The 54,559-nt window shown below is 67.3% G+C and carries 56 protein-coding genes (2 of these 56 only partly in view); 21 read left to right on the top strand and 35 right to left on the bottom strand.

The window, feature by feature from the left end; all coding sequences use genetic code 11:
* Together QZM35_RS24780 and QZM35_RS24775 are read left to right on the top strand one after the other, a co-directional pair.
* A protein-coding gene (locus QZM35_RS24780; protein ID WP_089428905.1) for a YhfC family intramembrane metalloprotease crosses the window boundary here: on the top strand, nt 1-56 show its 3' end. It extends 730 nt beyond the left edge of the window; the window shows 56 of its 786 coding nt (coding positions 731-786); its start codon lies off the left edge, out of view; the stop codon is at nt 54-56.
* Nucleotides 57-165: 109 nt separating this feature from the next.
* On the top strand, nt 166-744 hold the full coding sequence (locus tag QZM35_RS24775; RefSeq protein WP_089428906.1) for a hypothetical protein: 579 nt from the start codon (nt 166-168) through the stop codon (nt 742-744).
* A gap of 76 nt (nt 745-820) precedes the next feature.
* Here the strand turns inward: QZM35_RS24775 and QZM35_RS24770 are convergent, their stop codons facing one another.
* The gene (locus tag QZM35_RS24770) at nt 821-1,405 is read right to left on the bottom strand and encodes a TetR/AcrR family transcriptional regulator (protein ID WP_174974046.1); all 585 of its coding nucleotides are present in this window, start codon (nt 1,403-1,405) and stop codon (nt 821-823) included.
* A 342-nt stretch (nt 1,406-1,747) separates the two neighbouring features.
* Between QZM35_RS24770 and QZM35_RS24765 the strand changes: the two genes are divergently transcribed.
* On the top strand, nt 1,748-2,452 hold the full coding sequence (locus QZM35_RS24765; RefSeq protein ID WP_089428908.1) for an SDR family oxidoreductase: 705 nt from the start codon (nt 1,748-1,750) through the stop codon (nt 2,450-2,452).
* 63 nt (nt 2,453-2,515) lie between these two features.
* Here QZM35_RS24765 and fabV read toward each other — a convergent pair whose 3' ends face one another.
* Nucleotides 2,516-3,718: an enoyl-ACP reductase FabV gene (gene fabV / locus QZM35_RS24760; protein WP_301776996.1), complete on the bottom strand. Its 1,203-nt coding sequence runs from the start codon at nt 3,716-3,718 to the stop codon at nt 2,516-2,518.
* Nucleotides 3,719-3,882: 164 nt separating this feature from the next.
* Between fabV and QZM35_RS24755 the strand changes: the two genes are divergently transcribed.
* The 5 genes from QZM35_RS24755 (at nt 3,883) to QZM35_RS24735 (ending at nt 8,747) form a co-directional block, all read left to right on the top strand.
* A complete protein-coding gene (locus QZM35_RS24755) occupies nt 3,883-4,416 on the top strand; it encodes a GbsR/MarR family transcriptional regulator (protein ID WP_006480371.1) in 534 nt (177 codons plus the stop codon).
* 88 nt (nt 4,417-4,504) lie between these two features.
* Nucleotides 4,505-5,812 carry an SDR family oxidoreductase gene (locus tag QZM35_RS24750; RefSeq protein ID WP_301776995.1) on the top strand — a complete coding sequence of 436 codons (1,308 nt, stop codon included), beginning with the start codon at nt 4,505-4,507 and terminating at the stop codon, nt 5,810-5,812.
* Nucleotides 5,809-6,279 (top strand): DUF2269 domain-containing protein, encoded by a 471-nt coding sequence (locus tag QZM35_RS24745; RefSeq protein ID WP_301776994.1) that lies wholly within the window; start codon nt 5,809-5,811, stop codon nt 6,277-6,279. The genes QZM35_RS24750 and QZM35_RS24745 overlap by 4 nt, the downstream gene beginning before the upstream one ends.
* A gap of 99 nt (nt 6,280-6,378) precedes the next feature.
* Nucleotides 6,379-7,251, top strand: coding sequence for a thiol-disulfide oxidoreductase DCC family protein (locus QZM35_RS24740; RefSeq protein ID WP_301776993.1), 873 nt, complete (start codon nt 6,379-6,381; stop codon nt 7,249-7,251).
* Nucleotides 7,248-8,747, top strand: a complete 1,500-nt coding sequence (locus QZM35_RS24735; RefSeq protein WP_301776992.1) for a TIGR01777 family oxidoreductase — start codon at nt 7,248-7,250, stop codon at nt 8,745-8,747. Before QZM35_RS24740 ends, QZM35_RS24735 begins: the two co-directional genes overlap by 4 nt.
* 59 nt (nt 8,748-8,806) lie before the next feature.
* Here the strand turns inward: QZM35_RS24735 and QZM35_RS24730 are convergent, their stop codons facing one another.
* A complete protein-coding gene (locus QZM35_RS24730; RefSeq protein ID WP_089428913.1) occupies nt 8,807-9,940 on the bottom strand; it encodes an RNA-guided endonuclease TnpB family protein in 1,134 nt (377 codons plus the stop codon).
* 214 nt (nt 9,941-10,154) lie between these two features.
* On the opposite strand from QZM35_RS24730, the gene QZM35_RS24725 reads away from it, so the two are divergent.
* A complete protein-coding gene (locus QZM35_RS24725; protein WP_089428914.1) occupies nt 10,155-10,778 on the top strand; it encodes a glutathione S-transferase family protein in 624 nt (207 codons plus the stop codon).
* Nucleotides 10,779-10,867: 89 nt separating this feature from the next.
* Here the strand turns inward: QZM35_RS24725 and QZM35_RS24720 are convergent, their stop codons facing one another.
* Both QZM35_RS24720 and QZM35_RS24715 read right to left on the bottom strand, forming a co-directional pair.
* A complete protein-coding gene (locus QZM35_RS24720; RefSeq protein ID WP_301776991.1) occupies nt 10,868-12,268 on the bottom strand; it encodes a serine hydrolase in 1,401 nt (466 codons plus the stop codon).
* Nucleotides 12,269-12,460: 192 nt separating this feature from the next.
* The gene (locus QZM35_RS24715) at nt 12,461-13,636 is read right to left on the bottom strand and encodes a hypothetical protein (RefSeq protein WP_174974058.1); all 1,176 of its coding nucleotides are present in this window, start codon (nt 13,634-13,636) and stop codon (nt 12,461-12,463) included.
* Nucleotides 13,637-13,931: 295 nt separating this feature from the next.
* On the opposite strand from QZM35_RS24715, the gene QZM35_RS24710 reads away from it, so the two are divergent.
* The 6 genes from QZM35_RS24710 to QZM35_RS24685 all read left to right on the top strand — a co-directional run bounded on the left by QZM35_RS24710 (nt 13,932) and on the right by QZM35_RS24685 (nt 18,127).
* Complete coding sequence (locus QZM35_RS24710; protein ID WP_043181059.1) at nt 13,932-14,351, top strand: HIT family protein; 420 nt, start codon at nt 13,932-13,934, stop codon at nt 14,349-14,351.
* 256 nt (nt 14,352-14,607) lie between these two features.
* Nucleotides 14,608-14,772, top strand: a complete 165-nt coding sequence (locus QZM35_RS24705; RefSeq protein ID WP_011353821.1) for a hypothetical protein — start codon at nt 14,608-14,610, stop codon at nt 14,770-14,772.
* Between the two features lie 162 nt (nt 14,773-14,934).
* On the top strand, nt 14,935-15,594 hold the full coding sequence (locus tag QZM35_RS24700) for an isoprenylcysteine carboxylmethyltransferase family protein (protein WP_089428916.1): 660 nt from the start codon (nt 14,935-14,937) through the stop codon (nt 15,592-15,594).
* A 378-nt stretch (nt 15,595-15,972) separates the two neighbouring features.
* Nucleotides 15,973-16,419: a hypothetical protein gene (locus QZM35_RS24695; RefSeq protein WP_043181055.1), complete on the top strand. Its 447-nt coding sequence runs from the start codon at nt 15,973-15,975 to the stop codon at nt 16,417-16,419.
* Nucleotides 16,373-16,642, top strand: coding sequence for a hypothetical protein (locus tag QZM35_RS24690; protein WP_143329908.1), 270 nt, complete (start codon nt 16,373-16,375; stop codon nt 16,640-16,642). Before QZM35_RS24695 ends, QZM35_RS24690 begins: the two co-directional genes overlap by 47 nt.
* A 648-nt stretch (nt 16,643-17,290) precedes the next feature.
* A complete protein-coding gene (locus QZM35_RS24685; protein ID WP_089428917.1) occupies nt 17,291-18,127 on the top strand; it encodes a bifunctional allantoicase/(S)-ureidoglycine aminohydrolase in 837 nt (278 codons plus the stop codon).
* Between the two features lie 204 nt (nt 18,128-18,331).
* Here QZM35_RS24685 and QZM35_RS24680 read toward each other — a convergent pair whose 3' ends face one another.
* Together QZM35_RS24680 and QZM35_RS24675 are read right to left on the bottom strand one after the other, a co-directional pair.
* A complete protein-coding gene (locus tag QZM35_RS24680) occupies nt 18,332-19,399 on the bottom strand; it encodes a zinc ribbon domain-containing protein (protein ID WP_179255130.1) in 1,068 nt (355 codons plus the stop codon).
* A gap of 158 nt (nt 19,400-19,557) precedes the next feature.
* Nucleotides 19,558-20,352 carry an aminoglycoside phosphotransferase family protein gene (locus tag QZM35_RS24675; RefSeq protein WP_089433428.1) on the bottom strand — a complete coding sequence of 265 codons (795 nt, stop codon included), beginning with the start codon at nt 20,350-20,352 and terminating at the stop codon, nt 19,558-19,560.
* A 237-nt stretch (nt 20,353-20,589) separates the two neighbouring features.
* Here QZM35_RS24675 and QZM35_RS24670 point away from each other — a divergent pair, with 237 nt between their 5' ends.
* Both QZM35_RS24670 and QZM35_RS24665 read left to right on the top strand, forming a co-directional pair.
* Nucleotides 20,590-22,713: a penicillin-binding protein 1A gene (locus QZM35_RS24670; protein ID WP_301776990.1), complete on the top strand. Its 2,124-nt coding sequence runs from the start codon at nt 20,590-20,592 to the stop codon at nt 22,711-22,713.
* Between the two features lie 8 nt (nt 22,714-22,721).
* Nucleotides 22,722-23,333 (top strand): trimeric intracellular cation channel family protein, encoded by a 612-nt coding sequence (locus QZM35_RS24665; protein ID WP_301776989.1) that lies wholly within the window; start codon nt 22,722-22,724, stop codon nt 23,331-23,333.
* 85 nt (nt 23,334-23,418) lie between these two features.
* On the opposite strand, the gene QZM35_RS24660 is transcribed toward QZM35_RS24665, so the two are convergent.
* The 10 genes from QZM35_RS24660 to QZM35_RS24615 all read right to left on the bottom strand — a co-directional run bounded on the left by QZM35_RS24660 (nt 23,419) and on the right by QZM35_RS24615 (nt 33,003).
* Nucleotides 23,419-23,805 carry a VOC family protein gene (locus QZM35_RS24660; RefSeq protein ID WP_301776988.1) on the bottom strand — a complete coding sequence of 129 codons (387 nt, stop codon included), beginning with the start codon at nt 23,803-23,805 and terminating at the stop codon, nt 23,419-23,421.
* 119 nt (nt 23,806-23,924) lie between these two features.
* Nucleotides 23,925-24,746 carry a heme ABC transporter ATP-binding protein gene (locus tag QZM35_RS24655; protein ID WP_301776987.1) on the bottom strand — a complete coding sequence of 274 codons (822 nt, stop codon included), beginning with the start codon at nt 24,744-24,746 and terminating at the stop codon, nt 23,925-23,927.
* Between the two features lie 19 nt (nt 24,747-24,765).
* The gene (locus tag QZM35_RS24650; RefSeq protein ID WP_089428924.1) at nt 24,766-25,854 is read right to left on the bottom strand and encodes an iron ABC transporter permease; all 1,089 of its coding nucleotides are present in this window, start codon (nt 25,852-25,854) and stop codon (nt 24,766-24,768) included.
* Between the two features lie 15 nt (nt 25,855-25,869).
* Entirely contained in the window at nt 25,870-26,787 is a 918-nt protein-coding gene (locus QZM35_RS24645) for a hemin ABC transporter substrate-binding protein (RefSeq protein ID WP_301776986.1), read from the bottom strand.
* Complete coding sequence (locus QZM35_RS24640; protein WP_301776985.1) at nt 26,784-27,875, bottom strand: hemin-degrading factor; 1,092 nt, start codon at nt 27,873-27,875, stop codon at nt 26,784-26,786. The genes QZM35_RS24645 and QZM35_RS24640 overlap by 4 nt, the downstream gene beginning before the upstream one ends.
* A 49-nt stretch (nt 27,876-27,924) precedes the next feature.
* Complete coding sequence (locus QZM35_RS24635; protein ID WP_301776984.1) at nt 27,925-30,192, bottom strand: TonB-dependent hemoglobin/transferrin/lactoferrin family receptor; 2,268 nt, start codon at nt 30,190-30,192, stop codon at nt 27,925-27,927.
* A 245-nt stretch (nt 30,193-30,437) separates the two neighbouring features.
* Nucleotides 30,438-30,665, bottom strand: coding sequence for a hypothetical protein (locus QZM35_RS24630; RefSeq protein ID WP_089429221.1), 228 nt, complete (start codon nt 30,663-30,665; stop codon nt 30,438-30,440).
* A 200-nt stretch (nt 30,666-30,865) separates the two neighbouring features.
* Nucleotides 30,866-31,249 carry a DUF6232 family protein gene (locus QZM35_RS24625; protein WP_089428928.1) on the bottom strand — a complete coding sequence of 128 codons (384 nt, stop codon included), beginning with the start codon at nt 31,247-31,249 and terminating at the stop codon, nt 30,866-30,868.
* A 124-nt stretch (nt 31,250-31,373) separates the two neighbouring features.
* Nucleotides 31,374-31,634 (bottom strand): DUF2866 domain-containing protein, encoded by a 261-nt coding sequence (locus QZM35_RS24620; protein WP_011353838.1) that lies wholly within the window; start codon nt 31,632-31,634, stop codon nt 31,374-31,376.
* A 211-nt stretch (nt 31,635-31,845) separates the two neighbouring features.
* Nucleotides 31,846-33,003: a porin gene (locus QZM35_RS24615; protein ID WP_089428929.1), complete on the bottom strand. Its 1,158-nt coding sequence runs from the start codon at nt 33,001-33,003 to the stop codon at nt 31,846-31,848.
* Nucleotides 33,004-33,310: 307 nt separating this feature from the next.
* On the opposite strand from QZM35_RS24615, the gene QZM35_RS24610 reads away from it, so the two are divergent.
* Nucleotides 33,311-34,117, top strand: coding sequence for a MetQ/NlpA family ABC transporter substrate-binding protein (locus tag QZM35_RS24610; protein WP_089428930.1), 807 nt, complete (start codon nt 33,311-33,313; stop codon nt 34,115-34,117).
* Nucleotides 34,118-34,249: 132 nt separating this feature from the next.
* Here QZM35_RS24610 and QZM35_RS24605 read toward each other — a convergent pair whose 3' ends face one another.
* The 6 genes from QZM35_RS24605 to QZM35_RS24580 form a co-directional block, all read right to left on the bottom strand.
* Nucleotides 34,250-35,365 (bottom strand): succinylglutamate desuccinylase/aspartoacylase family protein, encoded by a 1,116-nt coding sequence (locus QZM35_RS24605; RefSeq protein WP_069252629.1) that lies wholly within the window; start codon nt 35,363-35,365, stop codon nt 34,250-34,252.
* 225 nt (nt 35,366-35,590) lie between these two features.
* On the bottom strand, nt 35,591-36,373 hold the full coding sequence (locus QZM35_RS24600; RefSeq protein WP_089428931.1) for an ABC transporter substrate-binding protein: 783 nt from the start codon (nt 36,371-36,373) through the stop codon (nt 35,591-35,593).
* A gap of 226 nt (nt 36,374-36,599) precedes the next feature.
* On the bottom strand, nt 36,600-37,520 hold the full coding sequence (locus tag QZM35_RS24595) for a LysR family transcriptional regulator (protein ID WP_175238759.1): 921 nt from the start codon (nt 37,518-37,520) through the stop codon (nt 36,600-36,602).
* A 204-nt stretch (nt 37,521-37,724) separates the two neighbouring features.
* Nucleotides 37,725-38,318: a hypothetical protein gene (locus QZM35_RS24590; protein WP_301776983.1), complete on the bottom strand. Its 594-nt coding sequence runs from the start codon at nt 38,316-38,318 to the stop codon at nt 37,725-37,727.
* A 190-nt stretch (nt 38,319-38,508) separates the two neighbouring features.
* A complete protein-coding gene (locus tag QZM35_RS24585) occupies nt 38,509-39,897 on the bottom strand; it encodes an NCS2 family permease (protein ID WP_301776982.1) in 1,389 nt (462 codons plus the stop codon).
* Nucleotides 39,898-40,426: 529 nt separating this feature from the next.
* The gene (locus tag QZM35_RS24580) at nt 40,427-41,104 is read right to left on the bottom strand and encodes a TetR family transcriptional regulator (protein ID WP_089428934.1); all 678 of its coding nucleotides are present in this window, start codon (nt 41,102-41,104) and stop codon (nt 40,427-40,429) included.
* A 48-nt stretch (nt 41,105-41,152) separates the two neighbouring features.
* Between QZM35_RS24580 and QZM35_RS24575 the strand changes: the two genes are divergently transcribed.
* Entirely contained in the window at nt 41,153-41,818 is a 666-nt protein-coding gene (locus QZM35_RS24575) for an O-methyltransferase (RefSeq protein ID WP_089428935.1), read from the top strand.
* A gap of 124 nt (nt 41,819-41,942) precedes the next feature.
* Here QZM35_RS24575 and QZM35_RS24570 read toward each other — a convergent pair whose 3' ends face one another.
* The 7 genes from QZM35_RS24570 to QZM35_RS24540 form a co-directional block, all read right to left on the bottom strand.
* Nucleotides 41,943-42,479 carry a DUF3455 domain-containing protein gene (locus QZM35_RS24570; RefSeq protein WP_089428936.1) on the bottom strand — a complete coding sequence of 179 codons (537 nt, stop codon included), beginning with the start codon at nt 42,477-42,479 and terminating at the stop codon, nt 41,943-41,945.
* Between the two features lie 177 nt (nt 42,480-42,656).
* The gene (locus QZM35_RS24565) at nt 42,657-43,661 is read right to left on the bottom strand and encodes an aldo/keto reductase (protein ID WP_301776981.1); all 1,005 of its coding nucleotides are present in this window, start codon (nt 43,659-43,661) and stop codon (nt 42,657-42,659) included.
* 22 nt (nt 43,662-43,683) lie between these two features.
* Nucleotides 43,684-44,799 (bottom strand): alkene reductase, encoded by a 1,116-nt coding sequence (locus QZM35_RS24560; RefSeq protein WP_089433414.1) that lies wholly within the window; start codon nt 44,797-44,799, stop codon nt 43,684-43,686.
* A 71-nt stretch (nt 44,800-44,870) separates the two neighbouring features.
* Complete coding sequence (gene dkgB / locus QZM35_RS24555) at nt 44,871-45,677, bottom strand: 2,5-didehydrogluconate reductase DkgB (protein WP_089428939.1); 807 nt, start codon at nt 45,675-45,677, stop codon at nt 44,871-44,873.
* A 133-nt stretch (nt 45,678-45,810) separates the two neighbouring features.
* The gene (locus QZM35_RS24550; protein WP_174974088.1) at nt 45,811-46,770 is read right to left on the bottom strand and encodes an LLM class oxidoreductase; all 960 of its coding nucleotides are present in this window, start codon (nt 46,768-46,770) and stop codon (nt 45,811-45,813) included.
* A 13-nt stretch (nt 46,771-46,783) separates the two neighbouring features.
* Nucleotides 46,784-47,107, bottom strand: coding sequence for an adenylate cyclase (locus QZM35_RS24545; protein WP_089428941.1), 324 nt, complete (start codon nt 47,105-47,107; stop codon nt 46,784-46,786).
* 29 nt (nt 47,108-47,136) lie between these two features.
* Complete coding sequence (locus QZM35_RS24540; RefSeq protein WP_039349950.1) at nt 47,137-48,339, bottom strand: MFS transporter; 1,203 nt, start codon at nt 48,337-48,339, stop codon at nt 47,137-47,139.
* Between the two features lie 111 nt (nt 48,340-48,450).
* On the opposite strand from QZM35_RS24540, the gene QZM35_RS24535 reads away from it, so the two are divergent.
* Entirely contained in the window at nt 48,451-49,392 is a 942-nt protein-coding gene (locus QZM35_RS24535; protein WP_089428942.1) for a LysR family transcriptional regulator, read from the top strand.
* 89 nt (nt 49,393-49,481) lie between these two features.
* On the opposite strand, the gene zwf is transcribed toward QZM35_RS24535, so the two are convergent.
* Both zwf and QZM35_RS24525 read right to left on the bottom strand, forming a co-directional pair.
* On the bottom strand, nt 49,482-50,957 hold the full coding sequence (gene zwf, locus QZM35_RS24530) for a glucose-6-phosphate dehydrogenase (protein ID WP_089428943.1): 1,476 nt from the start codon (nt 50,955-50,957) through the stop codon (nt 49,482-49,484).
* A 282-nt stretch (nt 50,958-51,239) separates the two neighbouring features.
* Nucleotides 51,240-51,860 (bottom strand): FMN-dependent NADH-azoreductase, encoded by a 621-nt coding sequence (locus tag QZM35_RS24525; RefSeq protein WP_089428944.1) that lies wholly within the window; start codon nt 51,858-51,860, stop codon nt 51,240-51,242.
* Between the two features lie 111 nt (nt 51,861-51,971).
* Here QZM35_RS24525 and QZM35_RS24520 point away from each other — a divergent pair, with 111 nt between their 5' ends.
* Nucleotides 51,972-52,406 carry a helix-turn-helix domain-containing protein gene (locus QZM35_RS24520; protein WP_301777065.1) on the top strand — a complete coding sequence of 145 codons (435 nt, stop codon included), beginning with the start codon at nt 51,972-51,974 and terminating at the stop codon, nt 52,404-52,406.
* A 45-nt stretch (nt 52,407-52,451) separates the two neighbouring features.
* Here QZM35_RS24520 and QZM35_RS24515 read toward each other — a convergent pair whose 3' ends face one another.
* The 3 genes from QZM35_RS24515 to QZM35_RS24505 form a co-directional block, all read right to left on the bottom strand.
* Nucleotides 52,452-53,030 carry a peroxidase-related enzyme gene (locus QZM35_RS24515; protein WP_089433411.1) on the bottom strand — a complete coding sequence of 193 codons (579 nt, stop codon included), beginning with the start codon at nt 53,028-53,030 and terminating at the stop codon, nt 52,452-52,454.
* A gap of 85 nt (nt 53,031-53,115) precedes the next feature.
* Nucleotides 53,116-54,099, bottom strand: coding sequence for an MDR family oxidoreductase (locus tag QZM35_RS24510; protein ID WP_301776980.1), 984 nt, complete (start codon nt 54,097-54,099; stop codon nt 53,116-53,118).
* Between the two features lie 45 nt (nt 54,100-54,144).
* On the bottom strand, nt 54,145-54,559 hold the 3' portion of the coding sequence (locus QZM35_RS24505) for a TetR/AcrR family transcriptional regulator (RefSeq protein ID WP_301776979.1). The gene runs 224 nt beyond the window's last position; 415 of the gene's 639 nt are visible here — the last part of the coding sequence; its start codon lies off the right edge, out of view; its stop codon occupies nt 54,145-54,147.

The raw sequence follows: 54,559 nt of genomic DNA, 5'->3' as shown, positions 1-54,559 counted from the left end.
GCTGGAGCCGCCGGATGCCGGGTGCCGGCGAGGCCAGCACGGAGCCTGTTGCCTGATTGGCAACGCGCCGTCGCGGAATCAAGCCGGGCCGCGGACATCGCCGGTCCGATATATTCACGCAGGAAGACTTCAGCAGAACGAGAACGCCCCGGAACCACCGCCCCGATGAAACGCTCCCATGTCGCTTTTGCCCTCACGGGCCTGCTCGTCGCGCTGCCGATTGCCGCGTATGCGCTCGTCAAGCCGTTGCGCGTCGTCGCGCCCGCGCTGGTCCCCGGTGTGTCGTGCCCGAGCGCCGATATCTGCACGGACGATGCCGCGAAGCTCGGCGACGCGCGGCAGCTCTATCGCGACGGCTATGCGCGCGCGGCGGCGGCCGTCGGTGCATTCCAGGCGGCGCCGCGCGTCGTGTTCTGCTCGACGCGGGCGTGCGCCGATGCGTTCGGCTTGGGCCAACGCGCGGCGCTGACGCTCGGGAATTTCGGCGTGGTGATCGCACCGCGCGGCTGGCAGACCTACTTTCTCGCGCACGAGCTGATCCATCACCGGCAGGCCGAAGTGCTCGGCAACCTGGCCGTCGCGACCCGGCCGCGCTGGCTGATCGAAGGGATGGCGTATTCGCTCAGCGACGATCCGCGCCACCCGCTGGCGGAGCCGTTCGAAGCGTGGCGCACGCATTTTGCCGCCTGGAATGCGGCGCGCGGTGCGCAGCCGCTGTGGGATGCCGCCCGGGCGGTCGAATAGCGCGGCGAGACGTTGAATCATCACCGCGCACGCCGACACGCCGCACCGGCCGACGCACCACGACGTTTTGGCGCGGCTACACCCGCGCGCCCGGATCGTCGCGCCCGGCGGTGAGCGTTTCCCGCGCGGCGGCGAGGATCTCGTCGGCCAGCGCCGGATCGGTGCCGGCGATCGCGCGCGACAGCACGAGCGCGCCGACCATCTGGCTGAAGACCGCGACCGCATCGCGACGTGTCTGCGCGGGCGTCGCGCCTTCCGTGGCCACCATCCGTTCCAGCCGATCGAGGTACGTGGCGAGGCCGTGCGCGTAGCACGCGCGCGCCGCGTCGGTCAGCCGCGGCGCATCGCCGGCGAAACCGGACAGCGGGCATCCGGCCTCGACGTTGTCGCGATGCGCGGCCGACAGATACAACGCCACCTGCGCGTCGAGACTGCCGGCGTTCGGCGAATCCGCCCGGTCCTGCATCGCCTTTTCCATCACCTCGGCAACCAGCGCGTCCTTCGACTTGAAGTGGTTGTAGAAGCCGCCCTGCGTGAAGCCGGCTTCCTTCATCAGCTCCGTGAGCCCGACCGCGTCGACGCCGCGCGCGCGGAACAGCCGCTCGGCGGCCGCGACGATCGCGCTCCGGTTCTCGGCAGCCTGCTGTCTTGACACGCCCATAGATCCCTCCCTGATTTTGTCGATCGCGTCGATTGGAAAACACAATGGCGATCACCATTGACATGCCCGAAGGGCGAGAACACAATGCATCGCAAAGACGATGGTGATCGACATTGACATCGAGTGTAGCCGACTTGGCGGCGGGCGCAAAGCCGCGACCGGAACACCGGATGGCAAGCGGTCGGGGTCTTGGGCGCCGCCGGGTCACGGGCAGCGGGCGGCTCGCCGTCTGCCGGCGGCGGCGCCACGATTCGGCAAGCAAAGGGCAGGCTGGTTTTCCACCGGATCTCACGCGCGCGGCGAGCCGGCGCGCATGCGATTCATCATGCGAAAGGAACGAACATGAAGATCGAAGGTGCAGTGGTGTTCATCACGGGCGCAAACCGCGGGCTCGGGCTCGAGTTTGCGAAGCAGGCGCTCGCGAGAGGGGCGCGCAAGGTCTATGCGGCGGCGCGCGATCCGGCCACCGTGACGCTGCCGGGCGTCGTGCCGGTGAAGCTCGACGTGACCGATCCGGCGGCCGTCGCCGCGGCGGCCGATGCCGCACGCGACGTCACGCTGCTGATCAACAACGCGGGCATCGCGCGGCTCGGCAGCCTGACCGACGATGGCGCGCCCGACGCGTTGCGCGATCACTTCGAAACCAACGTGTTCGGGATGCTGGCGATGTCGCGCGCGTTCGCGGGCAGCCTCGCCGGGAATGGCGGCGGCGCGATCCTGAACATCCTGTCGGTCGCGAGCTGGGTGAACCGGCCGATCCTGGCGGGCTACGGCGTGTCGAAATCGGCTGCGTGGGCGCTGACCAACGGGCTGCGCCATTCGCTGCGCGAGCAGCACACGCAGGTCGTCGGGCTGCATGCCGGTTTCATCGATACCGACCTGACGGCCGGCCTCGACGTGCCGAAGGCCACGCCGGCCGACGTCGTGCGCCAGGCGTACGAAGCGATCGAAGCGGGAGAGGAGGAAGTGTCGACCGACGAGTTCACGCGGCAGGTGAAGGCCACGCTGTCGTCGGGCGTTTATCTGGAAGAACCGGCGCCGCGTTGAAGCCGCCGGTATCCCGAGCCCGCCGCCCCTGCTGCGCGTGCAGCGGGGCGGCGGGCCGTAACGTCAGGCGGTGGTGTCGATGATGCCCGGGATCTTCACGTCCGGGTTCACGTCCGCGTCGTAGTCGACGCCGGCGATCTCGAAGCCGAACAGCCGCAGGAACTCGGTCTTGTAGCCGGTGAAGTCGGTCAGCTCGTACAGGTTCTCGTTCGTCACGTGGTTCCACTGCGCGACGACCTTCGCCTGCACCTGCGGATCGAGCTCCTTGTAGTCCGCGCGCAGGCGGCCTTCTTCGTCGACGTGCGGGGTCGTGCCGTACAGGCTGTCCTTGAACAGGCCGTACACCTGCTCGATGCAGCCTTCGTGCGTGCCGGCTTCCTTCATCGTCTTGAACAGCAGCGACAGGTACAGCGGCATCATCGGGATCGCCGAGCTGGCCTGCGTGACGACCGCCTTCAGCACCGACACGCGCGCGTCGCCGCCGTGCGCGGCGAGCTTGTCGCGGATCGACAGCACTTTCTTGTCGAGATCCTTCTTCGCTTCGCCGATCGAGCCGTTCCAGTAGATGTCGTGCGTGATCTGCTCGCCGAGATACGTGAACGCGGTGGTCTTCGCGCCGTCGGCCAGCACGCCGGCTTCATCGAGCGCGTCGATCCACATCTGCCAGTCCTCGCCGCCCATCACGGCGACGGTGCCGTCGATCTCTTCCTGCGTCGCCGGTTCCAGCGTGACGTCGCGGATCACTTCCTTGTCGGTGTCGAGGCCGCGGAACGTGACCGTCTTGCCGATCGGCTTGAGCGTCGAGCTGATGGTTTCGCCCGTCTTCGGATGCGTGCGGCGCGGTGCCGCGAGGCTGTAGACGACGAGATCGACCTTGCCGAGATCCTGCTTGATGGTGTCGATCGTGACCTGCTTGACCTTGTCGGAGAATGCGTCGCCGTTGATGCTGCGCGCATAGCGCCCCTTTTCGGCGGCGAATTTCTCGAACGCGGCGGTGTTGTACCAGCCGGCCGTGCCCGGCTTCGTCTCGCTGCCGGCACGCTCGAAGAACACGCCGAGCGTGTCCGCGTCGGCGCCGAAGGCGGCCGAGATCCGGGCGGCGAGGCCGTAGCCGGTCGACGCGCCGATCACGAGCACCTTTTTCGGGCCGTTGGCGATCGGGCCGTGCGAAGTCACGTAGTCGATCTGTTCCTTGACGTTGGCTTCGCAGCCGACCGGATGAGTCGTCACGCAGATGAAGCCACGCACGCGCGGTTTGATGATCATGGAAACCTCTACTCTAGTCAGAAAGGCTGGGACGGCCTGAATTCGGAAAATCCCGCGCATTGTAAAGGAAGCGGCCGATCGCGGGCGGGCGCCGCCGGAACCGGTCGGATCGCTCAGTTATTTCTCTCTTGACAGAAATAACTGAAATGCCTAAATTTCACGTCATGGAACTCACACCGATTGCCGAACGATTCATTCTCCACTGGGGCGAAATGGGCTCGCGGTGGGGCGTCAACCGCACCGTCTCGCAGATCCACGCGCTGCTCTATCTGGCCGGCCGGCCGGTCGCGGCCGACGAGATCGCCGAGACGCTCAATGTGGCGCGCTCCAACGTCAGCACGAGCCTGAAGGAGCTTCAGGCGTGGCGGCTGGCGAAGGTCGTGCACGTGCTGGGCGACCGCCGTGACCACTTCGAGACGTCGACCGACATCTGGGAGCTGTTCAAGCTGATCGTCGAAGGGCGGCGGCAGCGCGAGATCGAGCCGACGCTGACGGTGCTGCGCGATTGCCTGACGAATCCCGAGATCGCGAACGAGAGCCGTGAGACCGAGCAGCGCATCCGCGACACGCTGCAGTTCGTCGAGACGCTCACGACCTGGTCGGACGAGATGCTGCGGCTCAAGCCCGATACGCTGATGAAGGCGCTCGGCATCGGCGCGAAGATCAGCCAGACGGTCAGGCGCAAGCCGTCGAAGTAGGCAGGACACGCAGTGCGGGCAGCCAGCCCGCTTTTTTTGGGATCGTTATTTCTGTCTGTACAGAAATAACTGTAAATAGAGGATGAAAATGGACACCGTCTTGCCGTCGACCCGCCCGCCCGGCCGCACCGCGGCGCGCAGCATGACCGTTCTCGTGTGCGGGGCGAACGGCTTCATCGGGCGGGCACTGTGCGCGCAGCTCGAAGCCGGCGGCCATCGTGTGCTGCGCGGCGTGCGTCAGGCGGCCGGCCCGTCCGACGTCGCGATCGACTTCGCGAAGGACGTCGACCCGGACGCGTGGCTCGCGCGGCTGGAAGGCGTCGACGTGGTGATCAATGCGGTCGGCATCCTTGCCGATCAGCGCGGCGCGACGCTCGACGCCGTGCATCGCGCCGCGCCGTGCGCGCTCTTCACCGCGTGCTGCCGCGCAGGCGTGCGGCGCGTGATCCAGATCTCGGCGCTCGGCGTCGAGCGTGGCGATACGCGCTACTTCGCCAGCAAGGCCGCGGCCGACCGCTTCCTGCAGACGCTGCCGATCGACTTCCGGATCGTGCGTCCCGCGCTCGTCTACGGCACGGACGGCGCGTCGGCGCGGTTTTTCCGGATGCTCGCGAGCCTGCCGGTGCAGGTCCTGCCGGCGGGCGGCCGTCAGCGGCTGCGCCCCGTGCACGTCGACGATCTCGCCGAAGTCGTCGCGCGATGCGTCGATGCGCCGGCGGCCGGCCGCCCGGTGATCGACGTCGTCGGCACCGACGAAGTCGAATACCGCGAGATGCTGGCCCGCTACCGCGCGGCGCTGGGGTTTCCGCCGGCCGCTCGCATCGGATTGCCGGGCCCGCTGGCCGGTGTGGCGGCCGTGCTGCTCGGCACGCTGCCGGGCGCGATCTTCACGCGCGATACGTGGACGATGCTGCGTGGCGGGAATACCGGCGATCCGGCCGCCGCCACGGCGATGCTCGGCCGGCCGCCGCGCGGGATCGACGGCTTCATCGGCGCGGAAGCCGCCGCGCTGCGTCGCGATGCGCTCGCGATGTGGCGTCGCCTGCTGTTGCGCGGCGCGCTGGCGATCGTGTGGATCTGGACGGCCATCGCCAGCGCGTTCATCCATCCGCTGCACGCGAGCCTCGCGCTGCTTGCACCCGCGCACCTGACGGAGTTGCCCGCGCTGATCGCGCTCTACGCGGCCAGCGCGCTGGACTTCGCGTTCGGCGTCGCAACCGTCGTCGCGCCGTCGCGCCGCCTGTGGGTCGCGCAAGCCGCGCTGATCGTCGCGTATTCGGCGGTCATCGCGGCCACGATGCCGGGCCTGCTCGCCGAACCGTTCGGCCCCGTGCTCAAGAACGTGCCGATTCTCGCCATCCTGTTGATCCTTTTTTCAGAAGAAGAACAAGCATGAATACCTATCTCGTCATCAAGGCGCTTCACATCCTGTCTTCGGTGCTGATGGTCGGCACCGGGTTCGGCACCGCGTTCTACCTGTTCTTCGCGAACCGCACGCGCTCGGTGCCCGCGATCGCGGCCGTGTCGCGGCTCGTGGTGCGCGCGGACTGGTGGTTCACGACGCCCGCCGTGATCTTCCAGCCGGCATCGGGGCTGTGGCTCGCGCACACGGCCGGCTGGCCGTGGGATACGCCGTGGCTCATGGCGTCGATCGTGCTGTATGCAATTGCCGGTGCGTGCTGGCTGCCGGTCGTGTGGCTGCAGGTCGAACTGGCCGCGATGGCGAAGCTCGCTCATGCGAACGGCGATGCCGCGCTGCCGGAGCGGTACTGGCTTTACGCGAAGCGCTGGGAACTGCTCGGCTATCCGGCGTTCTTCGCGATGCTGACCGTCTACTTCCTGATGGTGCTCAAGCCGATGTAAGTGCGTTGCCGCCGCTGCGCAGAAGCGGCGTTGTGGCACAGCGGAGAGCCGTCGATCGATTCATGAAGCTGCGAAGGGTAATAAGAAGGAATGCGAATCATGGAATCAAGTGAACTGGTGCTGTACTTCGACGGACGATGTCCGTTGTGCGTGGCGGAGATCAAGCGTCTCAGGGCTCGCGACGCGCGACACCGGCTGGCCTTCGTCGATATCGCCGCGCCGGGTTTCGATCCCGTGCCGCTGGGCGTCGACCTGCCGGCGCTGAATCGCGAGCTGCACGCGCGCCTGCCCGACGGACGCATGCTGACCGGCGTGGACAGCATCCTGGCCGCCCAGGCGCTGACCGGGCGTCGCCGGCTCGTCCGGCTGCTTCGTGTGCCGGTCGTGCGCGGTGCGCTGGCGCCGCTGTATCGCCGCTTCGCGCGCAACCGGCATGCGGTATCACGCTGGCTCGGCTATCGCACCGAAGCGCGTTGCGATGGGGCGGCGTGCCGTGGCGGTAGCGAACGTGCCGCTGAACACCCGACGGATCGTCCGGCGCGAGACAACGTTCGCCGCATCGTCGTGACCTGGATGTATGGCGCCGCGATCGCACATCTGCTCGTCGGCATTGCCGTTCCCTGGGTTGCAAGCGCGCCGTGGCTCGATGCGTATCACCGCGTCATCGAGCTGCATTTCTGGGCGGAAGCGGCACCCGACGCGGCGCGTGCGCAGCAGATCTGGTGGATGTCGCTGATGGGCGCGACGGTGCAATGCGCGTCGGTCTGGATGCTGGCGCTCGTGCATCTCGGCAACAGGTTGCAGAAACGGGAAGTGTGGGGATGGCTGCTGGCCGGCCTGCTGATCTGGGCGCCGCAGGACATGCTGTTTTCATTGCAGGCCCAGGTATCGGGCCACGTGGCGATCGACGCGGCGGCACTCGTCGCGATGGTGCCGCCGCTTGTCTGGCTTTGGAGGAGGGACGCGGTATGAACACCTTGCCTGCTTACGACTGGGCGCTCAACCTGCTGATCGTGCAGGGTGCGATGGGCGCATTCGATACGCTTTATCACCACGAACTCACGCAGGATCTGCCGCACAGCCCGCGCGCGCGGCTCGAGCTGGGAATTCATGCGGTGCGTTCCGTGCTTTACGGCCTCGTGTTCGCATCGATCGCGAACGTCGCCTTTCACGGCGCGTGGGTCGCGGCCCTCGCGGCGGTGGTCGTCGTCGAGATAGTGCTGACGCTGTGGGATTTCGTCGTCGAGGACCAGAGCCGCAAGCTGCCGGCGACCGAGCGCGTGCTGCACACGCTGCTGGCCGTCAACGGCGGCGCGCTGTTCGGAATGATCGCGATGCAGCTGGCCACGTGGGCGCACGAGCCGACCGCGCTGCAGGCGCTCGATCTCGGCTGGCGCGGCTGGGTGCTGAGCCTCTTTGCCGTCGGTGTGACGATTTCGGGAATCCGCGACGGAATCGCGGCCTGCCGGATCGCGCGACGCGAGCCGGTCGTCAATCCGTTCGCGGGGCAGCCGCCGGGAAACGTGCTCGTCACTGGCGGCACCGGCTTCATCGGCGAAACCCTCGTGAACCATCTGCTCGATGCAGGGCATGCGGTCACGTTGCTGGCGCGCGATCCGCTGCGCGCGGCCTACCAGTTTCACGGCCGCGTGCGCAGCGTCACGTCCGTCGAGCAGCTGCAGCCGCACGAGCGTTTCGACACGGTCATCAATCTCGCGGGGGCGCCGGTGCTCGGTGCACGCTGGAGCAAGCGCCGGCAGGCGGTGCTGCTGGCCAGCCGCGTCGGCGTGACGGAATCGCTGATGCGCTGGGTCGAGACCGCCGAGGTCAAGCCGCGCATGTGGATCCAGGCATCGGCGATCGGTTACTACGGCGTGCGCGCTGCCGACGAGCGGCTCGACGAAGGCAGCAGCGCCGGCAGCGGCTTCATGTCGGAGCTGTGCCGGCAATGGGAGCAGTCTGCACGACAGCTCGAGCGTCATGGCGTTCGTTCGGTGGTGCTGCGGCTGGGCGTCGTGTTCGGCCCGGGCGGCGCGCTGCGCCCGATGCTGTTGCCGCACTACTTCGGGATGGGCGGGCGCTTCGGCGACGGCGCGCAGGTGATGAGCTGGATCCACCGGGACGACGTGCTGCGGATCATCGCGCGTGCGATGGCGAACCCGGGCATGCACGGCGTCTACAACGCGGTCGCGCCTGCGCCGCTGACCCAGCGCGAGTTCGTGCAGGTCGTGTCGAAGGTGCTGCAGTGCCCGGCCTGGCTGCACGTGCCGGCCGCGCCGCTGCGTATCGCGATGGGCGAGATGGCCGAGCTGCTGCTGGACGGCCAGCGCGTGATGCCGGCGCGGCTGCATCAGGACGGATTCATGTTCCGCTTCCCGACGGCCGAGCACGCGCTGCGCGACCTGACGAATCGTCCGCACGCGGATTTTCCGCGTACGGCCTGTCGTTTGCCCCGCGGTCGCGTTTGACTGCTCTCCTCCCTGAGAGAAGGATATTCCCACTTCATTGAATGCAACCCGACATCGCCTCAAAGAGACATGGGACTTACGCTTTCTCCATGGGCTGACACCGCCAGTCCGGCGGCCAAAACGTTACGCGCTGCATTGACGTCGCGGTCGTGGGGCGCCCCGCATTCTGGACAAACCCACGCCCGCATTTTCAACGGCAGCTTGGCTACGATATGCCCGCAGCCGGAGCATCGCTTGCTGGACGGATGCCACCGATCGATGCCGATCAGTATGCGGCCGTGCCATTTGGCTTTGTACGTCAGTTGCCGCACGAATTCCGACCAGCCTGCATCGCTGATCGATTTTGCGAGTCTTCGATTCTTCAGCATGTGGCTGACGGAAAGGCTTTCGATGGCGATCACTTGGTTTTCGTTGATGAGCCGGGTCGAAAGCTTGTGCAGGAAATCCCTGCGGCGGTCCGCTATTCGAGCATGCATGCGAGCGACTTTGAGCCTGGCCTTCCTGCGATTGGCGGAACCTATTTGTTTCTTCGCCAACCGCCGTTGCAACTTGGCGAGCTTTGCTTCGGTCTTGCGAAACTCGTTCGGTGCAGCGATCTTCTCGCCCGTCGAAAGAACGACAAAATCTGTCAACCCTAAGTCGATTCCGACCTTGTTTTTCGATTCCGATTTTGCGGAAACCACGTCGTCGCAAAGCATTGAAACGTGGTATCGGCCCACAGCGTCCTTCGACACTGTGACGGTCGTCACTGTCGTGCCTTTGGGAATCGTACGCGACCAGCGGATCGCGAGCGGCGTGTCCATCTTCGCCAGCTTCAGCGAAGTGCCGTCCCACCTGAAGGCGCTTGCCGTGTACGTGGCCGACTGCGTACCGTCCTTGCGTCGGAAGTTAGGATACTTCGCCCGCTTGGCGAAAAAGTTCGCGAATGCTGTCTGCAAATGGCGCAGCGCCTGCTGAAGCGGGACCGAACTTACTTCGTTCAGCCACGAATGCTCAGGGGTTTTCTTCAGCGCGGTGAGCGCGGCGGAAGTCTCGTGATACCCGACACGCACCTGATGCTGTTGCCATGCATCGGTGCGCATTTTCAGCATGTGGTTATACATAAAGCGCGCGCACCCAAATGTCCGGGCAAGAATCGCTTTTTGCTCGAGTGTCGGGTAGAACCGGAATCGGTAGGCACGCTTGATGTCCATGCCTTGAACATGTCATAGGTTTGCGTTTGCCTCAAGCGTTGGGAGAAGCGGCAGTTCCGCCGCGCTCCTTTCATCCCCGCACCGCACCCCGAAGGAAGTCCCCTTGGGGAAAGGACGAGGGTTCTCGGAGCAAACCTGATAAATTCGGCGTGTACGCGTTCGGGAACTGTCGTGCGTCCCGGGCGCCCCGCATCCGACCTCACAAGGAGACTGCATGCTGCACATCCTCGGCAAGATCCCGTCCATCAACGTTCGCAAGGTGCTGTGGCTGTGCACCGAGCTGAACCTGCCGTTCGAACAGGAAGACTGGGGCGCGGGCTTCCGCACGACCCACGATCCGGCCTATCTCGCGCTGAATCCGAACGGTCTCGTGCCCGTCATCAAGGACGACGATTTCGTGCTCTGGGAATCGAACACGATCATCCGCTACCTCGCGAACCGCTACGGCGGCGACGCGCTGTATCCGGCCGAGCCGCAGGCGCGCGCGCGGGTCGATCAATGGATCGACTGGCAGGGCGCGGACCTGAACCGCTCGTGGGTCGGCGCGTTCCTCGGCCTCGTGCGCAAATCGCCCGATCACCAGGACCCGGCCGGCATCGCGCAGTCGATCGCGGGCTGGACGAAGCACATGCAGGTGCTGAACGCGCAGCTCGAAGCGACCGGTGCGTACGTGGCCGGCAACGGCTTCACGCTCGCGGACATTCCGATCGGCCTGTCGGTGAACCGCTGGTTCGGCACGCCATTCGAGCATCCGGATTTCCCGGCGGTGTCGCGCTATATCGAACGTCTCGCGACGCGCGAAGGCTTCCAGAAATACGCGGGCAGCGCGAACCCGTGATGCGTCGCGGGTAGTGTGCGAGGCGGCGCCGTGGCAAGCGCCATCGCGTTTGCGTCACGACCGATATGCACGGGCCCTCGGGCCCGTTGTCACGCGCCGGGCACCGGCACCGCGTCGAGCACGCGCGCGAGAAACGCCTCGTGATTCCACGCGGATTCCGGCCGCGACAGCCCGAGCCGCACGACCACCAGCTGCCGGCTCGGCACCACGCTCACGAACTGGCCTTCATGGCCGACCGCATGAAACGCGTCGGCCGGCATCGCGACCGCATGCGGATCGCGATCGTTGAACGGCTCCGGCACCTTGACCCACAGCTGCGCGCCATACTCCTGTCGCGCCGACTGCGGCGTCGTGCGCGTCAGGTAGCGCACCCAGCCGTCCGGCAGCAGCCGCTGCCCGTCCCACACGCCATCCTGCAGCAGCAGTTGCCCAAAGCGCGCCCAGTCGCGTGCGCTCGCATACATGTACGACGGGCTGACGAGCGTGCCGGACGCATCGGGTTCGAACACCGCGCTGCGCATCCCGAGCGGCGCGAACAGCGCGCGGTGCGGTAACGCGAGGTAGTCGGCGTTGCTGCCGCCCAGTGCCTCGCGCATCACGCGCGCGAGGATCGCGCTCGTGCCGCTCGAGTAGGACCACTGCGCGCCGGGTGTCGCGGCGAGCGGCTTCGCCGACGCGAACCGCGCGGTATCGGGTTGCGCGTACAGCATCAATGCGACGTCGGACAGCGGGTCGTCGTAGTCCTCGTTGAATTGCAGGCCGCTCGTCATCCGCAGCAACTCGTCGAGCGTGATGGCCGCGCGCGGATCGCCGCCGCCGCGCCATTCGGGCAGCAGCGCCGACGCATCGGGCGACAGCTTGTGCTGCGCGACGAGCGTGCCGACCAGTGCGGCCGTGACGGTCTTCGTCATCGACCAGCCGGGCAGCGGCGTGTCGGCGGTGAAGCCGGGCGCATAGCGTTCGGCGATCACGTGGCCGCGCCACATCACGACGACCGCGCGCGTGCGCCGCGGCCGCGCCGGATCGGGCTCGTCGAACGCGCGGTCGAGCGCGGCCTGCAGCTTCTGCGCGTCGATGCCGGCCGGCAGCGTGGCCGGGGTCGGCTGTGTGGACGGCGGATCGGGGAGAGGCGGCAGCGCGGCCGGCAACGCACCGGGCGACGGCCCGAGCGCGAGCGTGCAGCCGAGCCCGGGCCGGAAGTCGGCTTCGCGTTCGGCGAAGCCGGCGAAGGTCGCCGTCGCGCGATGATGGTCGGGGTCGATCGACGGGTGTACCAGTTTCAGCAGCGGATGCACACCGGCCATGATGTCGACGTCGATCACGGACGCGGCCGGGCGGCCCGACACGTACACGCCGGAACACAGCGCCTTCGCCGCATAGCCGGTCGCGATCGGCGCGAGCCGGGACAACATATGGCCCGTGTAGCCGACCGCGGCGACGACGGCGAGCGCGACGCCGCGCAGGATCAGCTTCTTGAAGGGGATCGTCATGCGCGAGCGTCCTCGATTGTCGGCAGGCGGAACCTGAACCGGCAGTGTCGCAGGTTCGGGCCGGCGGTGGCAATCGCGGGTGGGTGCGACGCCGGGCGGCACTGACAGCGCGCAAGGTGCCCGGCGTGTGTGACGCGCATGTGTCGATCGTCTGGGGCGAACGGGCCGCATGCGGCCCGTCCAGGCGGCGCGTTACTGCGCGTTGTTGTTGTCGGAGCGCAGGGTCCAGACCGTCGCGGTATTCGTGTTGTCGTCGACGGCTGCGAATTCCAGCTGGCCTTTGCTGCCGTGCCCGAACGCGAGGCCGAACGCGGCTCCCGGCACGGTGTCGATCTGCATTTGCGCGATGAAGCGACCGTCCACCGTGAATTCGACGATCTCGCTCGGCTGCTGCGGGTCGGCGTTGACCGCGTCGCCGTTCGCGGTCACGAGATGGCCGTTCGGTGCGAGCGCCAGCGCAAGCGGGCCGTGCAGGTGTGCCGCGTCGAAGTAGATCATCCGTCCGACGCCGCCGTTGCGATTCGTCGACGCCGCGTTCTGGATCGCGAACACGGCGTTGTCGCCGGTGGAGGCGACATACAGCACGTCGCTGTTCGGGTCGTAAGCGAGGCCGGTCGGGCCGACGACGAGTGCACTGGGATCGGTTCGATTCACGTAGCCCGACGCGATGACACGCGAGCCCGGCAGCATCGTGGCGCCGTTGTCGCCGATCGCGAGTTCGATGCGGGAGACCGTCCCGTTCAGCACGTTCGACACGAATGCGGTCACGCGCTGGCCGCGATCGATCACGGTCATGTCCCACGGCCCGTCGAGCAGCGCCGCGCTGCTGAGTTGCGTGACGAGATTGCCTTGCGGACCGATGACGAGCAGCGACCCCGGCGGCACGACGGTCTTGCCGTCCGGTGCCGGGACGTTGCCGACCAGCACGAAGCCGCTGCGCAGCACCGCGAGCGCGGTCGTCAGGCCGAGATTGCTGCCCTGGAAGAAGGCCGCCGGCGTCTTGCCGGGCGACAGCTTCACGATCGTCGTGCCGGTGCCTTGCGTGTTCGACGCCGCGTTGAAGTTGGACACGACGACGTCGCCGGGTTTCAGCGTGCTCCAGCTCGGCACGCCGCGCGGCACGAACGCGATGCCGTACGGATTGACATCGCCGTTGGCGGGCACGGTCGACGCGGTAAACGATGGAATCGGCAAGATGATGTCGCTGCCGCCGGCCCATGCGAACGCCGACGACAACGCGACCAGCCCGGCGCCGCATGCCGCGCGGCATAGCGAATGCGCAAGCGTGCGCCGGACGCGCGCGACGACCGGCGGATCAACCGCAAGGACGGGCGTGGCCGGGGAACGACAGGAGGGGAGAGGGTCCATGGCATGACTCCGGTTGATGATCGCGAGCAGTCATCCCGGCTGCCGGCCTGCGCAGCCGACGGGTGTCCGGCGCGGGTTCGCGATCGTGCTGTTGCCGCGTGAACCCACGCTCGAAATAAACGGATGGCGACGGCCGGATATTCCATTCCGTTACCGATGTTGCAGGCGAGCCGGCGGCCATTGTTCGCCGCAAGGGCGATGCGGCCCGACAAGTTGAAATCCGACCCGCCGTCGGCCGATAATCGTCCGGCATCGCTTTCCCCCTCTCCCAGTCCAACCGTAATCGGAAAACGCCATGTCCTACGACAACAACAACCCGTTCGCCAAGATCCTGCGCGGCGAACTGCCGTGCGTGAAAGTCGCGGAAGACGACGCGACCCTCGCGATCATGGATCTGATGCCGCAGGCCGACGGCCACGTGCTCGTGATCCCGAAGGAGCCGGCCGCGCAGATCTTCGAGTTGTCCGGCGATGCAGCCGCGGCCGGCATCCGCATGACGCAGCGCGTCGCGGCGGCGGTGCGCGCGGCGCTCGAGCCGGACGGCGTGTTCATCGGCCAGTTCAACGGCGCGGCCGCCGGCCAGACGGTGCCGCATGTGCACTTCCACGTGATTCCGCGCTGGGAAGGCGCCGAGCTGCGAATGCATGCGCGCGAGATCGCCGACGCGGCGACGCTCGAAGCGCTCGCCCAGCGCATTCGCGCGCGTTTCGTGTAACGCGTCGATTGCATTCGGCGACGGCACGGCATGGCGTACCGGCCCGCCGCCGTGCCAACGCCTGTTTCAGCGGTCATGCGAGGTAACACGTGTAACCGCCGACGAAACTCGTCTCGGCCCACCCGGCGCTAGACTCCGCGCATTGCTTCACCGAGCGACAGGAAGGGCGGATCGCCTCTTCGTGCCGGCCGGCCGCCTTTCATGGCGACAAGGCTTTCGCGAGGTGCCATTCGTCTTTCGCGCCGGGAATCGAGCCATGACCAGACTTCTCATCACGCTTGCCCTGATCGGCGGCCTGTCCGGCTGCTACGTCGCGCCGCCGTACGGCTACGCGCCCGCGCCGGCCTACTACGGCTATGCGCCGGCGTATTACGCGCCGCCCGTCAGCGTCGGGATCGGCGGCAACTTCCGCATCCGCTGATCGGGCACTGGGCGTAGCTGCTGGCCGCATCGGTCAGCGCCGACGCGTTGCGCCGGAGACGTGCGCGGATTCGCGTATCGCATGACGGCGGTGCGCAGCGCGGCGTGCGCGCGCTTCCTATACTTCACAGGAAAGCGCATTCCGCGTTCCGGTGAGGCAGCCATGGCAGTCACCCGCAAGGTCGCAGTCGCGTCGGCCATCTCCACGCTCGTCTATCTCGGGCTCGCGGTGCTCGGCAGCGGCGGGTTCGCGGCCTTCTTCTCGCATCCACCGCTGACCGTCGTCGTCGTCGCGACGCTCGCGATGGCCGTCGCCGCGCTGTTCACCGAAGGCAACCTGAGCAGCGGCGAGCGCGAGAACCGCGACAACCGCTGGGTGCTCGCGGCGTTCGGGGTGAGCGGATTCCTGCTCGCATACCTGCCCGCGCTGACCGACCGGCTCGACTTCTGGACTTTCGGCGGCGAGGCGGTGCGCTGGATCGGCGTCGTGTTGTACATCGTGGGCGGCGTGCTGCGCATCTGGCCCGTATTCGTGCTCGGCAAGCGCTTCAGCGGGCTCGTCGCGATCCAGCCGGGCCATACGCTCGTGACCGACGGCATCTACCGCCGCATCCGCAATCCGAGCTATCTCGGCCTGGTCGTCAATTCGGTCGGGTGGGCGCTGGCATTCCGCTCGGGTGTCGGCGTGCTGTTGGTCGCATTGATGATGGTGCCGCTCGTCGCGCGCATTCGCTCCGAGGAGGCGCTGCTGCGTGCTCAATTCGGCGCCGAATACGACGCGTATTGCGCGCGGACCTGGCGTCTGCTGCCGGGCGTGTACTGACCCTCTTCATTTCTTTCCCACCGCCGTTTCGGGCGCTGCCCACGATCCGTTCCCGATGTGTTGCCACGTGTGTCGCAAACGTGCGACGCCGTGGATGGGCGGCCTGTCGTTCCACAGGGCCGGACCCTCGGCGAAGCCAATGCTGGCGTGGGTTTGCGGGCATTTCGGTGCGGCTGTTCGAACGCGTTGATTCGTAAACAACTTGTTACCAGAATGTCCACGGCAAGGATGGGGGACCGGTGCTATTCTTCGCCGCAAGCTCATTGAAATGAATTGGTCCGCGGTTCGGCACAATGCCTGACACGACGTCGATCGATTCAGATCGTCGTACCGAGCGGACCTTCAATAACCAGATTGCGAACAAGGAAGAATACGGGAATGTGGAAGAAAATCGCCCCCGCTCTCGTCGTCGCCGCTTTGACCGGCGCGACTGCACTGCCGGCCATGGCAGGTGACATGAACAACGCGCTTGGCGGCGCGCTCGGCGGGGTAGCCGGCGCAGCGGTCGGCGGTGCGCTCGGCGGCAGCACGGGCTCGGTGATCGGCGGCGCCATCGGCGGCGGCGCGGGTGGCGCGGTGACGTCGAACCGTCGCGAGCGCACCGGCGCGATCATCGGCGGCGCCCTCGGCGGCGGCGCAGGTACCGCGGCAGGCAACGCGATGGGCGGCCGCACGGGCGGCCTGCTGGGTGCGGCGGTCGGCGGCGGTGCCGGCGCGGCCCTCGGCGGCAACATGTCGCGCAGCTCGTACGAGCGCGATTACGGCGGTCGCGGCGATCGTGGCTACCGCCACCGCAAGCATCACCATCACCGCGACTGGGACTGATCGCCGCTGGCGCGGCTCGGTGCGCGAACCGCGCACCGGCGCGCCGACGGCGTCGGCACCCGACGCGAGATTCGGCCCGGCGGCCTGCCGGGCCGTCATCGCCGGCCAGACCGGCGAATACCCTTCCGGCTTCCTCAGCCGCGGCCAGATGCCCGATCGACGGGCCGGCAAGTTTCCCGCCTCGCTGTATTTCCCCGTTTTCCGACTCCATCGACTCTCGTGACTGAATGCGTCCGAGGAGCACCGAGACCATTCGCGTTCCATTCGATTTCCGTTGCCCCCGTTCTGCGGCCTGACGGCGGCTCATGACTGGCGCGGTGCGGCTTGCTGCCGTGCGCACGTCGGCGCGATCCAGTCTGCGTAACCGGATGTATCGCGCACCGCGTGTGTCGCTGCAGCGGCTGCGGCTTTTCATCTGTCCGGTAGCGTCCGGGCAAACATGCGCGTTGCCCCGTCCGTCAGGATTTCCCTGATAGCCAGAGCGTCGTTTCGCACGTCCTCACCGCGTATCGCGGCTGCCGGGTGGTAGTGGGAAATCGAATGGAATCCATCGCAACATTTAATTGGTCGATTGCGAATGAGTTCGCTATCGTCGGCGATGCTCGCGTACGGCATCGCACCGTGCCGCTGGCCGCGTCTCCCGCATGATCGCGAGCGCCACGGCCCGGTTGCCGGCCCCACAAGCACGGGCCGCTACGTCCGAAGAACCGGACGAACCCGTCGCGAAGCCTGGCCGACCGAACGAAGGCGCATGCGCCTTCAAGCCACCCCGGCAACGATGTCCCGCCGCCGCATGCGTGCCCCACGCGCGTACGTGCCGCCCGATGCCGTTGGCACCCGGGGCCGGACCAACCCATTGCCTGGATGCACTATGTCTAAGACAACGTATTACGCGCCGCACGGCGGCCACCCGCCGCAGACCGATCTGCTGACCGATCGCGCGATGTTCACCGAGGCGTACGCGGTGATCCCGAAGGGTGTGATGCGCGACATCGTCACGAGCTGGCTGCCGTTCTGGACGAACACGCGCCTGTGGGTGATCGCCCGCCCGCTGTCGGGGTTCGCGGAAACCTTCTCGCAGTACATCGTCGAAGTGAGCCCGGGCGGCGGCAGCGACAAGCCCGAGCAGGACAAGAACGCCGAAGCGGTGCTGTTCGTCGTCGAAGGCGAAGCCGAGCTGACGCTGCAAGGCACGAAGCACGTGCTGAAGCCGGGCGGCTACGCGTTCATTCCGCCGGGCGCGGACTGGACGCTGCACAACGTCAGCGATGCCGCGGTGCGTTTCCACTGGGTGCGCAAGCACTACCAGGCCGTCGACGGCATTCCGCTGCCGGAAGCCTTCGTGACCAACGAGCAGGACGTCGAGCCGATCCCGATGCCGGGCACCAACGGCGCATGGGTGACGACGCGCTTCGTCGACATGAGCGACATGCGCCACGACATGCACGTGAACATCGTGACGTTCGAGCCGGGCGGCGTGATTCCGTTCGCTGAAACGCACGTGATGGAGCACGGGTTGTATGTGCTCGAAGGGAAGGCTGTTTATCGGCTGAACCAGGATTGGGTCGAGGTCGAAGCCGGTGACTTCATGTGGTTGCGTGCTTTCTGCCCGCAGGCGTGCTACTCGGGTGGGCCTGGGCGCTTCCGTTACCTGCTGTACAAAGATGTGAACCGTCACATGAACCTGTTGCTGAATCCGGCGCGTTAAGCGTCGTTCAGGCAGTTGGATGTGAAAGCCCGCCGGTGAATGCCGGCGGGTTTTTTTTCGGGTTCTTCGCGGGTTTCCAGGCGGGCCGTTTGACGCCCCGTTTCCGGCGGTCGGGTGGCCGCGGTTCCAACGGCAGGTATCACCTGCGGATTCAACCCGGCATCGACGGAATCCAGCCAGTGCGTGTTGCGAACCCACCGACCGTCAGTCGGATGCCGCCGGCGACTCATTGCCCTGCGTCGCGCCACATTGATGGCAATGCGGGAAGAAGAAGAAATTCCGGCCACCGCATCCGCATACGTTGAAGAGCCGCAATCCGCAATGCACGCAGAACGTGGAGTCGTCGCCGCCGAGATTCCATTGTTTGTCGCAGGACGGGCAGCGCTTTTTCTCGAGTGAGCGAACGGCCTTTTCGTATCCGATCGTGCGCGCACGTTCTCCCTGGTCCTGCTGCAATTCGAGCCGCTTGCGTTCGGCATAGCGCTGAAAGGCCTTCATCATGTAAAGGCCGGCGAACACCGTGAGCGCAATGCCGACCAGGACCCGGACATAGCCGCCGAAATTCGGCAAGTACGGGACCAGTTCGATGAAAAACGCGCTCAGTGAAAACAGGCCGAAGCCATACACGAAAGGCCAGTAGCGCATCTTGCGATAGCGCACGAACAGCCAGATCGCCATCAGCAGAATCGGCAGTGTGAGCGCAAGCCGCAGTCCGAACACCTGCAACTCGTAATGCCGGTTCGCCTTTTCGAAGCGCTGTTGGGCTGCCGCGTCCGCGTCGGCGATTTGCGTGTCGACTTGAGTCTGCTGCGACGCCAGGGCCCGTTGCTGGTCGCCGATCGCATCGATCTGATGCTGCCAGTTGACGACCACGGCCTGGAGCGTATCCAGCTTGCGAGTTCGCGCCAGAATGTCCGGGTCCCTCGCACTGTCTCCCGTCACCGAGCGGGTTGCCAGCCAGTTGCGGAAACTTTCTTTCTCGGCCGCGTACTCCTTCGCGGCGCGTCCGCGAGCCACCTCCATTGCGTCGGCCTTCTCGGCAAGCGCGTCGTGCCGTGCCTGCAGATCGCGCCGGGCTGCATCCAGCCGCGCCTTCAATGGCGCATCCGCGAATTGCTCGACGACGGGCGGCCCGCCCCTCGGAGCGAAGGCCATGTCGCGAATCACGAGACTGCCGAGCATGTTCAGAAAGACAGCGAAGATGATCGCAATTACCCACGAGGCTATCCGCAGGAGACGTGCCGGACTGGTCAGGCCGTCGCTGGAAGTCATCATTGTTTTGCCTTTGTTGGAATGGTTATATAAGCGGGCTTGATTGTCGACGATTCCCGCACCCTTGTCGAACGTCCCCGGCTGGCCGAGAGCCGCTGGTCTTCCCCGCGTTTCCCGGAAATTCGCGACGAACCTGTTTTCACGGGCGATGCGTGTGGCTACAGGCCGAGCGCAGCCGCCGCGAGCGTCGCGACCTGCAGCCGTGTATCGGGCGACAGGCCGTCTTCGATCAGCCACACGGCCGACAAACCCGACCACGCGAGAATCCACTGCAGCAGCCGGCGCCTGTCGAGCCGCGCAGCGTCGGCCACGACTATGACACGCTGTTCGAAGCGCACCGGATCGACCGCAACATCGTGCGAAGGATTGCAGAACAGGTTCGCGTAGTCGAACGCGCGATCGCCGCGCAGGCCTTTCGGGTCGATCGCACGCCAGCCGCGATCGCCGAAATGGAGAATGTTGCCGTGATGGATGTCGCCGTGCAGGACGACTTCGTCGACGAGCGGCCCGTCCAGCAGCTGCCGCGCGACCGTTGCCGAGCGACGCAGCACGTCATTGGCTGACGCGTCGGACAGCAGCGCCTGAAACCAGTCATGCAGCGGCACGACCCAAGGCGGCTCCGAAGCACGATGCGCATGCAGCCGCGCGACGACATCGCACGCGATGCGCATCGCATCGTCGTCATGCCCCGATGCCGAAAAACCGGCCAGCGTCGGTTCCGGCTGCGCCCGTTCGAGCAGAACCGCATCGCTGTCGTGCTCCCACACCTGCGCGGCGCCTTGCCCGTTCCACCAGGTCATCAGCGCATTACCGCGACGTTCTTCGTCGCAGGTAGCGACTTTCAACATCGCCGGCCGCGATTGCCAGACGACGGGCAACAGGCCGCCGCTCGCGGTCAGGATCGGGCCGCCGTCAGGAACGAGGCCCCACAGGCCGAGGTATCGATCGAACATCACCCGATGCTACCGCCGAACCGGATCGCGCGCAGCACGGTTCGTCCAACGGTGCGTCACGCGGTCGCAGATGCGACGTGAACGGCCAAGGCACACTTTCCTAAATAAAATTTAGCCAGCCAAACTTTGGCTAAAGAATGTTCCGGTTTCGTGCCATCCCTTCGACAATGCGCGCCTTTCGTGACCGTCGGTGCCTCTCGCGCACCGGCCGTCACAGCATCGAAGAAGGAGCCCGACATGACCGACCACACCGCATCCCTGCCGCCGCCATCCGCGCCACCGCCACGCCGTCGCCGTGTGTGGCGCACGCTTGCGGGCGCGCTGCTCGGCCTGACGGTCGCCTGCGCGGGCATCGGCGCATGGACGATCCAGCGGATCTGGACGCAGTTGCCGTCCGTCGAGCACCTCGCCGTGTATCGTCCCGCGCTGCCGCTGCGGATCTTCTCGCGCGATGGCGACCTGCTGGCCGAATACGGTGTCGAGCGGCGCGAGTTCGTGCCGCTCGAACGCATCCCGCCGCTGATGCGGCAGGCGCTGCTCGCGGCCGAGGACGCGAAGTTCTACCAGCACGGCGCGGTCGATTTCAACGGCCTCGCGCGCGCGACGTTCGCGAACGTCGTGACGGGGCAGCCTGGGCAGGGCGGCAGCACGATCACGATGCAGGTCGCGCGCAACTTCTACCTGACGCGCGACAAGGTGCTGAGCCGTAAGCTCGCCGAGATCCTGATGGCGACCAAGCTCGAACGCGAATACAGCAAGGACAAGCTGCTCGAGCTGTACATGAACGAGATCTATCTCGGCGAGCGCGCGTACGGTTTCGCGGCGGCCGCGAACGTGTATTTCGGCAAGCCGCTCGACGCGCTGAGCGTGGGCGAGGCGGCGGTGCTCGCGGGGCTGCCGAAGGCGCCGTCCGCGTTCAACCCGGTCGTCAATCCGGCACGCGCAACCGCGCGGCGCAACTACGTGCTCGGCCGCATGCATGCGCTCGGCCAGCTCGACGACGCGACGTATCACGCGGCCGTCGACGCGCCGATCGTGCTGGCAACCACGCCGCCGCCGGGGATCATCGCGGCGCCGTACGTCGCCGAGCGCGCGCGCCGGATGATGGTCGAGCGTTTCCATGACGATGCCTATACGCTCGGCCTCGACGTGACGACGACGATCTCGATGCGCGACCAGCGCGCGGCCGAATCGTCGCTCGCCCGCACGCTGAGCCGCCAGCCGCGCGCGCAGCGCGATGCGCGCAACGGGCTCGAAGGCGCACTGGTATCGCTCGACGCGGCAACCGGCGACATGCTCGCGCTCGTCGGCGGCGCGGATTTCAACCGCAACGTATTCGACCATGCGCTGCAGGCGTATCGCCAGCCGGGTTCGAGCTTCAAGCCGTTCGTCTATTCGGCGGCGCTGGAAAAGGGCTACTTCCCGGGCGTGCTCGTCGACGATACGCAGCGCACGCTCACGCATGAGGAAACCGGCGCGCGTCCATGGCGCCCGCGCAATTTCGCCAACAACTACGAGGGATTCATTCCGGTGCGGCGCGGGCTCATGCGCTCGAAGAACCTGGTGGCGGTCAGCCTGATGCAGGCCACTGACGCGCGCTACGTGCAGCAGCACGCGGTGCACTTCGGCTTCGACGCGCAGCGCAATCCGGCGTCGCTGCCGCTCGCGCTCGGCGCGGGCGCCGTGACGCCGCTCGAACTGGCGAGCGCGTACAGCGTGTTCGCGAACGGCGGCACGCGGATGGAGCCGCGCCTGATCCTGTCGGTGAAGCAGCGTCACGGCGGCGCGATATACGAGGCGACGGCGCCGTCGGGCGAGCGCGTCGTGTCGGCGCGCAACGCGTTCGTGATGGACAGCATGCTGCGCGACGTCGTGAAGTCCGGCACCGCGCGCGGCGCGCTCGCGCTGCGCCGCGACGACGCGGCCGGCAAGACGGGCACGTCGAACGGCTCGAAGGATGTCTGGTTCGCCGGCTACTCGTCGGGCATCGTCGCGGTCGCGTGGCTCGGCTACGACACGCCGCGCCCGATGGGGCGCGCGACCGGTGCGTCGCTGGCGCTGCCGGTCTGGCTCGACTACATGAAGACGGCCGTCGACGGGCGTACGCCCATCGAGGCAACGCCGCCGCAGGACGTCGCACTCGTCGACGGCGACTTCGTCTACGCCGAATACACGCGCGGCACGTGCACGGCCGACGTGCCGTCGTACATCCGCAGCCGCTTCGCGTGCGGCGGGGCGGCGGCGGTGGGCGGCGCGTCCGACGCGCCGGGCAACAACGGCAAGCCTGCCGAGCCGATGCCTGCCGCGGTCGATGCGGCCGAGCGCGAACGTGTGCTCGACCTGTTCCGGACGGATGACTGACGCGCACCATGCATACGCTTTATCTGATTGCGATCGTCGCGGAAGCGATGTCGGGGGCGCTGATGGGCATGCGCCGCGGGATGGACCGCTTCGGGCTCGCGCTCGTCGGCGCGGTGACGGCGCTCGGCGGCGGCACCGTGCGCGACGTGCTGCTCGGCCACTATCCGCTCGGCTGGATCGCGCATCCCGAGTACCTGGTGATCACGCTCGTCGCGGCGACCGTCGCGTCGTGGGTCGCACGGCATGTCACGCGAATGAAGACGCTGTTCGTCACGGTCGACGCGATCGGCCTCGCGGCGTTTACGATCATCGGCTGCGATATCGGCGCGTCGACGGGCACCGCGCCGATCATCGTCGTGCTGGCCGGCGCGATCACGGGTGTCTGCGGCGGGATGCTGCGCGACCTGCTGTGCAACGAGATGCCGCTGATCCTGCGCGAGGAGCTGTATGCGAGCGTCGCGTTCGTCACGGGCGGGCTCTATGTCGGGATGCAGCATCTCGGCGTCGAGGCGGGCTTCGCGACGGTCGTCGCGCTGGCGGCCGGGTTCTCGATGCGAATGCTCGCCGTGCGGCTCGGGTGGAAGATGCGGACGTTCGGCGCGGCGGATCTCGAGCATTGAGCGGGGAGGCGCGCCGTCCGTGCGGCGCTGGGTGAGGGCGATGTCGGCCGGGGCGTTTGAGTGAGCGCCCAGGCCGAACGGAACGTCAGTCGGCCTGCATCACCTGGAAGACGTTGCCTTCCGGATCGACGCCGTCGTACATCGTGTACGCGAACCCTTCATAGCGCTTGAGGTCGCGTACCGTCACGCCGCTGCCGGCCAATCGGTTGCGATGTACGGCGATGTCACGGTCGATCGAGAACACGAACTTCACGTGGCTGGTTTCCGCGCGCGGTTCCGTGTGACCCGACATCGCGTGGCGGAACGCCGGGCCGGCGAGATGCAGCGCGAGTTCGATGGCGCTTGCGCCGAGCACGACCCACTCGTTTTCGATTTCCTCGATGACGGGTAGATCAAAATACCGTTGGTAGAACGCCTTCAGCAACGCGACGTCCTGGACGTACAGGATGATGCGGGTCATCGGAAGCGGCACGTGGGTCTCCTTGAAGGGGATTCGCGAAGCGCGAATGATGCGTCGTGACAGTCGTTGCCATCGATCAAGCAGGACATCGCGCGACGCAACGCTCATGCGACCTGCGGCACACGCCCGCGCTACGCCGGCACCATCACCGGCGGTGCACCGTCGCCGGTTTCCACCATCTTCACCGCGAATCCGTAGCACTGCGCGATGTGCGCCGGCGTCATCACGTCGCGCGGCGTGCCGTGCGCGACGATCGTGCCGTCGGCGAGCATCGCGATCGTATCCGCATGCCGTGCGGCGAGATTCGGATCGTGCACGATCGCGAGCACGCCGAGCTGCCATTCGCGTGCAACGGCGCGCACGGTTTCGAGCAGGCGGTGCTGATGTGCGAGATCGAGCGCGGCGGTCGGCTCGTCGAGCAGCAGGTAGCGCGGGCCGCTTTCCGTCGCATCGTCGTCCGGCCACAGCTGCGCGAGCACACGGGCGAACTGCACGCGCGCGAGTTCGCCGCCGGACAGCGTCGTGACGTCGCGGCCGACGAGTGCATCGGCGCCCGCGCGTTCGAGCGCGCACCACGCGATCTCGCGATCGCGAAGCGACGTCGCACCGCTGCGCCGCGCATGCGGATAGCGGCCGAGCAGCACGATCTCGTCGACGCTGAACGGGAACGCCGGCTGCGCGGCCTGCGGCAGCACCGCGCGCAGGCACGCGAGCCGCGGTGCGTCGATGCGTGCGAGCGGTTCGCCGTTCAGCGTGATGTCGCCGGTCACGCGCACGCCGTTCGGCGCGACGGCGCCGGTGAGTTCGCCGGCGAAGGTTTTCAGCAGCGTGCTTTTGCCCGCGCCGTTGCGGCCGAGCAGCGCGGTCACGCGGCCGGGTTCGATCGACAGCGACAGGTCGCGCAGGATCGCGTTGTGTCGACGGGCGACGTCGAGGTGATGGGCGGTCAGCATGATCGTCGTGAAAGAAGGGTTAGCCGCCGAGCGCGCCGCGGCTCTTCCACAGCAGCGCGAGAAAGAACGGTGCGCCGAGCAGCGCGGTCAGCACGCCGAGCGGAATTTCGGCGGGCGCGGCAATGGTGCGCGCGGCGAGATCGGCGGCGAGCGTCAGCAGCGCGCCGAGCAGCGCGGCGCCCGGCAGCACGACGCGCTGGTCGGGGCCGCACGCGAGCCGCACGCAATGCGGCGCGACGAGCCCGATGAAGCCGATGATGCCCGCGCACGACACCAGCGCGCCGACCGCGAGCGCGACCGCGACGAGCACGCGCCGCTTCAGCCGCTGCACGGGCACGCCGAGGTGCAGCGCCTCGGTTTCGCCGAGCTGCAACGCATTCAGCGCGTCGCGTTCACGCGCGAGCAGCACGCAGCCGATCGCGACGCACGGCGCGACGGCCGCCAGCGCGGACCATTGCGCGCCGCCGAGGCTGCCGAGGCTCCAGAAGGTCAGCGAGCGCAATTGCGCGTCGTCGGCGACGAACGTGAGGAGCCCGATCGCCGCGCCGACCAGCGCGTTGATCGCGATGCCGGCGAGCAGCAGCAGCGGCAGCGCGAGCCGGCCGCGCGACGCGGCGAGCCGATAGACGAGCGCCGCGACCGCGAGCGCGCCTGCGAACGCGGCGATGGGCAACGCGGCCGCGCTCACGTGTGCGGCAAAGAGCGCGGGGCCGAGCACGATCATCGTCGTCGCGCCGAGCGCGGCGCCGCTCGACACGCCGACGAGCCCCGGATCGGCGAGCGGGTTGCGGAACAGCGCCTGCATCGCGGCGCCGGTCGCGCCGAAGCCGCCGCCGACCAGCAACGCGAGCGCGACGCGCGGTGCGCGGATGTCGAACAGCACCGCGCGCGCTTGCTGTGCGGCCGCATCGCCGGTCAGCGCGGCCCAGGCTTCCGCGAGCGGAATGCGATAGGCGCCGACGCACAGCGCGACGACGGACATCGCGCATACGAGGCAGGCGAGCGCGGCCAGCGCGAACGGGGCGAAACGGCGCGACGCGCCGATGCGCGCGGCACCGGCGCTTGACGCGGGCGACGATGCGGGGAAAGGCGAAGCGTGAGCGGGCATCGGGTCGATCCGGAATCAGGCGAGCGCATCCGACAGGCGTCGGTGCAGGGTCGTGACGGCGAGCGGCAGGCGCGGGCCGAAGCCGAGCAGGAACAGCGCGTCGAGCGCGACCACGCGCTGCGCGCGGCCGGCCGGCGTCGCGACGAAGCCGGGCGTCGCGAGCAGCGCGGCGCGGCCGCCGACGGCCGCGAGCCCTTCGTCGGAGATCAGCACGATGTCGGGCGCGGCGGCGGCCAGCGCCTCGGTCGTCAGCGGCTTGTAGTGATCGAAGCCCTGCATCGCATTGCGCGCGCCCGCGTAGCGGATCATCGCGTCGGCGGCCGTGCGCTGGCCGGCGACGAGCGCCTGGTTGCCGGTATGGTTCAGCACGAACAGCACGCGCGGCGGCTGCGCGCCGCCGGGCGCACGGGCGGCGACCGCGTCGCGCGCGGCCTGCCAGTCGCGGTCGAAACGTTGCAGCAGCGCGGTGCCCGCGTCGCGCACGTCGAGCGCCTGCGCGACGCCGGTGATCTTCGCGCGCACCGATTCGACGTCGTGGCGTTCATCGAACGTCGTTACCGCAACGCCGGCGTTCTTGACTTGCGCGATCGCGGTGGGCGGGCCGGCTTCGGCCGACGCGAGCACGAGATCGGGCCGCAGCGACAGCAGCCCCTCGGCCGACAGCGCGCGCTGATAGCCGACCTTCGGCAGCCGCTTCGCGGCGTCGGGGTACGTGCAGGTCGTGTCGGCGCCGACGAGCCGGTAGCGCGGCGTTTCCGCGCCGCCGAGCGCGAACGCGGTTTCCGCGAGTGCGCCGCCGATCACGACCACGCGTTTCGGTGCGGCCTGCGCACCCTGGGCGAGCACGCTGCCGGGCAGCGCGCCCGCGAGCGCGCCGGCCGCCGCGCTCGCCAGCACCGCGCGGCGGCGCGGATCGAACGGTCGCCCGCTCACCGCGCGCCTCCGCGAGCCGCGGCCGGCAGCGTCGCGACGAGCGCACGCCAGTCGTCGCGTTCGACCTTGCCGGGCTTGCGCTCGCCGAACAGCAGCGCGACGTGGTCGCCCTGCCGGTCGAACAGCTCGAGCGACGTGACGATGCCGTCGCTCGTCGGCTTCTTCACGACCCACGCGGCGGCGATCAGGTCTTCGCGCACGTGCAGGTTGAAGCCCGGGTCGAGCACGTTGATCCACGCGCCAACCTCGCGCACGTTCGCGACGGGGCCGGTATGGATCTGGATCATCCCTGCGTTGCCGACGAACACCATGATCGGCTGGCCGCTCCGAGCGGCCTGCTGGAGTACGTGGCGCAGCGCATGTGTGGTTTCGACCGGATACGCGTATTGCGGATCGGCGAGCCGCAGTGCCTGCATGCGGCTCACGCCGAAGCGCTGCGTGATGCCGAAGAACTGGTGCGTGTCGGTCATCGTGTCCCACGCGGCGCGGAAGCCCGCGACGTCGATCTCGGTATCGGCGCGCTCGGGCGTTTTCGGCGCGGCGGGCGCGACCTCGAGGCCCGGCTCCTGCGACGGCGCACGCCAGCGCTCGACGAACGCGTCGTACGCGGCGTGGTCGCTGTGCGCGCGCAGGTAGACCTTGTGGATCGCATGGCCCTGCGCGTCGAAGAACTGCAGGCTCTTCAGCGGGCCGTGCGCGGTCTCGTCGCGCACCGCGAATGCCGATACCCAGTGACGATAGAAGATGCGCAAGTCGATATCGCCGAGCGCGAGGCCGACGGGGCCGTCGTGGCTCATCTGCGCGTATTCGCCGTCCTTTTCGTGGACAGCCGTGTCGTTGCGCGTGAGCGCCATCACGCGACCGAGGCGCGGCATTTCCTCGAACATCGCCGGAAAGCGCGCGTCGAGCCGCACGACGTGCTCGCCGACGAACGCGGCGAGCGCCTCGCCTTCGCTGACGCCGAGCGCCTGTGCGACGTCGCGGTTGCGCAGCTGGCGCTCGGTCTTGAGCTGGATGAACGCGTCGCGCAGCGCGGCGGCTGCGCGGGCCGGCGTGGTGGGTTGACCGGGAAGGGCGGATTGCATCATGTCGGACTCCTTCAAGTAACGGTTGGGGTGGCAGCGCGGGCGGCGCGCATCAGAAATCCACTTTCATGCTGACGGCGACCGTGCGACCGGACGACGTATACGCGTCGAGCACCTGCGAATCGGCTGCGATGCCGCGCACGTCCGACCAGTTCCAGTACTTGCGGTCGAACAGGTTGCGGATGCCGATCGTCGCGCTCACATGCTTGTTGAAGCGGTAGCCGCCGCGCAGGTCGACGACGAACGACGACGGCGGCGAGAAGCACGCCTTGTTCGAGCAGTCGGACTTGTCGATGTCCTTGTCGCGTTTCGCGGCCTGGAACAGCAGGTCGGTCTGCACATACCAGCGCTCGGTCGGCTCGTAGCGCACGCCGAACACGGCCGAGAACGGATTGACGGTGTTCAGCGGCTGGCTGGCCGCGCCGTCGTTCTGCGTCGAGCCCTTGGTGAAAGCCATCGCCGTCTTCAGCGTGATGCCGTTCGGCATCACCCATTCGGCGCGGCCTTCGAGGCCGTGAATGCGCGCGTCGGCGAAGTTCACGTACTGGAACACGAACGGGTCGGTGGGCCGGCCGCTGCCGGCGATCGTCGTGCGCGAGATGAAGTTGCGGTAGCGGCCCGTGAACGCGGCGGCGCTGTAGCGCACGACGCCGTAGCCGGTGCCCGCCTTGCCGCGCAGGCCGGCTTCGAACGTGTCGCTCGTCTCGGGCTTCAGGTTCGGATTGCCGATCGACGTGTAGCCGTACACCGGGTTCGAGAAGCTGCTGTTCACCTGGTCGGGCGTCGGCGCGCGAAAGCCGTGTGCGTACTGTACGTACGGAATGACCGCGGGCGTGATCTCGTAGAGCACGGCGACGCGCGGCGACAGTTCGTTCGCGCTCGTCGATACCGCCTTGCCGGTGAACAGCGGATCGTTGGCGGTCGGGTTCAGCCGGTACGTGTCGAAGCGCAGGCCCGGCGTGACGAGCAGGCGCCCGTAGCCGATCTGGTCCTGCACGAACGCGCCGAACAGCGTGTAGTCGGTGTCGGGGAACGCCTTGTTCGGGAACGCCTCGCCGACGCCCGGCACCGTGCCGTCGCGCAGGTTCGTCACGCGCGACACGCTGCCGTCGACGCCGTAAAGCAGCTTGTGCGCGAACGGGCCTGTCGCGAAGCCGCTTTCGGCGAACGCGGAGCCGCCGAACGTGCGCTCCTTGTACTGGTTGTCGCGCGAACGCGAAGCCGCCCGGCCGCGCGTCTCGAACGCGTATTGGTCCTGCTTCGCGTCCTGGTAGTAGAACTGCACGTGCGCGGTCTGGAACCCGCGGAACGCGTCGTCGCGGAAATCGTAGTCGACGCTGAAGCGGTTGCGTTCGAGCCGGTCGTAGGTCGTGAGGCCGAGCGTGGTCGGCGGGCTGATCGCCGACAGCACGTCGGTGCTCACGCGGCGCTGCACCGTTTCGGCGGTGAACCTGATCGTGTCGCGCGTGGTCGGCGTCAGCACGAGCTTGCCGAGCAGCGATTCCGAATAGACGTCCTGCGGGTTCGACGTGGTGCGCAGCGTGCTTGCCGAGTTGTTGCTGCCGCGCGTGTCGACCTCGTGGCCGCGCCGGCCGTCGGCGATGATCATCCCCTGCACGCGATCGTTGCCGCCCGCGGCCGACACGGTCGCGCCGACGCTGCGGTCGGCCGAGTCGTAGCTCGGCCGGAACGAGAAGTAATAGGGTTTGTTGTAGATCGACAGCAGGTCGCGCGGATCCTTCGTGATGAAGTTCGCCGCGCCGGTCAGGCCGTCGCTGCCGTACAGCGCCGAGGCCGGCCCGCGCAGGATCTCGATGCGCTTGAGCGTGTCGAGATCGGCGTAGTCGCCGCGCCCCGCTTCGAGCGGGCCGAATGAAAACGCGTTCGGCAGGCGGATGCCGTCTTCCATCAGCAGCACGCGATTGCCTTCGAGGCCGCGGATGTTGATGCTCGAATCGCCGTCGCGGCCGCCGCCGAGCGCGGCGTTGCCGGGCCGGTACGCGGTGCGGCGCACCGTGACGCCCGGCTCGTAGCGCAGCGCGTCCTTGATGTTGGTGGCCTGCTGTTCTTCCAGATCCTCGTCGGTGATTACCGACACGGACGCCGCCGTGCGGCTCGCGGCCGTGGCGGTGCGGTTGGCCGTGACGGTGACGGGATCGAGCAGCGCCGCATCGCCGCGCGTGGACGCGGCGACGAGGAGGGCGGCAGGCGGGTTGGCGCCTTGCGGCGTCGAATCGGCGTGAGCCGTGGCGGCGGACAGGCCGAACGCGCCGAACAGCGCGGCACAGATCGGCCGCCGCGCCAGCGTATAGCAATGCACAGGTGGTCTCCCATTGATGATGACAAGCCCGAAGGCTGGCTGGGTGACGCGTTCACCTGGCTGGCCCGCCCGCGCACGGAAGGCGGCGAGCGGCGAATTGAAAGGCAACTGATAACTTTACCAGTGTAAATGAGAATTATTATCAATACAAGAACGGAAAGCGGCTCGCGTGGGTGAGCGCTTACCTGCGCGGCTCGGGCGAGCCGCGGCGGGAAATTCGGGAAAAACGCGGGCGTGAACAGGCCCTAGGCCAGCGCTTCGATGCGGATCAGCAGGTTGCGCGCATGCGTGATGAACGCATCGTGCGTCGCGCGATCGCCGTGGCTTTCGAGGCCGGCCTGCTCGGCGAATGCGATCTGTTCGGTGTAGAGGTCGACGAGCGCTCGGCGTGTGTCAGGGGGAAGCGCGCGGATCATCGACACGATCAGCAGTTCCTGCGCGCGAAGCGTGCCGGACAGCGTCTGGACGTTCATGCTGGCCTCCATCGGACGATGCGGCGGCGAGCCGCTCTTTCCATACTAGGCGGTCGGCGGTCGCAGCGCAGGCGCGGTGTTGGCGACGAGGAGACGGAATGCGATTCGACGCGGTAATCGACGCTGCCGTTGCGCGGCGCGAAACGCGCCACGCGTGGCCGGCGCACCGTGAATTGACGCGTGCAGGGAAGCGAACGGAATCAGCCGGCCGCTTTCGCCGCCTGCGCATCGCGCACGACCTGCGCGACGCGTTCGACGAACTCGACGTCGACGCTCGACAGTGCTTCGCGCTTGCCGTCGGGCATCTCGACCATCAGGCGATACGTGACGTCCTGCGTGGCCCATGAGAGATAGCCGACGACGGCGAGCATCACGCCGACGACGAGCGCGGCGCTCGATCCGGCGATGCCGCCTGCGACGGCGACGGCCGCGCCGATCAGCGAGATCAGCGACGGCACGAGGCGGTTCTTCGGAATCTTGACGACGTCGACCTGGCGGATGTCACGGAGTGCGAATACCTGCCCGGCGGCCGACAGGCCGTTGCGCGTGATCATCACGCCACGTTCGTTGAATGCGTTTTCCATCGTGTGTTGCGTGGACGAAAACGCGCAGCGTAGCAGGTTTCGTTGCGGCATCAAACGAGACCGACTGCCGCACGATGGGTGCGGCGCGGGTGAAACCAGGCAAGCGGATGGAGCGGGAAGTCGTTCAGAACTGCAGGCGGCCGTCGCCGTAAAGCCGGCCCGGCACGTGCGAGGCGACGACCTCGGCGATTTCTTCGTCGGTCGATTCGGCCGGCACGATCTGGCGCCGCGCGGGCGCGTCGAGATGCATCGTCCATTCGACGAGGCGATACGGCCGGCCCCACGGGCGCTGCATTTCGACCGATACGCGGCAGCTCTGGACCGGCATCGAGTGTTGGCACGTCAGAATCGCGTGCAGATGGCTGAAAACGGTATCTTCGATCATCATGGCCTCCGATCCTGTCTTGTCTTGTGGGCAATCGATGGCGGCGCCGTCGGCGGTTCAAAAAAAAGCCGCCGATGTTCAGGCGGCCAACAGGGGGGGTGAGAGCATCCTCTCAGCCCAGAATTAAGCGAAACTTAAAAGCCCATAAAAAAGCGCCCCGCGTGGAGCGGGGCGCTTCTTGTCGTCGTGATCCGCGTGTTAAGCGGATGCTTTAGAACTTGTGACGGATACCGATACGTGCGGCGATCTGGTTCTTCGAACCCGTGCCCGACGTATTGAAGTAGCTCGTGCTCGAGCCGATCTGCGCTTGCACGCCCTTGCCCGATGCCTGCTGGTACACGACCAGGCCGTACACGTCCGTACGCTTGCTGAGTGCGTAGTCGGCGATACCGTTGACCTGGTTCCAGTGCCACGAGTTGCCGCTTTGCGTGGCGTTCGTGTACGTGTAGCCGAGGCCGCCCGACAGAGCCGGCGTGAAGGCGTACTTCGCACCTGCTTCATACGCGTTGTAGAACGTGCCGCCCGCGCCCGACACGGTCGAGAACTGCGTACGCGTCCACAGCAGCCATGCCGTTGCCGGGCCCCAGACGTAGCGGCCACCGACGCCGTACGTGCGCAGGTCGCGGACGTTGCCCGTTGCGATATTCGCGATCGTCGTCGAGAAAGCCGGCGTCGACTGGCTCGGGAAGCGGATGTCCGTGTACGCTGCGCCCAGCGAGAACGGGCCGTTCGCGTAGTTCAGGCCGAAGCTGTATGCGCGCGACGAGCCTGCCGTCGTCGTCGTGCCCGTCGTCGTCGCCGGTGCGCCGGCGAAGTCCGTCGAGTTCGAGAAGCCGTACAACGCGCCGAACGTGAAGCCCGAGTAGTTCGCGCTCTGGAACTTCACGGCGTTGTTGATGCGGCTCGACGTGAGCTGGTCGAGGTCGTTCACGTGGTACGCGTAGTTACCCGCGACCGTGTTGCCGCCCGTCGAGTAGTTCGAGCCGAGGATGTCGGTCGAGAACGAGTACTGGCGGCCGAACGTGACCGTGCCGTATTGCGACTGGCTCAGGCCGACGTAAGCCTGGCGGCCGAAGATCGCGCCACCCTGGCCGATCGTGCCGTTACCGCTGTTGAAGCCGTTTTCGAGCACGAAGATCGCCTTCAGGCCGCCACCGAGGTCTTCGGTGCCGCGCAGGCCCCAACGGCTGCCCTGGGCAACGCCGTCGTCGTACTTGAACAGCTTGCCCGTACCGCCGTTGGCGGTCTTGCTGTGGTTCACGTAGCTGATACCGGCATCGATGACGCCGTACAGGGTCACGCTGCTTTGTGCGTGCGCCGTGCCGGCCGTTGCTGCCAGAGCGGCGATGGTCAACAGTTTCTTGTTCAAAGGGTTCTCCGAGCGAATAAATGGCGTGTCCAGTTGCGGTTCCGGCGCTCTCTATGGGCGCTTTCACGTACCGGCGGCAACTTTATCGAGGGGCCACGTAATGAATATGACAGCGACTGTCATATGAAGAATCTGTGGCGTCGATGCGACACCGAATTCTGCCCGGTTGTATAGCCGGTGGTTATACCGATTCAGACTGAGATTCGACCGGAATCAGGAATATGCACATGAAATAAGCTTGGTTGGCGGCGTTCCGGCCCCATGCCACGATCCGTGTTCCAACAAACGACACGGGACAGAGGACACCATGCGACGTTCATTCCTGACCGGCCTCGGCGCACTCGCCGCCGCGCTGGCATTCGCGGCGCCCGGCGCGCACGCCGACCCGCAAACGCTGAAAATCGGCACGATGAGCGGCCCCGACGCACAGATCTGGACCGAGGTGACGAAGGTCGCCGCGCGCGAAGGTCTCGCGATCAAGGTCATCGAATTCAACGACTACGTGCAGCCGAACGCGGCGCTCGATTCCGGCGATCTGGACGCGAACGGCTTCCAGCACCAGCCGTTCCTCGACAGCCAGATCAAGCAGCGCGGCTACAAGATCGTCAACGTCGGGCTCACGTACACGGCGCCGATGGGTTTCTACTCGAAGAAACTCAAGTCGCTGAAGGACTTGCCGGTAGGCGCGAAGGTCGGGATCCAGAACGATCCGTCGAACGGCAACCGCGCGCTGCTGCTGCTGCAGAAATACGGGGTGATCAAGCTGAAGCCGGGCGTCGGCGCGAACGGCGTGAATGCCACGCCGCTCGACATCGCCGAGAACCCGAAGAAGATCAAGATCGTCGAGCTTGATTCCGCGCAACTGCCGCGCGCGCTGCCCGACGTCGATGCCGCGTCGATCAACACCGACTACGCGGTGAAGGCCGGGCTCACGCCGGTGAAGGATGCGATCGCGATCGAGGATCTGCGCGGCCCGTACGCGAACCTGATCGCGGTGCGCGCGCAGGACAAGGACAAGCCGTGGGTGAAGAAGCTCGTCGCGGCCTATGAATCGGACGACGTGCGCAAGTTCATCGACCAGAAGTTCGGCGGCGCGATCATCCCGGCGTTCTGAACGTTTTCACCTACCGGATGGCCGGATATCGACGATCCGGAAAGCAAATCGCCCGCGCAAGCGGGCGATTTCGTTGGTGCGGGCGGGTATCGCGATACGCGCGCGCCATGCTCCGGCGCGCAAACCGGCCGCTCAGGCCGACAGCAGCGAACCCGTGCGGATCGCGGTCGCGCCGGCAATCCGCGCGACTTCCATGCCGGCTGTGGCGAAGCGCACGATCTGGCGCGCGTACAGCACGCCCGACACGCTGCTCTTCAGCGTGACGACGCGATCGGTCAGCGGATCGACGATGTCGGCCACGGCCTGCCCGGCCTCGATCATCACGCCGACCGGCGTGCGGAACACGATCACGCCCGACACCGGCGCGACGAGCGGATCGGTGCCCGCGAGCGGCGTGGCCGGATGCGCGAGCGGCGGCAGCGGCGCCGGCGTGCCGTCGACGACCCCACGCTCGGTCAGGTATTCGACGATCGCCTGTGCGTCCTTTTCGGCGAACTCGTACGACACGTCGCGCTCGCTGCGCAGCTCGATCGTGACGGAAATCGCACCGTTCGGGATCGGGAAGCGGTCGCCGAAGCGGTTGCGCAGGTCCGACCAGCAGAAGCTGTGAATCTCGTCGAACGGGTTGCCGACCGAATTCAGCGCGAGCAGCGACGCCTGCGCGTCGAGGTAGCGCGACAGCGGCTCGACGTCCGGCCACAGATCGGGATTCGTGTAGAGGTGCATCACCGCATCGCTGTCGCAGTGCAGGTCGAGCACGATATCGGCGTCGAACGACAGCTTCTGCAGCGCGAGGCGCTGCGAGTCGAGCTCGGTGCGCGGCTTCTGCTCGTCGAGCGCTTCGCGCATCGCGGCGCGCACGGCGACGAGGTTGTGCTGCGCGTCGTGAGTCAGGCGGTGTTCGACGCGCGGCAGCACGAGCGCCGCGAGATCGTAGAAATTGCGGTTGAAGTTCTGCATCGAGCCGAGCTCGAAGCGGCCGAGGTGATCGCCGAACACGTGTTGCGACAGGCCGATCGGGTTCGGCACCGGCACGATGACGACTTCGCCACGCAGCTTGCCGGCCGTCTCGAGCGCGGCGATCTTGCGGCGCAGCAGGGTGGCGACCAGCATGCCGGGCAGTTCGTCCGCGTGCAGCGACGACTGGATATAGACCTTCTTGCCGCCGCGCGGGCCGTAGTGAAAGCTCGTGATCTGGCGTTCGGTACCGACGGCGGGGGAAATCAGCGGATGGGTCTGCGTTTGCATGATGGGGGAGTGCGGCGCAGCCGCGAATGATCCGGTGTGCGTGGAAGATCGATTGTACGTTGCCTTCCTCGCCGCCATCAAACCGGCGCCAGAACACGCCGTTTCTCGTTGAGAATCATCAGGTTGGGGCGGAAAAAATAACGCTGCCGGCACGGCCCGCGCAAAAAAACGGGCTCCTTGCGGAGCCCGTTCGTGCCGAGGCGAAGCGTGCGCTTGCCGGGCGGATTACTTGCCGTAGACGTCGAAATCGAAGTACTTCTTCGCGATCTTGTCGTACGTGCCGTCCTTGCGCATGCCGGCGATCGCGCCGTCGATCTTCGCCTTCAGGTCGGTGTCTTCCTTGCGCAGGCCGATGCCGGCGCCGTTGCCGAGCGTCTTCGGATCGTCGATGTCCTTGCCGGCGAAATCGAAGTTCGCGCCGCGCGGCGTCTTCAGGAAGCCGATTTCAGCTTGCACCGCGTCCTGCAGCGCGCCGTCCAGACGGCCCGAGATCAGGTCGGCGTAGACCTGGTCCTGGTTCTGGTAAGGCACGACGTTCACGCCCTTCGAGGCCCAGTACGTCTTCGCATAGGTTTCCTGGATCGTGCCCTGCTCGACGCCGACCGACTTGCCCTTCAGCGATTCGGCCGTCGGCATCAGGCCGGTGCCCTTCTTCGTGACGAGGCGCGTCGGCGTGTTGAACAGCTTCGCCGAGAAGGCGATCTGTTCCTGACGCGCCGGCGTCATCGACATCGACGACAGCACGCCGTCGAACTTGCGGGCCTTCAGCGCCGGAATCATCCCGTCGAAGTCGTTTTCGATCCATACGCACTTCGCGTTCATGCGGCGGCAGATTTCGTTGCCGAGGTCGACGTCGAAACCCACAACCTTGCCGTCAGCGCCTTTCGATTCGAAAGGCGGGTAGCTTGCGTCGACGCCGAACCGCACGGTCGTCCAGTCCTTCGCATACGCGGTGCCTGCCGATACGGCGAGCAGGGCTACGGTCACAGCCGCAAGAATCTTTTTCACTCGGTGACTCCTCGTTTTGTTCGATGGGTGCGCGGTTGTGCCGCGCCGTAAGCCTTCGGCCCGGCGCGGCTTCGCGACAGGCTGTCCGTTTCGCCCACCCGATGCGGGCGCGCGACGTGCGGAAGATTATCAAGACAAAATACCGGCAGGGCGCCTAGGACAAGCCCCGATACCGGGCCCGGCGGCGGCGCATGAGGGGCGCCGCCGTTTCAGACACAGGAACGATTCAGCCGAGCGTTTCGTTGACCGCGCGCTGCAGGCACGTGACGAATTGCGTGACGGCCGGCGTGGGCAGCAGGTCGCGCCGCGCGATGATCGACAGGTCGAAGCGCGGCATGGCTTCGTCGAGTTCGGCCGTGCGAATGCCCAGCGGCGCGACCATCGCGGCGAGCGGGCGCGTGAAGCAGCCGATCACGTCCGAGCGCGCGACGAGCCCGAGCGTCACCGCGAACGACATCGGCGAGCGCAGCAAACGTTTGGGCAGCGGCAGCCCGTGCGCCTCGAACATCCCGACCATCACACTGTGCGGAAACTGCTCGGCGCCGACGGTGACGATCCACTCGGCATCGAGCAATGCCTCTAACCGGCGCGCATGCGCAAGCGGGTGGCCTTCGCGCATCACGACGGTGAATTCGGTCGACAGCAGCGGCGATTGCGTGAAATCGCGGTCGAGCGCGGGCACATGGTGCATCGCAGCGATGTCGAGCGTGCCGTTGCGCAACTGCGCGAGCGCGTCGGGCACCGTCACTTCCTCGAGATGCAGGCTCACGTTCGGCATCGACTGGCGAAACGCCGTCACCGCGTGCGGCAGCGCGGTCAGCGCGATCGACGGCATCGTGCCGACCGCCACGCGCCCCGACATCTCGCCTTTCACCTGCTCGACGGCCTCGACCGTGCGGCGGATATCGCCGAGCAGCTGCTCGGCGCGCGGCAGCAGCGCATGGCCGCACGCGGTCAGCTCGACGCCGCGCACGCTGCGCGCGAGCAGTTCCGCGTTGAGCGCCGTTTCGAGCTCGCGGATCGTATGCGTGACCGCGGGCTGCGTGACGCCAAGTTCGCGCGCGGCGGCGCGCAGGCTCTTGTGATGCGCGGCGGAGACGAACGCCTGGAGCTGCGCGAGGTTCAGGGGGTTGCGGATGCGGGTCATCGATCGGGTCCGGTTGGCGCGATGCTGTGGCGGAATTTGATTGCAATCCTGACGGTTGCGTGCGCATGGGTTTATGTCACCTTGGCTCGGGCATGCGGCAGGTGCGGTCGTGGCCGCGACGGCGATCGTCGTCGGGCTGGTCGTGATCAAGCCGTTTCGATGCGGGTAGTCCGCGCGTGCCGCAATGGCAGGTGCGGCGAGGCCCTACGCCAGCGCCATTTCGACAGCCGTCAGCGTGCGGCGCCGGATCCAGCCGCTCGCCATCCGGATCGCGAGCCAGTACGGCATGAACAGCAGCCGCGTGCGGGCGGTCGGGCAATGCACGAAGGTTTCGGTGCGCAGCAGGTGCACACCCGACGCGAGTCCGACGACTTCGAAGCGGAGCACCAGCTTCGCATCGCGCGGATCGTCGTGCCGCACGAACGCCGCCGCGTCGGCGATCTTCAGCACGCCGAGATCCGGGCGCCAGAAGCGGCCGATCAGGCCGAGCGACAGCGTCGTTTCGTCACGATGCAGCGGCGTGAACGCATGGAGGCCGAAGCGTTCGCGTTCGACGCGTGTGGTGCCGGGGCGCAGCGACGCGGCAACGGCTGCCGGGAATTCGCGGACGTTGAGCAGCGCGTCGACGATCGGATCCGTGCGCATGTCGAGCGTGGCGACCGTGTCGATGATGCGCGCCGGCGCGGCATCGATCGGCTTCGATTCGTGCACTTCGTGGAAGCCGAACGACGGGATGAACGGCGGCTTGTGCGCCGACGTCCGGGTGCTCGATTCGGAGACGATGCCGAGCGCGTTCATGGGGGCTCCCGAAGGCAAAGCCCGATCGTAGCACCGGGGGCGGATTCGCGTCGCACTGCGCCCCATCAACAAAAAAAGCCTGGAAACTTGCGTTCCCAGGCCTGGAGACCATCAACGATGATGGTGGAGGAGACGATGTCGTCCCGATGCGCGCCGTCCTTCTGCCGGCGACGTCGCGCACGATTCGCGGTCAGATCGCCCAGCCGCCGAGATAGAACGTGACGAGCACGGCCGCGATGAGCACGGTGCCGACGTTGAGCTTGCGGAATTCGCCGCTGGCGATGCGGCCGATCACGAGCGTCGAGAAGCCGAGCATGATGCCCGTCACGATGTTCGCGGTCAGCACGATGAACACCGCGCACACGAGGCCCGACATCGCGTCGACCATGTCGTCCATGTGCAGCTTGCTCACGCTGCCGAGCATCAGCAGGCCGACGTACATCAGCGCCGGTGCGGTGGCGTACGACGGCACGAGGCCCGCGAGCGGCGAGAAAAACATCACGACGAGGAACAGCAGGCCAACCACGGCGGCCGCGAGGCCCGTCTTCGCGCCGGCGGCCACGCCGACGCTCGACTCGATGTAGGCTGCCGCCGGCGCACCGCCGAGGAAGCCGGAGAAGATCGAGCTGAGCGAGTCGGCGGTCAGCGCACGGCCGCCGTTGATGATGCGGCCGTTCTCGTCGAGCTGGCCGGCCTGGCCCGCGACCGCGCGGATCGTGCCGGTCGCGTCGAACACGGCGGTCATCACCAGCGCCAGCACGCTCGGCAGCACGGCCATCGACAGCGCGCCCTTGATGTCCATCGCGCCGATCAGCGACGCATGGCCCGGTGCGCTCAGCGACGGCAGCGCGAAGATGCCGTGGTACTTCACGCTCGGATCGAAGACCAGCCCGAAGATCGAGATCGCGATCACGACGAGCAGGATGCCGCCCGGCACGCGACGCCTCTCGAGGCCGAAGATCGCGGCGAGGCCGATGATCGACATGATGACCGGGAACGCGGTGATCTGGCCAAGCGAGACCGGCAGGCCGGCGCCCGGGTTCTTGATCACGAGGCCGACGTCGTTCGACGCGATCAGCAGCAGGAACAGGCCGATGCCGATCCCGGTGCCGTGCGCGACGCCCGCGGGCAGGTTGCGCAGGATCCACGAACGCACGCCGGTGACGGAAATGCCGGTGAACACGAGGCCCATCAGGAACACGGCGCCGAGCGCGACCGTCGGCGACAGCCCCTTGCCGAGCACGAGGCCGAACGCGGTGAACGCGGTCAGCGAGATCGCGCAGCCGATCGCGATCGGCAGCTTCGCCCACAGGCCCATCAGCAGCGAACCGAACGCGGTCGTGAGGCAGACCGCGACGAACACGGCGCTCGTGTCGAAGCCGGCCTTGCCGAACATGCCGGGGACGACGAACACGGAATAGACCATCGCGAGGAAGGTCGTGACGCCGGCAATGATCTCGCGGCGCTGCGTGCTGCCGCGCGACGAAATGTCGAAGTACCGGTCGATGACTCCCTTGGTGCCAAAGTCAGTTTCTTCCGCGCCGACGCCGACCGTCGGCTGCACCGGGGTATCACTCATGAGCTTGCTCCTTTATCAGCATGCTGAAACGGCCCGTAGCGAACCGTCGTCAGGGTGTCTCGTATCTAGTTGGGATTGTCGGCAACGTCGTGGGGACGAATGACGCGTGATCCGTGTCGTTCCGTGCGAATCGAGACGATCGCGTGGGTGTCGCGTCGTGCGACGCGTTGTGGTGTCGACCCCGTCACGTGTGCTTTGCCGTAGCGAAGGTTAGGCGAACCGCCAATCACGTCCCATTGGGGGAAGAGCATGCAGCGCATGTCTCAGCGCTTATATCGGCGTGCAACGGGGCTCTGTCGCGTCGACACGCGTGTATACGCCTAGTTCGAATCCGTTAAGGCGATTATTTGAATGCAGGGTCGACGGGCAAGGGGGAAGCGAGGGATGCATCGAAAATTACAAATTTCTTTCATGGTGGCCGGGCAGGCCGGTGGAATCAGGGGCCGGTGACGGGATCCGCCGCCGCGCGCAACCTGCATTCGGACGAGGGCGCCATCGCGCCGAGGCGGTTTTCGTCGCCGCCCCGGCCTCAATTGTGCGCGAGATGGTCGAGGTAGGCGCGGAACATGTCGGCCATCGCGTTCGCATACGCGTCGATTTCATCGGGCGAGCGCTCGCTTTCCGAAAACGCCTTGCCGGCCGCGGTGAGCGTGGTGATGATCAGGTCGCAGGCCAGTTCGCGCGTGGCGTCCGGTGCATCGGGCAGCGCCTCGCGCATGAACGCCTGGAAGATGCGGTTGCCGGCCGCCTTCGCTTCGTGTGCCTCGGGCGCGTCGCGATAGAGCGGCGCGGCGTCGTCGAGCGCGATGCGCATCCGCGCCTCGTCGCATTCCGAACGGATGAACGCGTGAACGGCCGTGCGCAGCCGCTCGGGCGGTGTCCGGTTCACGTCCTCCAGCATCCCGCGCAGCATCTCGGCCGTCTGCCGCCACTCGTCATGCTGCAGCCGGAACAGCACGGCCGCCTTGTTCGGGAAGTACTGGTACAGCGAGCCGACGCTCACGCCGGCGCGCTCGGCGACGCGCGCCATCGTGAAGCGCTGCGCGCCTTCGCTCGCCAAAACCTGAACAGCAGCCTGGAGGACGGCCTCGACGAGCTGGGTCGAGCGAGCCTGCCGAGGCAGCTTGCGCGTGGCAATCCGGGCGTTCGGGCGGTCGGTCATGCGTGGCTGGCCAATGCGAATAGTAAAACCTGAATAGTTCGTCATATTCTAACCAGGTGCACCGACGCACTCAACCTGAACCCGGAGATTCGCATGACCACCCTGACGCTCGACCCGCTGGCCTCGCTGCTCGCACGCCTGTTCGACGAAGCCGACGCCTCGTCGCCCGCGACGAGCCCGGATTTCGCCAGCCTGTCGCGCGACGAGCAAGCGCGGCTGATGCGGAGCAAGACCGACTACACCGACTTGTATGCGCGCCTGAAGGACTATCCGCTCGCCGTGTCGCGCGAGACCGGCACGCTGCTGTACATGCTCGCGCGCAGCGGTGGCGCGCGGTCGATCGTCGAATTCGGCACGTCGTTCGGCATTTCGACGCTGCATCTCGCGGCTGCGCTGCGCGACAACGGCGGCGGCCGGCTGGTCACGAGCGAGTTCGAGCCGTCGAAGGTCGTGCGGGCGCGGGCGAACCTGGCGGCGGCCGGGCTGGCCGATCTCGTCGAGATTCGCGAGGGCGATGCGCTGCGTACGCTGGCCGCCGATCTGCCGGATTCGGTCGACCTGCTGCTGCTCGACGGTGCGAAGGCGCTGTATCCGGAGGTGCTTGCACTCGTCGAGCAACGGTTGCGGCCCGGCGCGTTCGTCGTTGCCGACAATGCCGAGTTCAGCCCCGACTATCTCGCCTACGTGCGCTCGCCGGAGAACGGCTATCTGTCGGTGCCCTTCGGCGGCGATGTCGAGTTGTCGATGCGGATCGGCTGAGTTTTGCGGTACGTGATGACGGCATGCATCCATTCATCAAGAATAGGATGACTGATCAATATGATGCGAGAGACGGACGACACCGCAGTGACGCCCGTCGCTTCGTGCGCCGCGCCGTCGTGTGTTATTTCAGGAACACGTAGCGCGCGAAATACGGGAAGCGGCCGACCGCATGCTCGGTCGAACACGCTGCATCCGGCGGCATGCCGCCCGCGGTATCGAGCCGCTGCACGAAGCGCACGCCGGCGAGCGTGCCGGCCGCGGCTTTCGCGTCCGTTGCGGCCGGCGTCGCGGCGAGCAGGAGTTGCGGAATGCTGCCCGGGCTTGCGCTTGGCGCTTCCGCGAGTTTCTTGCCGGTAATGCGGCTGCCGTCGAGCGCCTCCCATGACGGCCCCGTGCCGTGCCGGACGACGAGCGTGCCGCTCGCGTCGAACAGCATCGCTTCCGGGTGCTGGAACACCCACGCGAGCTTGTGTCCGGCATCGTAGTCGCACGTGTAGACCTGTAGGCCAGCCGCGGTCGTCGACAGCACGGGCGTGGCCGGCTGCGGCGGCGCGAGGCCGGCGGAGTCGTCGGCGCGGGCGGACGACGCGCAGAAGGCGAGTGCAACGCAGGCCACGGCGGCCGGTAGCATGGGGCGTTTCGGGAAGCGGCTTCGCATGGCGAGGCATCCTTTCGGGTCGGGTGACGGGTATTCGTCGACGAACCCGTAAACGCTAGACGCCAATTGCACCGGCTGCAATGCGCAAATGGCAATCTTGGCGATAGCCGTTGCGATTGCGCGCGGCCCGGGATGCTCGGCCGTGGGTTGACGCGGCCGCGCCTGCCCGATTCAACCTCAAACCGGGCCAACCGGCGTCGGTGCCTGCGCGGCAATCAGGCGTTCGGCCTTCAGCACATCCCACAGCTCGGCCGGGATCGACATCGCCGCGAGACGCAGGTTGTCGTCGATGCGATCGGGCCGGCTCGCGCCGGGGATCGCGGCCGCGACGGCCGGGTGCGCGAGCGAGAATTGCAGCGCCACCGCGCGGACATCGACGCCGAATCGTTCGCAGATCCGGCGGATGCGCGCGACGCGGTCGAGCATGGCCTGCGTGGCCGGCTGATACTCGTAGTGAGTGCCGCCCGCGAGCACGCCCGAGTTGTACGGGCCGCCGACGATGATCCCGAGCCCGCGCGCGGCGCTTTCCGGCATCAGCCGTTCGAGCGCGCCGGCATGGTCGAGCAGCGTGTAGCGCCCGGCGAGCAGGAAACCGTCGGGGTCCGCACGTTCGAGCGCGCGTTCGCACGGCTCGACGCGGTTCACGCCGAGGCCCCATCCCTGGATCACCTTCTCGTCGCGCAGCCGCGTGAGCGCCTTGGCCGCGCCCGACATCGCGACGTCGAACACGTCGCGCCATGCGTCGCCGTGAAAGTCGACGGCCGGGTCGTGAATCCACACGGTGTCGAGCCGGTCGGTGCGCAGCCGCGCGAGGCTCGCGTCGATCGAGCGCAGCGTGCCGTCTTCGGTGTAGTCGTAGACGATCCGGTTCGGCAGCCCGTGGCGGAACAGGCCGCCTTTTTCGCCGAGATCGCGTTGCGATGCGTCCTCGTGTTCGTCGAGGACGAGCCGGCCGACCTTGGTGCCGAGCGAATACGCGTCGCGTGGGCGGCCCGCGAGCGCTTCGCCGAGGCGCAGCTCGGCGAGGCCGGCGCCATACAGCGGCGCGGCGTCGAAGTAGCGGATACCGCTTTCCCACGCTGTGTCGACCGTGGCCAGCGCTTCTTCGTGCGGGATGTCCCGGTACATGTTGCCCAGCGGCGCGGTGCCGAAACCCAGGCGGGAAGGGAGCGTGATTCTCATGAGCAGTCTCGGGTATGCCGATTCAGGCCGCGGCCTGGGCCAGCGTCGGATAGTCGGTCAGCCCGCGCTCGCCGCCGCCGAACAGCGTGTTGCGGTCGTGCGGTGTGAGCGCGGCACCGGTGCGCAGCCGCTCGGGCAGGTCGGGGTTCGCGACGAACGGGCGGCCGAACGCGACGAGGTCGGCCCAGCCGGCGGCGATCGCTTCGCGTGCGCGCTCGGCGGTGTACGCGCCGGCATAGATCAGCACGCCCGGGAACGCGGCGCGCAGTTGCCGCTTGAATTCGACCGGCATCAACGGCGCGTCGTCCCAGTCGGCTTCCGCGATGTGCAGGTAGCCGACGCCGAGTTCGCCGAGCAGCGTTGCAGCGGCGAGGTAGGTCGTTTCCGGATCGGCGTCGACGCAGCCGTTCAGCGTCGTCAGCGGCGCGAGGCGGATGCCGACGCGCGACGCGTCGCCCGTGCCGTCGATCAGCGCCTGCGTGACTTCGCGCAGGAAGCGCAGCCGGTTTTCGAGCGAACCGCCGTACGCATCGGTGCGCGTGTTCGCATTCGAGTCGATGAACTGGTTCACGAGATAGCCGTTCGCGCCGTGCAGCTCGACACCGTCGAAGCCGGCCTCGATCGCGTGGCGCGCGGCGGCGCGGTATTGATCGACGATCTCGCCGATTTCGTCGATCGTCAGCGCGCGCGGCTCGGACGCCTGCACGAAGCCCGGCGTGCTGCCGTCTTCACCGGCGATGAACACGTTCACGCCTTTCGCCTGGAGCGGCGACGACGACACCGGCTGCCGGCCACCCAGCAGGCTCGTGTGGCTCAGCCGGCCGACGTGCCACAGCTGCGCGAAGATCCGGCCGTGCGCGGCATGCACGGCGTCCGTCACCTTGCGCCAGCCGGCGACCTGCGACGGCGTGTGAATGCCGGGCGTCCATGCGTAGCCCTTGCCGAGCGGCGCGATATAAGTGCCTTCGCTGACGATCAGGCCCGCGCTCGCGCGCTGCGCGTAATACGCGGCCATCAGTTCGTTGGCTTCGTCGCCGGGCTGGCTGGCGCGCGAGCGCGTCATCGGCGGCATCACGATGCGGTTCGGCAGCGTCAGCGCGCCGAGTCGCAGCGGTTGGAAAAGCGGGTCCTGGGTCATGGTGCTGATGTCCTGTCGGTGCCGCGGCCTTCGGGCCGCGGTGAATCCAATGTGAGTGGCGGGTGGTGCGGTCAGTCCCACTTCGGCGCGAGGCCGGCCGGGTCGACTTCGCGGCCGTTGCGTTCGAGCGCGGCGATCTGCGCCATGTCTTCGTCGGTCAGGCGCAGCGTCTGCGCGAGCAGGTTGCTCGCGAGGTTCTCGCGCTTCGTCGACGACGGGATCACCGAGTAGCCGAGCTGCAGCGCCCACGCGAGCGCGACCTGGGCGGGCGTCGCATCGTGACGCTGCGCGATCGCGCCGATCACCGGATCGCCGAGCACCTTGCCGTATGCGAGCGTCATGTACGACGTGACGTGGATGCCTTCGGCGTTCAGGAATTCGACGAGCTTGCGGTTCTGCAGGTACGGGCTCAGCTCGATCTGGTTCGTCGCGATCGCGTCCTTGCCGACCGCCGCGATCGCTTCCTTCGTCAGGGCGATGTTGAAGTTCGAGATGCCGATCCGGCGCGTGAGGCCCTGCGCCTTCGCATCGGCGAGCGCGGTCATGAACGTGTCGAGTGCGACGCCGTTGTCGGGGGCCGGCCAGTGGATCAGCGTCAGGTCGACATGGTCGGTGCGCAGCTTGCGCAGGCTTTCCTCGAGGCTCGGCACGAGCTTGTCCGGTGCATAGTGGTCGACCCAGATCTTGGTCGTGAGGAACAGCTCGTCGCGGCGCACGCCCGATGCGGCGATCGCTTCGCCGACTTCGGCTTCGTTGCCGTAGATCTGCGCGGTGTCGATCGCGCGGTAGCCGACTTCGAGGCCGTTGCGGACCGAGTCGATGACCGTCTGGCCTTGCAGGCGGAACGTACCGAGGCCGAATGCGGGAATCTTGCTCATCAGGTGCTCCTGGGAGAGTGGAACGGGTTCGCTATGGAAGTCATTCTGGCGTTTTGGATTGGTGAGATAAACGCCGTTGCAGGTCAAAAATATTTGATCTGGAATCAAGTATCGCGAGTGGGTTCGGGCGGTTTCATGCAACGCGCTTCCGTACGTTTTCATCCGCGTGGAACACCGGCAGCACCTCTGCCGCGATCTCGGCCATCGTCTCGTCGAGCGGACGCAGGTTGCGGCGGAAATGCAGGCCGATGTGCCGCACACCCGCGTCGCGCATGGCCGCCAGCTCCCCGATGAGCGCGAGACGCCCCGCGCGGGCGCCGAAGCGGTGACGCTGCAGCGGCGCGTGCGGGTCGTCCGCGAGGTCGAGGTGGAGGAAGCTCACGTACGGCTTGTCGCCGGCCACCGCGCGCCAGTTCGCGGCGCGCTGCCGGTGGTCGTCCGGCGTGCCGGGATACGCGAGGCAGCCGTCCATGTGTTCGCCGATCCACGCGGGCGTTTGCTGCGCGAGACCGGCGACGAGCAGCGGCAGCGGCGCACGGGCGGCGGGCAGCACGTCGAGGCCGGGCGGCAGATGCCCGCGCGCGCCGTCGCGCAGCAGCGCGATCTGGTCGCGGAAATTCGCGCCGCGTGATGCGAAGTCGCGGCCGAACAGCGGATATTCGACCGGCCGGTCGCCGCTGGCGACGCCGAGCAGCAGGCGGCCGCCGCTCAGTTCCTGGATCGACGCGGCCGATTTCAGCGTGAGCAGCGGCTCGCGCAGCGGCAGCACGACGGCCGCCGTGCCGAGCAGGATGTCGTTCGTGATGCCGGCGAGGTAGCCGAGATACGAGAAGGTTTCGAACACCTGCGCGGCGTCGCCGAACGCCGGGTCGTACACCGGTACGTCGCGCACCCAGAGCGCACGGAAGCCGAGCGTGTCGGCCCGTTGCGCGAGGGTTGCGTGGCGCGCGAGGTCGGGTACGCCGGGGTAGCGACGGTCGTGCTGGCGCTTCGCGTTGCCGGCCGGCGACCAGTCGTTGTCGAGCGGCAGTTCGATGCCGATGCTGAAGCCGCCGTCGGCCAGTTTGTCGAGTGCGGTGAATGAAGTGGACATGGTCGGGCTCCGTTCAGATCGCGCGCAGGCTGCCTTCGAGCCGATAGAAATCGAGCGACGACGCGGTGAAGAACGACCGCGACGTGCCGGCGGCGAAATCGTCGATATGCACGACCGTCGCGCGGTCGGCTTCCTGCCACGAGATCGCGTAGGTATCGCCGGCGATGGGCTGCCACGTGTAGGCGACTTCGCCCTTCGCGCCCGCGTACGGGCCTTCGGTGATTTCGTAGCGCATGTGGCGGCCGTCGTCGTCGTACGCGTTGAGCGCGGTGAGGCCGTCGTAGCGCACTTCGAACGTCTTGCCGGCGAATGGCGGGCGTGGGGTCGATGCGTTCATGTGTGCAAACTCCTGCAAGAAAGTGACGTTCAGTGCGCGAGCTGGACGGGTTCCGCCGTGCGTTCCGGCAGGCCTGCGCTGCGATCGAGGCGACCGCTCAGGGCGGTGAGCGCGAATGCGCCGAGCGTGACGGCTGCCGCGATCCACGGCGTATGGCCGAGGCCGACGTGCGCGACGATCACGCCACCGAGTGCCGAGCCGCCCGCGACGCCGAGGTTGAACGCGGCGATGTTGAAGCCGGATGCGACATCGGTGGCGTCAGGCGCGAAGTGCCGTGCCTGCTTCACGACGTACACCTGCAGGCCCGGCACGTTGCCGAACGCCACCGCGCCCCACGCGAGCATCGTCAGCACGGCGAGCCATTTGACGTGGATCGTGAAGGTGAGCGCGAGCAGCACGATCGCGAGCAGCAGGAAGATCCGCTTGAGCGCCTTCACGGGGCCGACGGCGTCCGCGAGCTTGCCGCCCCACACGTTGCCGAACGCGACCGACACGCCGTAGCCGACGAGCACGAGGCTGACCTGCGACGGCGTGAAGCCGGCGATCTGCTCGAGCAGCGGGGCCATGTACGTGAACGCGATCAGCGAGCCGCCGTAGCCGACGGCCGTCATCGCATAGACCAGCAGCAGGCGCGGTTGCGCGAGCACGCGGAACTGGCGGGCGAGCGGCGCGGGCGCCGTTTGCGGCAAGCCGCGCGGCACGAAGGCCACCGCGCCGACGAACGCGACGAGGCCGAACAGCGCGACGACCAGGAAGGTTGCGCGCCAGCCGAAGTGCTGGCCGATGAAGGTGCCGAGCGGAATGCCGGCGACGAACGCGACGGTCATCCCGCTGAACATCGTCGCGATCGCGCTGGCGGCCTTCTCCTTCGGCACGAGCGTGGTCGCGATGATCGAGCCGACCGAGAAGAACACGCCGTGCGCGAGGCCGGTGAGAATGCGCGCGACGATCAGCGATTCGTAGCCGGGCGCCTGCCACGCGACGAGGTTGCCGACGGTGAACAGCGCCATCAGCGCGGCGAGCAGGGTCTTGCGCGGCACGCGGCCGGTGAGCGCGGTGAGGAGCGGCGCGCCGATCGCGACGCTCAGTGCGTAAAGGCTGACGAGCAGGCCGGCGGACGGCAGGCTGACGCCGAGGTCGGCGCCGATCGTCGGGATCAGCCCGACGATCACGAATTCGGTGGTACCGATGGCAAATGCGCTGATGGTCAGCGCAAGCAGGGCGAGTGGCATGACGGGTGCTCCAGGGTCCGGTGAGGATGGAGCGCAGTGTGCCGACTTTACTTTTGCCGAAAAACAGGTCTATAAACCAAATTGTTTTGATTTGAAATCAAGAATGCAGCGATGAAGATTACGCTCGACGAACTCCAGGCCTTTGCCGCCGTGGTCGACTCCGGTTCGATCACGGCGGCCGCGCAGCAGCTCGACCTCACGGTGTCGGCGACGAGCCGCACGCTCGGGCGGCTCGAGGAGAAGCTGAAGACCACGCTGCTGCGCCGGACCACGCGCCGGCTCGAGCTGACCGAGGAAGGGCGCGCGTTCCTGCAGGATGCGCGCGCGATCATCGAATCGGTCGAGACGGCGGAAGAGCAGATGCTCGCGCGGCGCGAGATGCCGTCCGGGCGGCTGCGCGTGGATGCGGCGACGCCGTTCATGCTGCACGTGATCGTGCCGCTCGTGCGCGGCTACCGCGAACGCTTCCCGAAAGTCGAGCTGGAACTGAACAGCAACGAGGGCATCATCGACCTGCTGGAGCGGCGCACCGACGTCGCGTTCCGGATCGGCCGGCTGAAGGATTCGACGCTCCACAGCCGCCGCATCGGCGCCAGCCGGATCCGCATGCTCGCGAGCCCAGAGTACGTGGCGGCGCACGGCCAGCCGCGCAAGGTGGAGGATCTCGACAAGCACACGCTGCTCGGCTTCACGCAGCCCGAATCGCTGAACGTGTGGCCGATCCTCGGCACCGACGGCGAGCCGTGCCGCATCGAGCCGGGCATCCGCTCGTCGAGCGGCGAGACGCTGCGGCAGCTCGCGCTCGATGGCGCGGGCGTCGTCTGCCTGTCGGATTTCATGACCGCGCAGGATCGCGACGCGGGCCGGCTCGTGCAGGTGCTCGCGCGCCAGACGCTGGAGGTCGAGCAGCCGATCCACGCGGTGTACTACCGCAATACCGCGATCTCGTCGCGGATCGCGTCGTTCGTCGATTACCTGATCGAAGCGCTGGGCGGCAGCGGCAGCGATGCGCCGGGGCGGCGCAAGGCGGCGTCGTGGATGGAGCCGCGGTAACGGCGGCCGGGACGACGGGGCGGGTTACGCCCCGTGCGGTTTGACGTGCGATCCGGCGTACCCCACTGGGGCACGCCGTCGCGTGGCGGTTACGCCTCTTCGGACCACGACATCCCGTCGCGCGCGAGCAGCGCCGACGAAGCCGCGGGCCCGAACGTGCCGGCCGTGTACAGGCGCGGCCGGTCGCCGAGCTGCTTCCAGCCGTCGAGGATCGGCTCGACCCACGACCATGCGGCTTCGAGCTCGTCGCGGCGCATGAAGTGCGTGAGGCGGCCGCGGATCACGTCGATCAGCAGACGCTCGTACGCTTCCGCGCGCCGCTCCGGAATCGCCTGCTGCAGGTCGAGGTTCAGGCTCACGGGCACCATGTTCATCCCGCTGCCTGGTTCCTTCGCGAGCATCTGCAGCTGGATCGACTCTTCCGGCTGGAGCTGGATCACGAGACGGTTGCTGTAGTGGCGCGGGCCGGTCGGGATGATCGAGAACGGCATGTCCGCGAACTCGATCACGATTTCCGACTGGCGGCGCTGCAGCCGCTTGCCGGTGCGCAGGAAGAACGGCACGTTCGCCCAGCGCCAGTTGTTGATGTGCGCGCGCAGCGCGACGAAGGTTTCCGCGCGGCTGTCCGCCGGCACGTTGTCTTCCTCGAGATAGCCCTTCACCGGCTGGCCGTCGACCGCACCGGCCGTGTACTGGCCGCGCACCGTGTCGCGCGCGACGTCGGCCACCGCCATCGGCCGCAGCGAGCGCAGCACCTTCAGCTTCTCGTCGCGCACCGCGTCCGGGTCGAGCGACACCGGCGGCTCCATCGCGACGATGCACAGCAGCTGCAGCAGGTGGTTCTGCACCATGTCGCGCAGCGCGCCGGTATGGTCGTAGAAGCCCGCGCGGCTGCCGACCCCGACCGTCTCCGCCACCGTGATCTGCACGCTGCGGATGCTCGGCGCCTGCCACAGCGGCCCGAAGATCGGGTTGCCGAAGCGCAGCACCATCAGGTTCTGCACGGTTTCCTTGCCGAGATAGTGGTCGATCCGATAGATCTGCGATTCCTCGAAGTGCTTGCCGACCGCATCGTTGATCGCCTTCGCGGACGCGAGATCGTGGCCGAGCGGCTTTTCGAGGACGACGCGCGAGTGCTTGTCGACGAGATGCGCGGCCGACAGGTTGTCGCAGATGGTGGTGAACAGCTCCGGCGACGTCGACAGGTAGAACACGCGGATCGCATCGCCGCGCGCCGCTTCCGCGAGCCGCAGGTAGTCGTCCGGCGCGTTCACGTCGATCAGCACGTACTTGAACAGGTCGAGGAAGCGGCTCCAGGCCGCTTGATCGAACGCCTTTTCGTCGATGAACGGACGCGACTGCTCGTCCATGAACTTGCGATAGCCGTCGATGCCCCAGTCGCGGCGGCCGACCGCGATGATGCGCGTCTCGGGCGGAAGGTTGCAGTGCAGATGCGCCATGTACAGCGCGGGCAACAGCTTGCGGGCGGCCAGGTCGCCGCCGCCGCCGAAGATGATCATGTCGACGGGCCGGTCGGCTCCGGTCTGGGTAGGCTGATTCGTCATGGGAGGTTCGCGGTGTGAAACGGGGAACGTGAAACGAACGTCGGAGGCGTCGGGCGCCGGTACGGCAAAACCCTAATAGTGCACGCTTTTGATGGATTGCGTGCGTGTCCGTTTACTGTTGCGAAGCGGCCGGGCGGCGTATTGCCGTCGAAGGGACAGGAGTGAGCGCTGACATCGGGTTGGCTCGCCGGGAGCGGCGAGCGGCCGTTCGGCCCCAGCGCGTGAGGGCGGGCGTCGGCTGGCGCCGCCCGCGTGCGGCGATCGACGGGCGCGGCGGTTGTTTCAACCCGCCTGTTCCACCAGCGCCTGCACGTCATGCCCGGCCTTCGCGATGGCCGCTTGCACCGCCTCGGCGCCCAATACGGTGCCTTCCATGCGCACTTCGCGGATGTCGCTCAACCCGATGAACCCGAGCAGATGCTTCAGATAGCCGGACTGGTAGTCGAACGGTGCATACGGGCCTTCCGAAAAGACGCCGCCGCTGGCGGTGACCAGATAGACCTGCTTGCCTTCCACCGTGCCGGCGACGCCGCTTTCGCCATAGCGAAACGTGACCTGCGGCCAGATCACGCGGTCGAACCACGCGCGCAGCTGCGTGGACGGGCCGAAGTTGGTCATCGCGGAGCCGATCACGACGATGTCGGCGGCGCGCAATTCGTCGACCAGCGCTTGCGCCAGCTCGACGGCCTGCGCTTGCTCCGCGTTGCGCGCGTCCGGCGGCAGCATGCGGCCGACGATGTAAGCATCGTCGATATGCGGCAGCGGATCGGTGGAGAGATCGCGCAACGTCACGGTGCTGTTTGCGTCGCGCGCCGCGAGTTGCCGCGCGAGGTCGTGCGCGACGCGCGTGGACAGGCTGTCGGTGCTGCGGGGGCTGGAGGTGATCAGCAGGATGCGGCTCATGAGCGTTCCTTTAGGGATAAGATGAGAACCCGGTAACTTTTGATGACTGAGTTACCAAAAAGCATGTGGAATGCTAGGGTTCGCGCCCGGGCCCCACAAGAACGCACAGGGTTGTGCCCCAGTCACATCGATGTTCCTGCCACCATGCCCCGACCCAGCGACGACGACTGCCAGATGACACGCCAGATCCTCGACCGGATCGGCGACAAATGGAGCCTCTACATCATCGCGACGCTGAACGACGGTTCGCGGCGCTTCAACGAGCTGAAACGCGAGATCGAAGGGATTTCGCAGCGCATGCTGACGCTGTCATTGCGCGGGCTGGAGCGCGACGGGCTGGTCACGCGGACGGTGTTCCCGACGATTCCGCCGCGCGTCGACTATGCGCTCACGCCGCTCGGCGCAACGCTGCTGGAGCCCGTGATGACGCTCGTCAGGTGGGCGGAGAAAAACAAGGAGCCGATCGCGCAAGCGCGCGAGCGTTTCGACGAGGCGGCCGAGGCGGCGCCGAAGCCGGGCGAGGGCGTCGTTTACCGCAGTCGCTAGGGGCGGAACGCGGCCGCCCGCCGCGTCCCCGAACGTCGCGTGCGCTCAGCGCCCCAGCGCATAGAACTCCGCATTCGGCCGCATGTTCGTCACGTTCGCGATGCGGTTGGACATGCCGAAGAAAGCCGAGATCGCCATGATGTCCCACACGTCTTCTTCGACGAAGCCGTGCGACTTGAGCGCGTCGAAGTCCGCTTCGCCCACCCGATGCGCGGCCTGTGACACCTTCATTGCGAAGTCGAGCATCGCCTTCTGCCGGGCGGTGAGATCGGCCTTGCGGTAGTTGGTGGCGACCTGGTCGGCGATCAGCGGATCCTTCGTGCGAATGCGCAGGATCGCCCCGTGCGCGATCACGCAGTACTGGCACTGGTTCGCGCTGCTGGTGGCCACGACGATCATCTCGCGCTCGGCCTTGCTCAGGTTGCCCGGCTTGTCCATCAGCGCGTCATGGTAGGCCATGAACGCGCGAAACTCGTCCGGGCGATGCGCCAGCGTCAGGAATACGTTCGGGATGAAGCCCGACTTCTCCTGGACGGTCGCAATGCGTTCGCGAATGTCCTCGGGCAAGTCTTCGAGCGCGGGCACGGGAAAGCGGCTGATGGGGGCGGTGTGTGCGGCGGTCATGAGGTCTCCTGGATAACGTGGCGCGGGCGTACTCGCTGCGCGAGCCGCCGTCCGAATGAAGCAGCGTGGGTGATCGTCAGCGGCGTCACGCGTTGACGTCGACGACGACGCGGCCGCGCACCTTGCCGTTGATCAATTCCCCGGCAAGTGGGATGACGTCGCCCAGGCCGACCTGGTGGCTGATCGCGCCCAGCTTCCCGACGTCGAGGTCGGACGCGAGCCGGCGCCACGCTTCCAGGCGGTCGGCGCGCGGGCACATGACGCTGTCGATCCCGACGAGCGTGACGCCGCGCAGGATGAACGGCATGACCGTCGCGGGGAAATCGAAGCCCGCGGCCAGGCCGCAGGCGGTCACGACGCCGCGGTAGCGCGTGGTCGCGCACACGTTGGCGAGCACGTGGCTGCCTGCCACGTCGACCGCGCCGGCCCAGCGTTCCTTGCCCAGCGGCTTGCCGGGCTCGCAGAATTGCGACCGTTCGAGGATCTCCGCCGCGCCGAGCTGCCGCAGGTAGTCGGCATCGGCGGGGCGGCCCGTCACTGCGACCACGCGATATCCCAGCTTGGAGAGGATGGCGGTGGCGACGCTGCCCACCCCGCCTGCCGCGCCGGTCACCACGATCTCACCGTCGTCCGGGCGCACGCCGTGTCGCTCCAGCGCCATCACGCACAGCATCGCGGTGTAGCCCGCCGTGCCGATGGCCATCGCCTGTTGCGGAGAAAAGGCGGACGGCAGCGGCACCAGCCAGTCGCCGTCGACGCGGGCCTTCTGCGCGAGGCCGCCCCAATGCGTTTCGCCGACGCCCCAGCCGTTGAGCACGACCTGATCGCCGGGGCGATAGTCCGGGTGCGTGCTCGCTTCGACTTCGCCAACCAGATCGATGCCGGGCACCATCGGGAACTTGCGGACCACCGGGCTTTTGCCGGTGATCGCCAGCCCGTCCTTGTAGTTCAGTGTCGAATAGCCCACGCGTACCGTCACGTTGCCGGCGGGCAACTGCGCGTCGTCCAGCGTCTGGAGCCGGGCCTGCTGGCCGGTTTCATGCCTGTCGATCACGATGCCTTGAAACATGTGTCCTCCTTTCTAGACCGATCGTCTAGTTAATGGCAAAAAAATTCAGCGGTGCGGGAGTCCATTGAAGAAGAACTGCGCGAACAGGGTCAGTGGTTTGTCGCTGCGCTCCAGCTTCGCGCGCAGCACGGCGCCTTCCCAGCCGATCCAGAAGAATGCGGCCAGCTCGGCGGGGTCAGCCGAACCGGCCAGTTCACCGGCTTGCTGCGCGGCGGCCAGGCATTCGGCGAGGCGCCGTTGCCAGTCCTCGAACGTGGTGCGCAGGCGTTCGCGGAAGCTTTCCGGCAGCGTGCCCATTTCCTGTCCGAGGTTACCGATCAGGCAGCCGCGGCTGTACGCGTAGCGGGCCATGCCGTCGCGGGCGTCGCCGATGAATGCGCGTACGCGCTGCAGCGGCGAGCGTGCCGGGTCGCTGAAATGGCGGTCGAGCTTGCGGGCGAAGAATTCGGCGTAGCGGTCG

Source organism: Burkholderia sp. AU45274 (genome assembly GCF_030482505.1).
Lineage (GTDB): Bacteria > Pseudomonadota > Gammaproteobacteria > Burkholderiales > Burkholderiaceae > Burkholderia.
This window is presented reverse-complemented; position numbering and strand designations above follow the sequence as displayed.

Coding starts and splice junctions, on each gene's coding strand:
- QZM35_RS24685 (WP_089428917.1), top strand. CDS start 17,291: ATGTCTAAGACAACGTATTACGCGCCGCACGGCGGCCACCCGCCGCAG.
- QZM35_RS24585 (WP_301776982.1), bottom strand. CDS start 39,897: ATGAGTGATACCCCGGTGCAGCCGACGGTCGGCGTCGGCGCGGAAGAA.
- fabV (WP_301776996.1), bottom strand. CDS start 3,718: ATGATCATCAAACCGCGCGTGCGTGGCTTCATCTGCGTGACGACTCAT.
- QZM35_RS24655 (WP_301776987.1), bottom strand. CDS start 24,746: ATGCTGACCGCCCATCACCTCGACGTCGCCCGTCGACACAACGCGATC.
- QZM35_RS24670 (WP_301776990.1), top strand. CDS start 20,590: ATGACCGACCACACCGCATCCCTGCCGCCGCCATCCGCGCCACCGCCA.
- QZM35_RS24700 (WP_089428916.1), top strand. CDS start 14,935: ATGGCAGTCACCCGCAAGGTCGCAGTCGCGTCGGCCATCTCCACGCTC.
- QZM35_RS24590 (WP_301776983.1), bottom strand. CDS start 38,318: ATGAACGCGCTCGGCATCGTCTCCGAATCGAGCACCCGGACGTCGGCG.
- QZM35_RS24570 (WP_089428936.1), bottom strand. CDS start 42,479: ATGCGAAGCCGCTTCCCGAAACGCCCCATGCTACCGGCCGCCGTGGCC.
- QZM35_RS24675 (WP_089433428.1), bottom strand. CDS start 20,352: ATGTTCGATCGATACCTCGGCCTGTGGGGCCTCGTTCCTGACGGCGGC.
- QZM35_RS24595 (WP_175238759.1), bottom strand. CDS start 37,520: ATGACCCGCATCCGCAACCCCCTGAACCTCGCGCAGCTCCAGGCGTTC.
- QZM35_RS24580 (WP_089428934.1), bottom strand. CDS start 41,104: ATGACGAACTATTCAGGTTTTACTATTCGCATTGGCCAGCCACGCATG.
- QZM35_RS24575 (WP_089428935.1), top strand. CDS start 41,153: ATGACCACCCTGACGCTCGACCCGCTGGCCTCGCTGCTCGCACGCCTG.
- QZM35_RS24610 (WP_089428930.1), top strand. CDS start 33,311: ATGCGACGTTCATTCCTGACCGGCCTCGGCGCACTCGCCGCCGCGCTG.
- QZM35_RS24545 (WP_089428941.1), bottom strand. CDS start 47,107: ATGAACGCATCGACCCCACGCCCGCCATTCGCCGGCAAGACGTTCGAA.
- QZM35_RS24745 (WP_301776994.1), top strand. CDS start 5,809: ATGAATACCTATCTCGTCATCAAGGCGCTTCACATCCTGTCTTCGGTG.
- QZM35_RS24535 (WP_089428942.1), top strand. CDS start 48,451: ATGAAGATTACGCTCGACGAACTCCAGGCCTTTGCCGCCGTGGTCGAC.
- QZM35_RS24650 (WP_089428924.1), bottom strand. CDS start 25,854: ATGCCCGCTCACGCTTCGCCTTTCCCCGCATCGTCGCCCGCGTCAAGC.
- QZM35_RS24720 (WP_301776991.1), bottom strand. CDS start 12,268: ATGACGATCCCCTTCAAGAAGCTGATCCTGCGCGGCGTCGCGCTCGCC.
- QZM35_RS24565 (WP_301776981.1), bottom strand. CDS start 43,661: ATGAGAATCACGCTCCCTTCCCGCCTGGGTTTCGGCACCGCGCCGCTG.
- QZM35_RS24730 (WP_089428913.1), bottom strand. CDS start 9,940: ATGGACATCAAGCGTGCCTACCGATTCCGGTTCTACCCGACACTCGAG.
- QZM35_RS24735 (WP_301776992.1), top strand. CDS start 7,248: ATGAACACCTTGCCTGCTTACGACTGGGCGCTCAACCTGCTGATCGTG.
- QZM35_RS24770 (WP_174974046.1), bottom strand. CDS start 1,405: ATGGGCGTGTCAAGACAGCAGGCTGCCGAGAACCGGAGCGCGATCGTC.
- QZM35_RS24550 (WP_174974088.1), bottom strand. CDS start 46,770: ATGTCCACTTCATTCACCGCACTCGACAAACTGGCCGACGGCGGCTTC.
- QZM35_RS24755 (WP_006480371.1), top strand. CDS start 3,883: ATGGAACTCACACCGATTGCCGAACGATTCATTCTCCACTGGGGCGAA.
- QZM35_RS24625 (WP_089428928.1), bottom strand. CDS start 31,249: ATGGAAAACGCATTCAACGAACGTGGCGTGATGATCACGCGCAACGGC.
- QZM35_RS24680 (WP_179255130.1), bottom strand. CDS start 19,399: ATGACTTCCAGCGACGGCCTGACCAGTCCGGCACGTCTCCTGCGGATA.
- QZM35_RS24630 (WP_089429221.1), bottom strand. CDS start 30,665: ATGAACGTCCAGACGCTGTCCGGCACGCTTCGCGCGCAGGAACTGCTG.
- QZM35_RS24510 (WP_301776980.1), bottom strand. CDS start 54,099: ATGTTTCAAGGCATCGTGATCGACAGGCATGAAACCGGCCAGCAGGCC.
- QZM35_RS24775 (WP_089428906.1), top strand. CDS start 166: ATGAAACGCTCCCATGTCGCTTTTGCCCTCACGGGCCTGCTCGTCGCG.
- QZM35_RS24695 (WP_043181055.1), top strand. CDS start 15,973: ATGTGGAAGAAAATCGCCCCCGCTCTCGTCGTCGCCGCTTTGACCGGC.
- QZM35_RS24540 (WP_039349950.1), bottom strand. CDS start 48,339: ATGCCACTCGCCCTGCTTGCGCTGACCATCAGCGCATTTGCCATCGGT.
- QZM35_RS24640 (WP_301776985.1), bottom strand. CDS start 27,875: ATGATGCAATCCGCCCTTCCCGGTCAACCCACCACGCCGGCCCGCGCA.
- QZM35_RS24715 (WP_174974058.1), bottom strand. CDS start 13,636: ATGGACCCTCTCCCCTCCTGTCGTTCCCCGGCCACGCCCGTCCTTGCG.
- QZM35_RS24620 (WP_011353838.1), bottom strand. CDS start 31,634: ATGATCGAAGATACCGTTTTCAGCCATCTGCACGCGATTCTGACGTGC.
- QZM35_RS24750 (WP_301776995.1), top strand. CDS start 4,505: ATGGACACCGTCTTGCCGTCGACCCGCCCGCCCGGCCGCACCGCGGCG.
- QZM35_RS24725 (WP_089428914.1), top strand. CDS start 10,155: ATGCTGCACATCCTCGGCAAGATCCCGTCCATCAACGTTCGCAAGGTG.
- QZM35_RS24710 (WP_043181059.1), top strand. CDS start 13,932: ATGTCCTACGACAACAACAACCCGTTCGCCAAGATCCTGCGCGGCGAA.
- QZM35_RS24605 (WP_069252629.1), bottom strand. CDS start 35,365: ATGCAAACGCAGACCCATCCGCTGATTTCCCCCGCCGTCGGTACCGAA.
- QZM35_RS24765 (WP_089428908.1), top strand. CDS start 1,748: ATGAAGATCGAAGGTGCAGTGGTGTTCATCACGGGCGCAAACCGCGGG.
- zwf (WP_089428943.1), bottom strand. CDS start 50,957: ATGACGAATCAGCCTACCCAGACCGGAGCCGACCGGCCCGTCGACATG.
- QZM35_RS24705 (WP_011353821.1), top strand. CDS start 14,608: ATGACCAGACTTCTCATCACGCTTGCCCTGATCGGCGGCCTGTCCGGC.
- dkgB (WP_089428939.1), bottom strand. CDS start 45,677: ATGAGCAAGATTCCCGCATTCGGCCTCGGTACGTTCCGCCTGCAAGGC.
- QZM35_RS24665 (WP_301776989.1), top strand. CDS start 22,722: ATGCATACGCTTTATCTGATTGCGATCGTCGCGGAAGCGATGTCGGGG.
- QZM35_RS24560 (WP_089433414.1), bottom strand. CDS start 44,799: ATGACCCAGGACCCGCTTTTCCAACCGCTGCGACTCGGCGCGCTGACG.
- QZM35_RS24740 (WP_301776993.1), top strand. CDS start 6,379: ATGGAATCAAGTGAACTGGTGCTGTACTTCGACGGACGATGTCCGTTG.
- QZM35_RS24515 (WP_089433411.1), bottom strand. CDS start 53,030: ATGACCGCCGCACACACCGCCCCCATCAGCCGCTTTCCCGTGCCCGCG.
- QZM35_RS24525 (WP_089428944.1), bottom strand. CDS start 51,860: ATGAGCCGCATCCTGCTGATCACCTCCAGCCCCCGCAGCACCGACAGC.